The organism is Fastidiosipila sp. (assembly GCA_012511175.1).
Taxonomy (GTDB): Bacteria; Bacillota; Clostridia; order Saccharofermentanales; family DTU023; genus UBA4923.
The window spans coordinates 1-57,671 of the sequence record JAAZGO010000002.1 but is presented as its reverse complement, the minus strand read 5'-3'; the positions used below and the strand labels follow the sequence as shown (position 1 = coordinate 57,671).

Genomic DNA, 57,671 nt, shown 5'->3' with positions numbered 1-57,671 from the left:
CACCTCCTCCGGCTGATCCACCAGGTTCAGGCCGTCAAACCATATTTCACCCTGATCGGGCCGGGTCAGCAGATTCAAGCAGCGAACCAGGGTGGATTTTCCTGCCCCGGACAGGCCGATCAGGCCATAGATTTCGCCTTCGTCGACCGAAAAACTGACTTGGTCCACTGCCCGCAAAGTATCCCCCTCCAAGGGGAAGGACTTGCTCAAATTTTTAACTTCCAGAATACTCAATGCTCCTCTTTCGCCTCCAAGAAAAAACGCCCGTCCCGGAACCTTCCAAGGTTCCGGGACGAGCGCTTGTCAACGTCGTGTTACCACCCGGATTCGCCTGAACCTCACGATTCAAGCCTCTGAGAGTACCATCATACTCCGGCGCTGTAACGGGCGCACCCGTCAGGACCTAACCATTCGCTCAGCCCTGCGGCTCAGGGGCCATGTTCAGCTCTCGGTCCCGCCCCGCTTCCACCTTACCGGGTTCTCTGTCCGACACCAGCCAGCCTACTCTTCCCTTCACTGCCTTTGAGGGTTATTCAATTATAGGCAAGTCTCGCACATGAGAAGAACCTTGTCAAGTGGACTTGAAAAATTCAGATGCTAACTCTGAAGTATTTGTGATGCTTGTCACTTACGCAAGTGAATTTTTTCTTTGGCTCTCTTAGAGGCCCAATAATTCCTTCTTCTTTTTTACAAACTCCTCTTCCGTAATAATCCCTAGATCAAGCAATTCTTTGAATTGCTTGACCTCTTCAATTGTTGTGATCGTTGCAACCTTATGGTATTTGTCAATAATATTTTGCAGGACTGAAATGATTTCCTGCGCATAATTCCACGATTCCTGATAAGCGACCGTTTCCTTCGGCGTTGTTTCTGTGATTATGTCAGCATAAACCGCAGGCCTGATAATATCATCTAAGGTTATTTTAATCCTCAAATAGCGGCATATTTCATCAATTTTTTTACTTGTCGTGACTGCACCCACGATCGCGCCGGCCGCGCCGAATAACAGACCCCCTGCCACAGCTCTGCCAAGGCCTTTTTGTTCAATTGTCTTGCCGTCCTCAATCAATTCAAACCCAATAATGGTATCGTAGGGAAGTATCAGACGTATCTCGCCATCAGGCGGTGAAAGAAGCGCCCAGTTCTTATTTTCATCATCGAAAGCAATAATTTGGCCGATCTGCTTCGTGCGTTTGAATCTTTCTACATCCTCCCGAGGCACTGGATCAAAACGCTGCTCAAAAATTTCATTAGAGTCCTCAGCCGGCGACTTCAAGCGGATGGACTCTTTGATCTCTTCCAGGGAAACCTGGCTAAAGGGTTTCGAATTTGGATTGTTGCGGTCGTACCCAGCCTCTTTCAGATGTATCTCACAGATCTTTATCCCGCCCTGCAATTTTATCCGGGACATCGCGAGGATATCCCTGCATATTGGGCAAATTGTCTGCTTCCCCCCACCAACTTCACCTGTATTGGTTCGAATGTATTCAATGCGTGACTTAATTTCTTCAATAGTGTAGAATTCATCTGGTTCGTTAACCCTGTCCTCAGGGAATATCCCCGCTTCAGCCATGTGTTTTGAACAGATTTTTATTCCACGAAGTGTTTCTTTGAACAATGTCAATCGTTCATTACAAATAGGGCAAAGAGATTTGTTCTCTTGTTGCATACATTCTTCCTTTCTATCGGTCTTTCAAATTGGCCGGGTTCACGTCCTTGAATCAATTGACGGCAGGTGAAAGCAATCGATCCCCCTGATAGATGCTTCTCCGCCAATTCTTCATCGCTATTTTGGAAATAACACATTCTCCAATACCGCGACCCCTAGCCAGAGCAAATAGTGCCACAATGTTGGCGATCTGCTATGCAAGCGATGTCAAATAAGAGCAATCGAAAACTGCTCTCAGCTAAGGTCTCAGGAGACCACCACCAGGTTGATCAGGCTGCCCGGCACGTAGATCTCTTTGACTACCCGCCTGCCCTCAAGTTCGGGGGCAATCAGTTCGTGTTGCCTGGCCAGCAGGAGGGCCTCTTCCTTAGCCAGATCCCTGGGGATTTCCACCCGGGCCCTAATTTTCCCATTGATCTGGAGGACGATTTCCACCGTATCTTCGACCGTCCTGGCCTCATCATAGGAGGGCCAGGTCTGGTCAGTAATACTTCCACCATAAGCCTGCCGCTCCCAGATCTCCTCGGTGATGTGGGGAGCGAAGGGATTCAAGAGAATCAGGAAGGTCCTGAACTCCGCGTCGTTGACCCCTTCCAGGTCATAGAACCTGTTGGTCAGGGTCATAAGCTGGGCCACAGCTGTGTTGCCTTTCAGGGTATCGATATCGCCTGTCACTTTTTTGATGGATTGGTGGATCAGGACTTCCGTTTCCTGCCGGTAGGCGTTCCCGGCGACCACCTTTTCCTGCAGGGCCCAGACCCGCTCCAAGAAACGTGAGCAGCCCTTGATGGAGGTAGTGCTCCAGACGGCAGCCTTTTCAAAGTCCCCGATGAATACCTCATAAAGGCGCATGGTATCGGCTCCGTACTCTGTCACTATCTCATCGGGGTTGACCACATTGCCCCGGGATTTGGACATCTTTTCCCCGCCTTCGCCCAGGATCATGCCATGGCTGGTCCGTCGAAGATAAGGTTCGGGAACAGGAACCAGGCCCCGGTCGTAAAGGAACTGATGCCAGAAACGCGAATAGAGCAGATGCAGGGTGGTGTGCTCCATGCCGCCGTTGTACCAGTCAACGGGCATCCAGTAGTCCAAAGCTTCCCTGGAGGCCAGGCCTGTCTCACAGTGGGGGTCCGTGTAGCGGAGAAAGTACCAGGAGGAGCCAGCCCAGTTGGGCATGGTATCAGTTTCCCGGGTACCGGAACCACCGCATTGGGGACAGCGGGTCTTGACCCAGTCCGTCAGCTTGGCCAGGGGCGACTCGCCGGTCTCGGTCGGCAGGAAGGACTCGGCCTCCGGCAGCACTAGGGGCAGCTCTTCTTCCGGCATGGGCTGCCAGCCACAGGTTTCACAGTAAATCATTGGAATGGGTTCGCCCCAGTAGCGCTGGCGGGAGAAGACCCAGTCCCGAAGCTTGTAGTTAACCTTGCGGTGGCCGATGCCTTCGGTCTCCAGCCAGTCAATGACCTTTTCAATGGCGTCCTGAACCTTCATGCCATTGATAAAGCCGGAGTTGACCATGATGCCTGTTTCAATGTCAGTAAAGGCTGCTTGGCTGATGTCGCCGCCTTCAACCACACAGACGATGGGCAAATCGAAAGCTTTGGCAAAGTCGTAGTCACGGTCATCGTGCCCGGGTACGGCCATGATGGCGCCGGTGCCATAAGTGGTCAGGACGTAATCCGAGATAAAGATGGGAATCTCCTCCCGGTTGACGGGGTTGATGCCCCGGACGCCCTCCAGGCGAACCCCTGTTTTTTCCCGGGTCAGCTCTGTCCGTTCGAACTCGGATTTTCGCTGGGCCTCCTTGCGGTAGGCTTCAAGTTCTTCACGGCTGGTCAGGAGCCCCCGGTCCAGCCACCGGCCGAGCAGGGCATGCTCGGGCGACATGACCATGTAGGTGGCCCCCCAAAGTGTGTCGGGCCGTGTGGTGAAAACTGGCAGGTCATCGCCGGCTGTTGTTCCAAAACTGACCTCAGCGCCTGTGCTGCGGCCGATCCAGTTGCGCTGCTGGGTGTTGACCCGGTCAATGAAGTGAACCTGGTCAAGGCCGTCCAGCAGTCTTTGGGCGTATTCTGTTATTTTCAGCATCCACTGGCTCTTCTGTTTGTGGGTGACCTCGGCGCCACAGCGCTCACACTTGCCGTCCACCACCTCCTCATTAGCCAGAACGATCAGACAGGATGGGCACCAGTTGACGGCCATTTCTTTTTTGTAGGCCAGGCCATGTTTATAAAATTGCAGGAAGATCCACTGAGTCCATTTGTAGTAGGCGGGATCGGTGGTATTGATCTCCCGGGACCAGTCAAAACTGAAGCCCAGGGATTGCAGCTGTTTTTTGTAGCGGGCGATGTTCTCCCTGGTCACAATGGCCGGCTGGATCTTATGTTTGACCGCATAGTTTTCAGTCGGCAGGCCGAAGGCATCCCAACCCATGGGATAGAGGACATTCCAGCCTTCCAGCCTCTTTTTCCTGGCCACCAGATCAAGGGCGGTATAGCTTCTGGGGTGACCCACATGCAGGCCTTCACCGGAAGGATAGGGGAATTCCACCAGGCAGTAGTATTTATTTTTGCCGGGCACATAACCTTTCCTGGGCTGGTCGGCGTGAAAGACACCTGTCTTTTCCCAGCGGTCCTGCCATTTTTTCTCGATTGAGGCAAAATCGTACGGATCCATTTCTTCCTCCAAAAAAGCGCGTCAAAAGCGCGTGCCGGGCGATTGTCCTTCATTATATATGAAAATTGGTTTTCAGGCTGAACCGACGGGCTCCTTCCGTTCAATGGCTGATCTGTCCCATTGGCCGCAGCCGGTAGGTCTCATAACCTTTGTAAGTGATGACCTCGACACTATCATCTCTTTTCAAGCGTTTGAAAATCTGCTCCACGTCTTTCCTGCCGCGTGCAGCAAGAAAACTCTCAATTTCATGCTGGTTCATGGGGTGGCGCTTGATGATGCTCTTGACAGCTTCGTAATCGTCCCGGATATCGCTGTGGAAGCCCTCTGAAGCCAGAAGATCAATGGCGATGCCTCCCAGGACATTGACGGCGTGCCTCATTTTTTCGGGCGCAAGGGGCCGGACATCGGATTCCGCGGGCGGCCTGACCGGGGTATTGAGATAGAGCCTGTCGTAATGCAGCTGGCTTAGCAGTTGGGCAAATTTTCGCAAGGAGGCGTCATCATCGTTGATGCCATCCATAAGCATGATTTCAACCCAAAGCTTTCCCTTGTATTCCTTTGAGAAACGGATCAGGCCTTCTTTGACCTGTTCGAAGCGGAGGCTGCCATGCGGCCGGTTGATCGCCCGGAAGGATGCCTCATCGTATGCGTCAAGCGTGGGCAGGATAATGTCGGCCAGGGACAGCTCAGTCCTCACTTGGGAATCGCAAAGAAGAGCCCCGTTGGTAATGACTGCCACCGGCTTGTCCGTCCTCTCCTTGATGCCGGCGATCAGCTCGCCCAGGCCCAGATAAAGGGTAGGTTCGCCCTCGCCGACCAGGGTCACCACATCGAAGCTGATCTTGTTTTCCAGAACCTGATCAAGTTCCTTGAGGATATCCCCAACCGGGAAGAAAAGCTGGCGGGTGTTGGTCATCCGTGTGGTTCTCCCCAGCTGACAGTAGATGCATGAGTAGTTGCAGGTTTTCTGGGGAATGGGGCTTACACCCAGGGAAAGTCCCATTCTCCGGGAAGGGACGGGACCATAGATGTAGCGCATGGACAACTCCTTTCAAACAGATGGCCGGTTCGGCACGGCACCCCTCCGACAGGCGCCGTTCATTGAAGTGCATGACCTCAGCCTTCTCCTAATAGCATATACCTTCCGATTGTTCATACCTAACCAGCTGAAGATGGTACCGTCAAAGTTTAGCGACAGCAGGAGTTGTAGCCTCGGCAGGGGCACCGGATTTCCAGATTGTTCACACAGGACAAAGAGGGAATCCTGAAGCTTGTTCGGGTCCGACCTGGACAATCATTCCACGCGTTGGAGAGTGAATGCCAAAGGTATGCCATCGACTGCTCTGCTTTCACGTTTTTGCGCTCCTCTTCTACGGCTTTGGAACAGCAGGTTGGTGCCCTCTGGCTTTGAAAGGCCCTGGGAAGAATCAAATTTCAAATAATCTTCCAGTTCAATCTCTTTCCAGGCGTTATTCCAGGGTTGTCGACACGAGCCTTATCCCGTGATGGCATCAACAATCCTCCTTCTATCCGCGGCATACTGGCGGGACTGAACGCAGCAACAACGGGCGGTGCCATCCGCTCGTGTCATTATCCCAGGGTGCCCTGAAACGTTGATATACAAAAAAAAATGCTTTACAATTCTGTTGTCTGGGCCTTCATTCCAACATGTTCCGTTTTTTTGGGTGCAGAGGGAATCGCCTCTCTTTGCGAACACTGACTGGAACCAGTTCACAGAATCAATGGATAGAGGAGGGGGAGATGGTGTGATAGGGCCAAAACACACGTTCGATCATTCCAAAAATAAATTTTCCATTGACGACCGCTTTGTTAACCGAGGGCGTGAGATAAAAGTATTCTCCGATGCCCTTTCCCGTTCAACCAATGACTACAAGATCGTTATGTACCACGGCGTTGGCGGCATCGGGAAGTCTAGATTAAAAAAAGAACTCATCGCTTTACACGACAAGCTGTATGGCATAAATGCCCTCCGTTTTCATCTGGATTTCAGTTCACCTGAAAATCGGAACCCCGGGGATGCCCTTATCAGTTTAGTTGACAGCAGTGAAAGTAGAAGCAAATTCCATTACAAATTCTTTGAAATTGCATACGCTATGTACTTTAAAAAAAAATACCCTGATACAGCGTACAGCAGGGAAAAAGAAGAATTATCCAAAAAATTCGATATCGGTTTGAGCATTGTATCACTTTTTGATAGTGGCATAACCCAAGTTGCAATAAATATCTTTGACCGGCTTTCTGACCGCTTCAAGACGCTGCGAATGGACGAAGCAATGAAGGGTGATCTTCAAAGCTTTGAAGATTTGGACATCATCGAAATTGAGGAAAGGCTGCCAGCATATTTTGAGCGTGATTTGCAGCGCATAAAACAAAAAAATCCAGAACTGAATGTCGTCTTTTTTATTGACACTTTTGAAGCGTTGAACGCATACGAGAGTGATAGCATTCATAGGAACAGAAGTGAAAGATGGATTAAAGATTTTATCATGTATTTTCCTGGCTGCCTTTTCGTGATTTTCGGCCGTGAAAAACTAAGGTGGGAGCAGGAATGGAACGAGTACATTGAAATGTGTGAACTTCGCAATCTGGAAACCGCCTACTCGTACGAATACCTGTTGAGTGCGGGGATCAAGGAGGAAGCGATACTTGACAAAATTGTCGAGAGCTGTCAAGGATACCCTTTTTATCTTTCGCTCGCTCTAAAAACGTATGCTGATATTGTTAACAGCGGAAGAACGCCCTGTCTATCCGATTTCGGACACGATTATTCTGAGATCATCGAGAGATTTGCAAATAATCTTTCAGGCAACGAAGTGGAGCTACTGAAGGTACTGTCAATTCCGCGCTTCTATACGCGGGAAATTTTCGATCTTCTGGCCAGGCAGTTTGTTCCCGGCTATTCCCTCTCGAAATTCGCTGGATTTAACGATTACTCTTTCATTTCAAGAGAAAAACAGCACTATTTTATTCATTTGTTGATGAAAAAGGGCTTACAAAAACACATCGATTTTGAAACCACCCAACACATCCATCAGGTCATGGCTGACTATTATGAGGAAATTTTCCTGAGTCACAGGATGAAAGATCCGTTTGCTGAGATGGTCTACCACAAGTGCGAGGTATTGCCTGCGAGTGTTTTTTTCACTTGGTTCCAGGAATCTTACCGCAAATTCATTGCGGAGTTGCAGCTTCGCGGCGAACAGAGCTTTGTCCTGGGCACTATACGGATGATCATTGAGAAATACGGTTTACTCACCCTGCCAATCGATCTGATTAATATTTATGTCGATATTGTTCACTTGGGTGGGAACTATGAAGAGGCCATCGCAATTTGTGGCGCAACATTGAGCAGGTTTCCCCAGGAAATAATCATTAAAAACAAAGAGCTTCTCCGGTTGGCAATCAGGAGGATCCATCATGGGATGTTCCGCTACCCGGTAGATGGGCTGATACATGAAGCCTTGGAATTCGCCGTGAAAGACGATGTCTCGGAATTTGAAGAAGAATATGGTGAACTATTGTTCCTGATTGGAGGAAACCTCAGTCCATTGGCGGGTGAATTCGAGCTGGCGGATAAGTGGTTGAAGAAAACTGATCGCTTTGCGAAAGAGACTCACAATGATGCCTTAGAGGTTCGAACCGCAAGAAAAATGGCTGACATGCTTGCTGTCAAAGATTTGCCAGAACAAGCATTGGAATTATGTGAAAAGTATCTGAGAATAGATTCTGATGTTGAAACACGCTACCATCTCTACTTGCTTGGTTCAATGGGAGAAATCTATCGAAAGCTTCAACGATACCAAGAGGCGCAGTATTGTTTCGAGAAACTTGCGTGCCTAGCTTCACAAAGAAACTTGCAGGGATGGCTCGCTCACGCTTTTTTGGGCCAAGCCATGCTCCATTTGTCGAAGAAGAGCCATGACCAGGGGCATCTGCTCGTCAAACAGGCGGAGGCAATTTATCACCGAATCGGCCATGCATGGGGGACGATTAACGCGAAAACGGCCCGCATGCTTTTCACTCTGGATCACGAACCTCCGGGTGCCGCCGAACTTGAAATGTTGCAGTGTCTGCGCTTCGACGCTCAATCGATGAACTATTCATATAATGTATCCATAGTCGACAGATTAATCGCTGGCAAAGATGTCCAAGACTTCTATTTGCTATTTCTTTGATCGAGGATGAAAAAATGAGTGGATTTACTAAGATCGCAAAAACACAAATTGATGAAGCACTGAAGGAAATGAGCAGGCAGTACTTTGTCGGAAATCTTCACAAGAATCAAACAATTGAGCATCTGCAAGATACCGCAGTGGAAATTGGCCTTACGGAGTACAAGGAATTCTCAGTGGAAGACCCTCATTATCATGATACCGTCACGGAGTATCATTACGTGGTGTCGGGATGGACCAAATACCTGGATATCAAAAAGAATATTGAATATGAATTTAAGCGCGGGGATTTCTTTGTTATCAAAAGAGGTACGATTTATGCACAAAAAGCAAAAGGCGGCACCACAATCCTTTTCATCAAAGTTCCATCAATTAATGACAAACATCGCTACAAAGCGGATGACATCGTTGCAGAATGGATACGTGGGGGCTTAAGTGAAATCAGGAAAGATTATTCATATGATCCGGCTTCGCCGAAGGCAAATGCCATACGCCCGGCTGCTGCTGTGGCAATTGTGGAAAACAATCGTATTTTATTGCTTAAAAGGAAAGACAATGAGAAATGGACCATGCCGGGAGGTACACTGGAGATTGGAGAAAACATGACAGCCTGTGCTTTGAGGGAAGTCAAAGAAGAAACTGGCTACACAATTCGCATCACTGACATCATTGGAACATATACCGACCCGAACATCAAAGTCGAGTACTCGGATGGGGAAATCAGACAAGAGTTTACCTTGCTGTACGCTGGAGTAATTGTTTCAGGGCACCCCAAACTCGATCAAGAATCGACAAATTTCATATGGATCGAACTTGAAAATGCAGATAAGCTGCCCATGGCAGACTCTCAGAAAACAAGATTGAAGGACGTCCGAAATTATTTTGAAACAGGGGAAAGAAATCTTAGATAAGAGGTGGTATTTTGAGGCTTGATACGCGAAGAATGCTGCATTGTTTGGGCGTTGCAAGGAAGATGAAAGAAATCGCAAACACCCTCTATCCCGATAATGAGGAATTTGCTGAAGACATGTTTATGCTTGGGCTGCTCCACGATGTAGGCTATGAATATGCCTCCTGCCTTGGACAACACGCAGAGATTGCAGGAAAAGTATTGGAACGCAACGGGTACAAATACTGGAAGGAAGTTTTCTACCATGGTAAACCTGATGTGCCCTATGATTCAGAGCCCTTGAGGATACTAAATATCGCTGATCTGCATGTCAACCCAGACGGGCGACAGACAAACGTTCAAGAAAGGTTAGCGGACGTAAAAGAAAGATACGGCGAGACGTCTTCAGCCTATATTGACTGCTGCAAGCTTGCAGGCCGCCTGGGTTTATTATAGACAAAAGGAAATTTCCAGTTCTTAGTACGTCACCTATGACCACCTCCAAAAGCGTCCCACAGCGCTTGTTCGGTATTGGGGTCTAGACGTGAACCCGCGTTTGGAAGAAGAGAATCAGCCAAAGCAACTCCAAGGGGACGCGATTTTCTATGGCATCATTTAGTCTTTTCCATTTGCCTTGACACGGGTTCTGGTCGGGCTGGCATCCACCTTGCGTATTTCCCCTGCCTTCAAGCGATTTACCAAGATTTTTTCTATTGGCAAGGCTCGTTCAATACCCCGTACTCTTCCAGGATTTCCGTCATCTTATGGTAGCCTGCCTCAATGATTCCGGGGCAGATCCTCCTTGAATATTCTTTATCCCCGTGGATTATTTCCTCACAGCGGTCGGTGCCGTAAGTCTCCCGGAACCAGTCCACATAGCGCCGGATGGCCTCCTTGTAATCCGGATGAGGAATATCTTCGATCTGGCCCTTGCCCATGTAATAGCCCAAGGTGGCGGCGCCCCCTGTCAAGACACCACAGGCGCTGCCACTGCTTCCCATGCCGCCTGTCAGTCCTGACATGGCCCGGATCAGGTCCGGGTTCTCCCTTCCGGTCAGCTCCAGTCCCAGTTTGGCCATCACTTGGGAACAGCCTCCAAGGCCGTCTTTTTTCAGTTCAGCAATCAAGTCTTCAAAATTCATGATCCACCCCGTCCTTCCATGCCGCTAACGGTCCGGCGGATGATTTTTTCTTTTCTAAGAGAAAATGAGATTAGGAAAGCGACAATCAGCAAACCCAGGGCCAGCCGGTAAGCTAGATGGTAGCTGCCCGTCACGTCAAAAATACTGCCGGCGATCTGGGGCCCCAAAACGCCACCCATTCCCCAACCAATAAAGAGAAGGCCGTAATTGGCTCCCAAGTTCCTGACTCCGTAGTAATCAGCTGTCAGAAGAGGAAAAGCCGAGAAGGTAGCCCCGTAACACAAACCAGCGACCGCGACGCCAAGAGCCAGCGTGAAACTTGTGTCCATCAGGTGGAAAACAAGCATGTTCAGTGCCTGCAAAAGAAAGACCGCACGCAAAAGATTTGTCTTGCCGATGTGGTCGGAGATGACGCCTCCCAGAAAACGCCCTCCCGCGCTGAAGACGGCGATCAGCATCAGGAGCAGGTAGCCTCCGTCCCAGTCTGCCTGGAGCCTGGCGATCCGGGTCATATGGCCGAAAATGATGAGGCCGGACGAAGAGGAAAATGCAAACATGGCAAAAAGTTTGTAAAAGTCAAAGGTGCGGATCATCTGACGCCAGGTCATTGCATTCCTGTTTGGCTCAGTACGTCCGTCTTCGTTCTTTTGATTATTTGCCGGCAGATAGTCCGCGGGTGGATTGGCAATCAGCTGCGCCAGTGTGAGCGGGATGACCAGGGCTACAGCGCCCAGTATCCACGACCCGTGCTTGAGACCGAAGTGTCCCAGAGCAAAATTGGCCAGCGGGGAGATCATGACCGGGGAAATCGCCACGCCGGCGACCGCCAGCCCTGTGATGGCCCCCCGTTTTTCAGGCGGGAACCACTGAATGACCGTCGGGGCTGCCGTCAGATAGGAAAAACCCACCCCCGCGCTGGTGATCAGGCCGAAGGTAAGGGCCCAGAGCCAGACAGAGTCCGCAAAGCCGGACAGAATGAGGCCGCCGCCCATCAATATGACCCCGGCGCTGATCATGACCCGGGGTCCGGCCCTGTCGAGCAGGAGGCCTGCCGTAAACATGGACAGGGCGAAAACAATGGTCGAGACCGTGTAGGGAATGGTCGCCTCCGCGTCACCCCATCCGTAGCGGGCGATCAGATGATCCTTGAAGATGCTCCAAACATAAAGGACACCGGAAAAGAACTGAACGCCCAGGGTCGCTGCCAGCACCCGCCCTGCCTTGTTTTGATTGCGCCGAGTCAAACCTCTTCCCAACCTCCGTTCCACCCCCACATTGTATATTAAAAAACAAGCTGATTATGATAAGGTGGTACAGACGGCCGCGGCTGGATGCCGCGGGGAGTTTGCAGAAACGTGGTCAGAAAATATTTTTGGATCTTTTTTATCGCCATGCTGCCCCTGATCGAGATCAGGGGTTCCATCCTCTACGCCAGCGCGCATGGCATGCCGCTTCTGCCTTCCATGATTGTTGGCCTTCTCGGCAATATGCTGCCCGTTCCCATCATCTTCTATTTCGCCAGGAAGCTTCTGGTCTGGGGCAGCCAGAAACGGCTGATCGGACCCGTATTTTCTTTCTTTTTAAACCGGGGTGAATCAGCCGGACGCAAGCTTCTAGCCAAGGCAGGCCGGGGGCTTTATTACGCCCTCTTCCTTTTCGTCGCCATTCCCCTGCCCGGCACCGGTGCCTGGACCGGCATTCTGGCGGCCAGCATTCTGGACATGGATTTCAAAAAGAGTGTAGCGGCCTGTCTGGCCGGGGTCATCTGCGCCGGCATCATCGTCTACCTGGCGGCCTCGGGCATCATCCGTTTTGGCAATGCCCTCTTCGGCTAAATCTTCTGGTCTTCCCGTTTTCCTCCGTATTTCCTGGTCAGAACCATGAGGAGAAGGACCCCTCCCGCCAGTGCAGCCAGGGCAGGAATCAGGCAGGGAATGATGGGCGATGCGCCCGGTGAGGGTGCTTTTTGCGGCAGGTTCTTTAAGATGAGCTCCCCTTTTGTTTCCCCGAATTCATCCAGGCTGAAAAGCAGAAGCTCCTCTGACTTCTGATAGCCTCTGGGAGCGGTTTCCTCCCTGACCTCATACTTGCCTGGAGCCAAGCCGGCCAGGATGATCTGCCCCTTTTTGTCGGTTGTGCCGGAAATAATTGTTTCCCCGCATTCATTAAAAACATTCAGCCGGGCTCCCGCCAGGGCTTTGCCGGTCATGGCGTCAATTTTGGTGAGAATGACCTCCGACTGCCTGTTGGGAAGCTGGAGGGTGCAGGGATCAGCGGCAGTCGCTTCCGGTGGCAGGGTAAAGGAAAGAGTCTGGGGCGGCCGGTTGTATCCATGGGGGGCTTTGACTTCGAGCAGTCGGTAGCTGCCCGCAGGCAGGCCCCGGATCTCGACCTCCCCCTCCCGGTTGCTTTCAAGTGCCGCCTGTCCCTCATTCCCCGTGTGAGGTGCCCAGGTATAAACACCCCTTTCCGGGTCCTGGGAAAAGAAGAGAGCCTGCCCGTCAAGACTCTGTACCTGGAAGCCCGCGCCACTTAAAGGAGCGCCTGTTTCCTGATCCAGTTTTTTAATCAGGAGACAGGTCAATTCATTTTGCATGACCAGCTGCTGGCATTCCATGCTGTCTTCAACAGAAAAATTAAGAGCTTCCGCCAGGGCATAGCCGGGCGGCGCTTTCTTTTCTTCCAAAACATAAGCCCGGTGAACGGTCAGGCGGGTGATCCGGTGCGGCTCCCCGGAGGAAATCCACTCCTCCAACAGTTGGCCGCTTTCCTTGTCGATGAGCTGGAGTTCTGCCCCCCCAAGCTCCTGGCCGCCTTCTGTTCCTCTTTTTGAGACTTCAAGCTCAACAGGCTTATTGCCAACCTGCAAAACCATGGCCTGACCGCCCCGTTCCAGAAGAAGGCTGCCCGTCTCCCGCGTGATTTGGAAACACAGATCTTCACCGGATGAATAACCCTCCGGAGGACACGTCTCCAGCAGCCGGTAATCCCCCACAGGGAGAAACCTGTCTGTTGTGGCCTGCCCTTTTTCATCCGTGACCAGACCGGATGCGACCAGTTCGGGCGGGGATCCCTCCCCGTTTTTGACCACTTCAAAGACTGCACCCTGGAGCGGTTCAAGGGATTCCTCGTCAAATTTTCTGATCTGGATCCGGACCTGGACCTTCTCATTGGGAATCATGACCTTGACCACTTCTTCATGCAGGACAAGTGACACTTCATAGACCTCTTCATTGAGGTAATAGGTTTCAGGGTTCTCAACTTCCCGGATCTGATAGCGGCCGCAGCGAAGATCAGGGGTCCGCACCCTGCCCTCCCCGTCGCTCACCAGAAGCGGAAGCCCTTCCCCCTCATAATCGAGGACGGGTTCACCCTCCTCGTCAAGAATCTCAAAGACAGCCCCCGGTATGGGCACTCCGCTTTCTTTTTCCAGCTTCTCGATCAGGATGGCTCCCCGGATCGGTTGATTGTCAAGCCCGAGATGAACGCTGACAAGCGGCGTCACCATGTCTTCATAGGCGAGATCGAAAGTCTTGGGCCTCTCATCGGCCAGATAGCCTTTGGCTGCCTCCCTTTCGATCAGCTGATAGGATCCCAGGGGCAATGCCCCGGATTCGGCAAGGCCGTCCTGATCCGTAATCAGGCAATCAATCAACCCCCCTGCCCGGTCTCTGATCTCAAAAACCACGCCCTCAAGAGGTTTGCCCGTCAATGAGCAGGTCTTGTTCAAACTGAGCCTGCCCTGGGCCCTGTCATTTTGGAGTGCAAGGGTCACCGTTTGGCTTCGCCTCAGCACTGCCTGTCTGACCTGTGTATCGAGCAGGTAGGGGGCGGGAACCGAAACTTCTCTTACATAGGCCGTCACCCCCTCGCTGAGCATCAGGTCCGGTGACGTCGCCGTCCCGTCCGTGCCGGTGGTCAGCCTGAGCGTGGCGGAGGCGGGAAAAGAGGCAAATTGAGAGACTTCAAAAACGGTACCCTTGATGGCGGCGCCGGTAACTGCGTCCTTTTTGCTGATTTCGATCTTTCCTTTGTCTGGTGAATTCTTCAGGGGATTGCTTCGGTAAGTTTCATTGATTTCGTCGGATCTGATGATCAGGGTGTGGGCGGAGGGGTCAAGCAGGTAACCGCGGGGGGCGGAAATTTCCTGAAGGGTGTAGACGCCCGGCCGGTATTCTTTGTTCGATAGGTATTCTGAAGAAACCATGCTGATCTGCCTGCTTGTCCCATCCGGATCCGTCAGGCGGAAAACGGCGCCCGGCAAACCGGCTCCGGTCAAGGCGTCAGTCTTTTTCAGACTGAAACCGCCCAGGTCCTGCTGCTTGATGTCAAAGAGCGGCCGGTAGGCTGCCTTGATAAAATAGCCTTTGTTGGGAGCCTCCGCACTCCAGGCCTTGTTGAAGCGGTCGGTACTCTGATAAGTGGCCCCCGTCGCTGAGCTCATGTTGATGAAATAGGAGGTCTTGGCATTAAAGCCTGGAATCTTCATGTGGGCATTTTCTCCGGAAGTGATCTCTCCCAGGACCAGGACCGAATGATTCAGCGCGGAGCCGTCCCTGTCCCCCATAAGGACAATGTCTCCCAGTTTCAGGCTGGATGGATTCACCCCGGCGCCCAGGGAAGCATAAAGGGCGGGGATAGCCTGAAGCTGGGATTTCAAGGTCGATACCGTCTGTGTATTAAAGACAAGCCCATTGCTGGCACTGTAGTGGTGCGGGCCGCCAGGGTTTCCTCAATGGAATGATAGCGGCCGCTGATCAGGACAGCCGTCGATGTGTAGACCACGTGGGTCACCAGGTCGACACAACAAAAACCCTGGCTGGAGCTGGCAAGCGGAAGGTACTGATCTCCGTTCAGGACCCGGTTATAGCCATAGCCGACCTGATTGGCCCTTGTGACGTGGGCGGCCGCGGATTTGAGGATCCGCTCCCTTGAAGTGGACAGATCTGCCGTTGAAAGTGACTTTCTCTGGCCTGCTGTATAGGCACTGACGGGCGCGCTCCTGCCTGCCAAAGTGAAGCAGACTGCCAGCAGGGTGACTGCCAGGACAGCTGCCAGCTTCCCTGCCTTCTTTTTTTCTTGCCTATTTCCGTCCATCCGTCTGCCCTCCCGTCTTTTGAAGATAGGGGCAGGAGCAGGAGGAGTGTCGAAAAAGAGGATGGCGTGCCATGCCCTTGAAGGACGATTTGGTGAAGAAAAAAGCGGCCTGGGGCCGCCTCAGTTGGCAAAATAAGGAGGTTTTCAGTCAAGCCGGAAGAGTCTTAAGGCATTTTCAGTCGTCCGGCTTGCCAGCTCATCCAGACCCAGCCCCAAAATCTCGGCTGCCTTCTCTCCGATCAAGGGCAGGTAGGCAGGTTCATTCCGTTTACCCCGGAAAGGGGCGGGAGCCAGCCAAGGAGAATCCGTCTCAAGAACCAGCCTGTTCATGGGGACCGCCGCCAGGGCCTCCAGGGGTTTTTTCGCTTTTTTGAAAGTCAGAGGGCCGTCGAAGCCAATCATGAAACCCAAGTCGAGCAGGGCCGGCAGGGTTTCGGCGCTTCCCGAATAGCAGTGGATGACCCCGGCTGGATGATCCTTTGAAAAAAGTCCGTCTTTGTAAGCGCTTGTCAAAACATCCAGCATGGCGGCTGTGGCCTCCCGCATATGGATGATGACCGGCAAGTCAACTTCTTTTGCCAATTCCAGCTGGGCGCGAAAAACAGCGTGCTGGATTGACCTGGGGGAAAAATCATAATGAAAATCCAAGCCGATCTCACCGATGGCGACCACCGCCTTGTGCCGGCCGAGCAGGGCAGCCTGGCGATTGGTTTCCCGGATCAGTGCCTTAAGACGGCCAGCGGTTTCCTTGCTCCAGCCTGACGCCTCATGCGGGTGAATGCCGGCCGCGGCGTAGAGCATGGCGTTCTGCAAGGTCAACAGGCAGGCTTTTTCCGCATCTTTCTCTTCAGAAGATGCCAGCAGGACCCGTGTGACGCCCGCGTCCCGGGCACGGTCCAGGACCTCCTGGAGATCTTCATTGAAGTCGTCATCCTGCAGATGTGAGTGAGTGTCAAACCAAACCGTCATGACAGAAGGGCTTCCAGGGATTTGAGTTCCTTTTCGACATTGATTCTGGGGAAAAGGGCCGCTCCTTTGATGACCTTGTCATTGCCCCTGTAGAGGCCGCTTTTGCCCGCCGACTCCCATCTTGTGTTGTCGATTCCGGTTTTCGGATCAAAGTCGGGAATGCCAAGCTGCTCCCGGATCCGGGCCGGTGTCCGCGTCATAAAGGGCGATATCATGACGGCAATCCGGCGCAGATTGTCGGCAAGCGTGTAGAGGACCGCTGCCAGCCTCGGATGATCAACTTCATTCTTTGCCAGGATCCAGGGCATGGTCACATCAATGTACTTATTGGACCGGCCGATCTGGGCCCAGATGGCCTCCAAAGAGAGACTGAACTCCAGCTGCTCCATGTGCTTTTCAACCAGTTCCAGGGTTCTGCCAGCCTGGCCGTTGAGTTCATGATCGACCGCTTCCTCCAAGCGTTCAGCGGGCAGCCCTTGCGGAAAAGTCTGTGTAATCATGGCTGCTGTCCGGCTCAGCAGATTGCCCAGATCATTGGCCAGGTCGCTGTTGATCCGCTCAATCAGGGCCTGGTTGGAAAAGACGCCATCGGCGCCGAAAGGCACCTCGCGCAAGAGGAAATAGCGGATGGCGTCAACCCCGTACTTGTCGACCAGAATGACCGGGTCGACCACATTGCCTTTGGACTTGGACATCTTGCCTTCTTTCAAGAGCAGCCAGCCGTGTCCGAAGATCCTTCTGGGGAGGGGCAGGCCAAGGGCCATCAAAAGGGCGGGCCAGATCAGGGAATGAAAGCGCATAATCTCCTTGCCGATCAGGTGAACGTCGGCCGGCCAGTATCGGTCGAACAGTCTGAGGTCGTCAGGGTACCCCAGGGCCGTGATGTAGTTGGACAGGGCGTCGATCCAGACGTAGACCACATGATCCGGATCAAAGGGAACGTGAATGCCCCAGTCAAAAGAAGTCCGGGTCACAGCCACGTCATCCAGGCCCGGTTTTAGAAAATTATTGATCATTTCGTGGGCCCTCGACGCGGGAAGCACAAAGGGATCCTCCCGGGTGAAAAGCTCCATGAGCCGGTCCTGATAGCGGGACAGCCGGAAAAAATAGCAGGACTCCTCAGTCGGCTCAAGCGGACCGCCGCAGTCCGGGCAAACACCTTCCGGCGCCTGGCTGGGCGTCCAGAAGGCTTCACAGGGAGTGCAGTAGAGACCCTCGTAGCTTCCCTTGTAGATATCATCCTGGTCTTTCAGCTGCTGGACAATGGCCTGCACCGCCTTGACGTGATGCGGGTCGGTGGTTCGGATGAAGCCGTCATAACTGACATCCAGGAGTTTCCAAAGGGCTTTGATGTCGACCGCCATGCTGTCGACAAAGGCCTGCGGGTTCATCCCCGCCTCCTGGGCAGTCCGCTGGATCTTCTGGCCATGCTCGTCCATGCCCGTCAGAAAGAAAACATCCGCCCCCCGCATACGCTTGTAGCGGGCCATGGCGTCGGCTGCCACGGTTGTATAGGAATGGCCGATATGCAACTGGCCGCTGGGGTAGTAAATGGGTGTGGTGATGTAGTATTTTTCTTCGGGCATCCTGCACCTCCAATGGGTTCCGGCGGGGCAGCCGTCACCCTTCATTGATCATCCATCAGGTCCCTTGACGGATTGAGCTGTCTTGGGCTGATTCGGATCCAGCTCCAAAGCAAGTTGGTAGAGGCGGTTGCGGCCCACCCCTGTCCTTATGGCAATTTCCATGGCTGCCTCACCTGTTTTCAAACCCTTGGCAAGGGCTTCGTCCAGGAGGGCTTTGAGTTTTTCCTCCGGCCATTCATTTTCTGTCTTTTGTCCCGTCCGGACCCGGAATTCATCAAGGCCCTCAATCACCAGGGTGAATTCACCCCTGGGCTGGACTGTTTCATAATAAGGCCCGGCCTCCCCGACTGTAAAGTATATGAACTCTTCGTAGGCTTTGGTGAGTTCCCGGGCGATCACCAGTCGGCGCGGTTCCAGGCCCGCGGCCGCCAGGTCGGACAAAGTCTTTCTGATCCGGTGCGGGGCCTCGTAAAAGACCAGGGTGCGGCCCTCCAGTGCCAGCGCCTCCAGCCGGGTTCGACGTTCCTTGCCCTTGACGGGCAGGAAACCCTCGTAGGCAAAACGGGCGGTATCCAACCCCGAGGCCGCAAGAGCAGAAAGCAGCGCTGAAGGACCTGGAATGACCGATACAGGTATGCCGTGCCGGACAGCCAGGCGGACCAAGGCCTCACCGGGATCCGAGATGCAGGGCATGCCGGCATCCGAGATCAGGGCGATGGTGCGGCCGGCCCTGAGATCACCCAGAAGCATCCCGTGCCGGTATTCCTTATTTTGTTCGTAATAGCTGACAAGCCGGTTGCCGATCCCCAGGGAAGACAGGAGGCGGGCCGCCCGCCGGGTATCCTCGGCCGCGATGTAGTCAACGGAATTGAGGATCTCCGCCGCGCGCGGGCTCATGTCGCCGACATTGCCAAGTGGCGTCGCGACCAGGTAAAGGGTCCCTCCCTTAACTGGATTCTGCCTGTCCGGTTCCGGCATGGTCTCTCCCATCAGAATGGCAATTTCAGGATCTCGGTTACATCATGGCGGTCCAGGGATCGATAGCCCGACTTGATCAGGCTGGTGCTTCCTGCCAGCTGGTCAATGGCTTCTGCTGGGATGCCGACATCAGCCAGATTGGCTGGCGCGCCAATTGAGTTGAAAAAATCCCGGGTCGCCCGGATACCGGCCAGGGCCAGCTCTTCCCGGCTCTTTCCCGCCGGATCAATCTCCCAGACCCGAACCGCATAGCGGGCCAGCTTGTGCTCCGCCTCCTTGCGGATATAGTAGAGCAGCTTGGGGTGGACAATGGCCAGTCCCGCCCCATGCGGAATGTCGTACCAGGCTGAGAGGGCGTGCTCAATCTGGTGTGACTGCCAGTCTTCCCGCTTGCCCAGGCTTAGAAGGCCATTCAGGGCAATGGTCGCATCCCACATCAGGTTGGACCGGGCCCGGTAGTCGGAAAGGTCAGCCAGAGACCGCTCCAGGTTGACCCGGATATTGCGCAGGACAGCTTCGGCCAGCTCATCCGACAGGTTGTCATCATCGGGCGGCGAGAAGTACTGCTCAAAAACGTGTGAGATCATGTCAACCGCCCCGTAGACCACCTGCTCGCGCGGCATGGTCATGGTCAGACCGGGTTCCAGGATGGAAAACTGCGGGAAAAGATTTTCATCGCCGTAGCCGCGCTTCTGATTATTCTCCCAGTCGCTGATGACCGTGCCGCTGTTCATCTCACTGCCCGTCGCCGGCATGGTCAGCACGGCCCCAATGGGAACTGCACAGTCGATGCACTGCCTGCCCAGGTAAAGATCCTCCCAAAAATCCCCTTCATGAAGGGTTCCGGCAGCAATGGCCTTGGAACAATCCAGGACGCTGCCCCCGCCGACGGCCAGGATAAAATCGATGGACTCCCGGCGGCAGATTTCAATTCCCTGGTAAACTTTTTCGGTGCGAGGGTTGGGCATAACACCTGACAGTTCAAAAACCTGCTTATCCGCTTTTTCCAGCAACCGGATCACCCGGTCATAGAGACCGGATCGTTTGATGCTTCCCGTACCGTAAACCAGCAGCAGTTTACGGCCAAAGGGCGCCAGTTCCTCCGGCAGGCGATCCAGCATCCCGTCACCAAATAAGATCTTTGTAGGATTTCTAAAAACAAAATTTTCCATGGTCACCTCCAACACCATCTGCTTAGAAAAAAGAGGCCGCCCGTGCGAGGCAGCCTGACTTCTTCCTGACGGCGATCTTCTTCTATTCTTCCGAAATGCAGTCGACCGGACAGACCTCGACACAGGCCCCGCAGTCGATGCAAAGGTCGGCGTCAATGACGTAAAATTCGTCCCCCTCAGAAATCGCCTCGGTGGGGCAGACTTCAGCACATGCGCCACAGCTGATGCACTCGTCACCATCAATAATATGCGGCATGATTCTCCTCCTTCTTACAGGGAACGGGCCCTGGGCGCCATTCCCATCTGTACTCTACCCAAAGATCATAGCATAAAAGCCCCTATCTTCAATCCCCTAAATCCGACAGGCGGTAGACCTTCACATCCTGTTCCCCGTTTCGGTCAAGGCGGACCGTCACCTCTTCCTTGAGCAAGTCGACAGCCTCGACCAGGCCGCGGCCATCGGGTGTCATGAGACGCGTGTTGCGGTCCGGCATTCTTTTCCTGGCGTCAACATAGACATGGTGTTCGTAGCTGAGGCAGCATAGCAGCCTGCCGCAGGTCCCCGAAATCTTGGAAGGATTCATGGACAGATTCTGGTCCTTGGCCATGCGGATGGAGACCGGGCGGAACTCATGCAGGAAGGTGCTGCAGCACAGCTCACGTCCGCAGATACCCAAGCCGCCGATCATGCATGCCTCGTCGCGGACACCGATCTGGCGCAGTTCAATCCGGGTCAGGAAAATTGAAGCCAGGTCGCGGACCAGCTCGCGGAAATCAACCCGCCCGTCCGAGGTGAAAAAGAAGGTGATCTTGCGGTTGTCAAAGCGGTATTCGACATCGACGAGCACCATGTCAAGACCGTACACCTCGACACGCTCCCTGGCAGTCACCAGAGCTTCCTCCTCCCGCTGTTTATTCTCTTCGTAATGCAGGATGTCATCGTTGGACGCAAGGCGCAAGACACGCTTCAAAGGTGCCCTGACCGAGCTCTTCGGCAGCTGCTGGGGCCAGTCAGCCGCCACGCCGATCTCAATGCCCTGGGAGGTTTCCACGATCAAATAATCGCCCCGGCGTATCTTATGATCACCAGGCGAAAAGTGGTAGACTTTGCCGCGGCCATGCAATCGGACCCCGACCAGGAGAACTCTCTCCTCTCCGTCTTCAGCCCGATCTTCCCCGGCTTCTTTCAGGTCATCGCGAATGGCGCAGACGGGATACCCGCCCGCCTCCTCGTAGTCAATAGCCGTTTCTCTGTTTTTCTGCTCTGAACTGTCCTGTTCGATGGGCTTCTTTATATTGTTCACTTGTTAATTCCAACTTCCATGTCACCCCTGTGAGGGATGGTTCTTTTCATATTATAACGTCTCGATCCCTGTTTATAAAAAACCGTCCCTGGCTCTGAAAACATTGGCCGGAACGGGATGCCCGCCCAAAAAGGCGCGCAAGCCAAGAAGCATCCGGGCCAGGGTGTGGTCAAAATTGGCGTTTGAAGCCAGGGCACGCGCGGTCTGCCTGACCAGTTCAGCTGCCTTGGCCGGGTCGGCTGCGGGTGCTTGCCGGTACATCGCTTCGAGGGCATCAGCCAGATCCAGATTCACCAGCCCTTCCTGATCCATCTTGTTTTGCAGGAGCAGGAGATCGCGTAAAAAAGACTCCATCAAACGCAGCCGGATGTTGAATTCCCCCCTGTTTTCCTTGAAAAAGGCCAGTCCCTCTGTCAGGCAATAGGTCCGGCTGGCCCGGGGCAGCAGGGAAAAAAGTGAAAAAGTCTGATCGCGCAAGCTGCGGAAGGTCTCATCCCGGGCCATGGCAAGCGCTTGGCCGGGCAAGCCGTCAGCGAAGCGCAAAGCCAGGCCGGCTGCCCGTTCACCGCTGCCCGATTCCTCCAGGATTCGCCTGATCTCTTCCCGGCTCCGCCTGCCAATCCGGACCACACTCGAGCGGGAGCGGATGGTGGGCAGGAGGCGATCAACATCTTCTGCCAGAATGATGAAACGGGCAAAATCAGGGTGTTCCTCAAGAGGTTTCAGCAAGGCGTTTTGCCCTTGTTCATTGAGGGTATCCGCCTTCAGCGCTTCGACCCAATAGACCCTGTTGCGGCTTATTTGCGGGTAAATCTGAAGGGTCCCCGCAACCTGTGAACGGATGGAAGCGACCGGGATGGATGACTTGTCATCCGGGGGGCTAAGTTCAATCAGATCGAGATGGGAACCCGACCGGAGCATCCGGCAGGAAGCACAATGCCCGCAAGCACCGCCAGATGGATGGGGCTGGTCACAGAGGATAGCCGCTGCCAGCCTGCGGGCGATGTAGTGCTTGCCGGATCCTTCTTCACCAGTCAGAAGAATCGGGATCCTGCTTCCACCGGCCAAACGGGCAAGCTGCTCCCTGAGCTGGCTGGAACAGGCGATGGTGTCAAAGGACAGGGGCCTGTCTGCCTGCTCCGGATCTTGCTGAGCCGGTTTTTCCAAACCGGACATTTCAGAATTTTTCAAAATGCTCGACGGGAACAACGAAGACGGTCGCGCCTCCGATGTTGACTTCAACCGGGTAGGGAACGTAGGAAGCCCCCATATTGGAGGGAGGGATGCTGGCATTGATTGCCGCCTTACGGCTCTTTGAGTTCTTGCGGATAATGGCGATCACTTCGTCCTGCTCCGCATCTTCCACAACCGTCATCAAGGTCGTGTTGCCGGATCGGAGAAAACCCCCGGTTGAGTGCAGTTTGGTGACGCGGTAACCCGCCCGGTTGACTTCAGCCATCAGCCGCGGGGAATCGTCGTCACTTACGATGGCAAAGATCAATTTCATAGTAAATATCTCCTTACTTCATGGCGAATCAGCTCTGCTGTCTTCTCTTTCTCATCCAGCGATTCAATGCGGACAACCCGTTCAGGCTCCGCCTGCGCGATTGCCCGGAAGCCTTGGCAGACCCGCTCCTTAAACCGTTCCGTTTCAAGGTCGATCCGGTCCCCCAGTCCACTGCCGTGACGCTTGCCCAGCCGGACTGCCCGCGTTTCCGGACCAAGCTCAAGCAAAATCGTCAAATCGGGGACCGTTTCCCCGATAGCCATATCATTCAAGGCCCGGACCAGTTCAATGGGAAGTCCGCGGCCATAGCCCTGATAGGCGACTGAAGAGTCATGGAAGCGGTCACTGATTACCCAGCTGCCTTTTTCCAAAGCCGGCCGGATCACTTCCCGGACCAATTGGGCCCGGGCCGCCTCAAAGAGAAAAAGCTCGGTTTCAGAAGTCATCTCCCCGGAACGCATGTCAAGCAAAACATGGCGGATCTCCTCACCGATCCTGGTTCCCCCCGGCTCGCGCAGGAGGAGAACGTCGAAACCCAGTGAGCGAAGGTAGTCGGCGAGAAACTTGATTTGTGTCGTTTTTCCCGAACCGTCTATGCCTTCGAATGTGATCAGTTTCCCCCTGGCCATGGCTCCGGCACTCCCTAAACCATTCTCCCGTGAAGGCTCACAGGATTAGACTTATCTTAGCATAAAGTCATTGCGGCCCACTAGCCGGAACAGGCGAAATACCGCGGACTGCAATGCCCTCAGCCTGCAGCTTTTCAAGATACCGGCGGTGAAAAACGGTCAGCCGCTCGCCCGGCCAGACCAGGGGCAGGCCCGGCGGGTAAGGGGCGATGGCGCAGGTTGCCACATGCGCTTCCCCCGCACGACCGAAAAGGGCCTGCCGGGGAGTTAGTTCGAAACGGGCCGCCCCCGACAGCAGGGTATCACGCTGCTCCGACAGGGCGGAAGTCCTTTTGACATGCCCTGCAATTTTTTCAGGGTCTGTTTTTGCCGGCACTGATTTCAAGGCGCTTAAAAGACGCGCATAGTCATCCTCGTCCTGGTCAAAGCCTGGAATAAAAACCGCCCGGGTCAGATCAATCAGCTCGGCGTCAATGCCTGCCTTGTAAAGATGGCTTGAAAAGCTGATGCGACTGCAGCCTGTCCGGGAGTAATCGATGACCAGCCGCGACCGGTCGGCACCTTCCGGCAGGATCCTGCGGTAAAAAGCCGGAAGCTCATCACAAAGTTCCCGGTTCAAGCGGATCAGACGTTCGATGGCTGCAGCTCCCCTCTGTGCGGCCACCGCCCGCGCGGCATCCATGGAAGCCGCGATCAGAAAAGAGGGGCTGGATGTCTGAAAGACCTTGACCAGGCCAGCCAGTCGGCAGGAATCCACCCGGCCGCTGTCGAGAGCCTCCTGTGACACATGGAGAAGCGAGGCGGGCGTCAGGGCCGGCAAGGTTTTATGGGCGCTTTGACAGGTCAGATCGGCGCCCAGGGAAAGAGCTGTCCGCGGCAGAAGGCCGGGAGCCGCCGCGAAATGAGCCCCGTGGGCTTCATCGACCAGAAGGGCCATGCCAGCTTCTTTCGCTGCTTCGGCCAGGATGGAAAGATCCATGGTCCGTCCATAATAATCCGGGCAGGTCACATAGCAGGCTCTGGCATCCGGGTATTGCTGGATTGAGGCAAGATAAGCCCCGGCATGGGGCTGACCGTCGGGAAAACTCTCCCCGGCTGCCGGGCTGACAAAAAGCGGCTCCAGGCCAAGGATGGCGACAGCATGAACGGCTGCGATGTGAACAGCCCGCGGCATGATCACCCGGTCACCTTCACGCAGCACCGCTGCCATCATGATAAAAATCGAAGTGGTGGTACCGGAAGTGATGAACCAGCTTTCCCCAGCGCCAAAAAAAGAAGCCGCTAAACGGTAAGCCTCCAGGACCTGGCCGGAGGGGGAGGCAAGATCACCCGAATCAGCGAGTTCCGTCGTATCGAGGGCACCAAGGGGGATGTCCGGCAGGCCGGGCAATAATCGGCCCTTGCGGTGGCCGGGCATGTGAAAGGAAACACGGTTTCTGATGGCGTCAAGGGCATCCGCCAAGGGCGTCCGCCCTTCCTGGTTTTCTCTTTTCCGGCTCATCAGATCGAAACAGGCCCCTGCCGTCTTTAAAGATCGAGTTTCTGGTTCCGGATACCGTCCAAATCTAGCTGAATGTCCTTCTCGATCCGGGCAATATCGCGGGTGATGTCAGCAGCTGTCTCCTCTCCCCGAAAAGGCTGGCCCTCCTGTTTTGCGGATTTTTTCGGCCTGCGCCTGTTTCGGCTGGATCTCTTTTTTCTTTCCTGGGAATCAGGTCCCGGGACTTGAGGCTGGGGGACGGCATCCGCTTTTTCCCTGCTGCCTGCCCCGGAGGGACTTTTTGGCCTTTGCTGCCCTTGCCTTCCTGCCCGTTTGCCGCCCCTCTCCTGCCCCGGCGAACTTCCCCGCTGTTCTTTTTTTTGCCTGCTTTTCCCTGCTTGTGACTCGCCTTTCTTCGGCGGTTCACTTCTTGGCTTGATCTCTCTTCGGCGGACATCACCGCTCTTGCGTCTATCTTCAGGCATCCGGCAACACTCCTTTTATCCTGATAATTTCCGGCCTTGCGGCCAGTAAAATGGTGTTCTGGCTTATTGTAGCACGTGGCCGTCATCCTGACCGGCCTCCCTCAGCTGATCGGCCAGATCCAGGAAAGGGCAACCGTCGCTTCGGAAGGGGCAGAACGGCCCCGCCGGCTCAGGCCTCTTCAGCGCCTCCGGCCCGGGATCTGAAATGGCCTTTGACCGCTTGAATCCTGCTTCCAGGACAGCCTGGTACAAGCTTCCTCTGGCTGCCGGCTGCCGCAGGGAGGGCTCTTCGGACAGACAAAGGCGCAGCCGCACTGCAAAGGGCCGGCTCAGGCGGCTTATTGTTTTTTTAATAACCCGGCCTTCGAGTTCCGCGGCCATCCGGCCCGAACAGACAGCCAAGAGGGTCATGGCAAGACTGAAAAGATCCGATTCCGGGCGCAGCCGGCCAAAATAGACTTCCCGCGCTGCGTAGCCCGCGGTCACTGAACGGGCTGTGTCGGGAAGGTCCGCCTTGCCGTCCAGAAATCGCGAAGATGCGAAATCGATCAGGCAGGCACGGCCTTCGCGGGTAACGATGATGTTTTCGGGGCTGAGGTCCAAATGGGCAAAGGGAAGCCCGGCAAAGAGGCTGATAAGGGCAAGTGAATCCAGAACCTGATCGAACCAGCGCTGGAGGTTGGAGGATGTAAGCAGCTCCTGCGGGAGCTGTCTCAGCGTCTCCCCTTCCAGATGCTCAAAAAGGTAGTGATCAGCATCGGGAAGACAGGCAACCAGGCGGCGCGGCAGCCCCGGAGACCTGATCCGGGCAAGGAGATCTGCTACGCGGCTGTCGGCCCAGCCGGCCACCGGCTTTTTCATTGTCTTGATTGCTTCCTCCACGGCGACTCCTTTGCTCCAGTTTCCCCCTGCCATAAAAAAAAGACCGGACGATTTCCGGTCTTTTCCTGTCGGGATTTTCCAATTTGCAGTTTTGAATGTTTGTCAGGCGTTCGCAGCCTTCTTGTCCTCCGCTTGTTTCTTTCGTTTCAGGCGTGGCTTTTCTCTCCCCCTGACGCTGGCCACCGTGATGAAGACTTCGCAGACATCGCCGCAGGAGGGAATTTCATACATGACATCCAGCATCAGCCGTTCAAGGATGGTTCGCAGGCCGCGCGCCCCGGTCTTCAGCTCCAGGGCTTTTTTGGCAATCTCACGGATTGCCTTGGGTTCAAAAACCAGATCGACATCGTCAAAACGCATCAATTTTTTGTATTGGCGTAAAAGCGCGTTCTTCGGTTCCTCAAGGACGCGGACAAGCGCCTCTTCATCCAGCTCTTCCAAGGCAACCACTACAGGGACCCGACCCACAAATTCGGGAATCAGGCCAAACTTCAGCAGGTCTTCGGGCAGCAGCCTTGAAAATAATTCCTTATCGCTTATTTTCGAGGATCCTTCGATTTCCGCGCCAAAACCCATGGATTTCTGCCCGATCCGGTCGCGGATAATCTTGTCCATGCCCGCAAAGGCACCCCCCAGTATGAAAAGAATGTTGGTCGTATCGATCTGGATGAATTCCTGGTGCGGATGCTTGCGCCCCCCCTGGGGCGGCACGTTGGCCAGGGTGCTCTCCAGGATCTTGAGCAAAGCCTGCTGAACCCCTTCGCCGCTGACGTCCCGGGTAATGGAAGGGTTGTCTGAACGGCGGGTAATCTTATCGATCTCATCGATGTAGATGATGCCCTGCTCAGCGGCAGTTATGTTGAAGTCAGCGTTTTGAATCAGCCGCAAAAGGATGTTCTCCACATCTTCTCCAACGTAACCGGCCTCGGTCAGGGCGGTTGCATCCGCGATGGCGAAGGGCACATTCAAAATACGGGCCAGGGTCTGCGCCATCAAGGTTTTGCCTGAACCGGAAGGCCCCAGCAGCATGATGTTGCTCTTGGCAAGCTCCACCCCGTCATCTTCCTGGTCAACCAGGTCCGAGAAAACCCGCTTGTAATGATTATAGACAGAAACGGCCAGTGTCTTTTTGGCATCTTCCTGGCCGATGACATATTCGTCGAGTTTTTCCTTGATCTGCTGCGGTGTCAGCAGGTTCATTTCGTCCGCGCCGGGCGCTGCCTTGGGCCGGCCCCGGACCGGGTCTTCCGCCAGCATCTCATCGCAGAGCATGACGCATTCATTGCAGATGTAGACACCGGGACCGGCGATCAGGCGCTCCACCTGGCCTTCCGTTTTCCCGCAAAAGGAACAGTGAAGGGACTTGTATTGATCCTGGTCTTTTCTGTCCGACATGGCCGTTTCCTCATTCGCCTGACTGCGCTAAACGCGCTTGGTCATGATCTTGTCGATCAGACCGTACTCAAGGGCTTCTTCGGCAGACAACCACCGGTCGCGGTCAGTGTCGCGCTCGATAACCTCGTAGGGCTGCCCGGTCTTTTCCGACAGAATCTGGTTGAGTCGCTTCTTCAGCCGCACGATGTATTCTGCCGCAATGGTGATGTCAGTGGCCTGTCCGTGCGCGCCGCCGCTTGGCTGATGGATCATCAGGTCGGCGTTGGGCAGGGCAAAGCGCTTGCCCGGGGTGCCGGCTGCAACCAGGAAGGCGCCCATGCTGGCCGCCATTCCCATGCAAATGGTCTGGACATCAGGCTTGATGTACTGCATGGTGTCATAAATCAAGAGTCCCGAAGAGATCTCACCGCCGGGGCTGTTGATGTAAAACTGAATGTCTTTTTCGGGATCCTCCGCCTCCAGGAAAAGAAACTGGGCCATGACCAGGCTGGCTGTCACGTGATTGACCTGGTCGCTCAGGATCACAATACGCTCTTTCAGGAGCCTGGAAAAAATATCGTAGGAACGTTCCCCGCGGGTTGTCTGTTCCACCACCATGGGAACCAGATTCAGCCGTGCCGGGTCAAAACCGTCCTTATCCATCAAGTTCATTTGCCATGTCCTCCATTCTTGGCTTTCCTTGCCTTGGTTATTCTTCATGCGTCTGGTCCTGACTGTCTTCGTCTTCATCCGGAACCACGGGCGCCACGTCGGTCACATGACTGACCTCTTTCAGCCATTTGAGCAGTTTCCGGTTTTCCATGTCGTGCCGGAAATGCTCCTGATCGTGGTCGGTCTTCAAATACTGGTCCCTGAACAAGTCGGCCGAAATACCTTCCTTTTCAGCTGTCTCCCCGATGGCTTTTTCAAACTCGTCATCACTCAGCTCAAACCGCTCCTTCTCCTTTTCGCGGATGGCCTCGACCACCCAGGCGCTCTCAATCAGCCTGCGTGATTTCTTTTCCTGTCCGGCACGGTACTGCGCGACCGTCTGACCTGAATACTTCAAAAAATCGCTGAAATTGAGGCCGTACATGGCAAATTGCTTCTCCTGACGGTCCATGGCCCGGTCGATTTCGTCTTCGACGATGAGCTCCGAAAGTTCGATGCTTGAATCCGCCACAATCTTATCGATGATGTTTTGTTCAAAAGCCTGGTCAGCCTGGCTGTTCATTTCTTTGGCCAATTCTTCCCGGATCTCAGCCCGGTACTCTTCCAGGCTGTCACAGCTGTCACTGACATCGCGCACGAACTCATCGTCGATCTCGGGCAATTCCTTGACCAGAACCTCCCGGATCCTGACCTTAAAAACGACCTCTCTGCCCGCCAGATCCTCCGCGTGATAAGTTTCAGGGAAGGTAAGCGGGAGATCAAAATCGTCGCCCGGCCCATGCCCGATCAAGCCTTCCTCAAATCCCGGAATGAAGGTACCCGACCCGATTTCCAGCTTATGACCCTGGGCCTCGCCGCCTTCGAAGACTTCCTCTCCTAGGAAACCCTTGTAGTCCAGGGTAACCTGATCCCCCATCTCAATCGGGCGGCTGGTCACGGGCACCAATCGGGAAACGCGTTCGCGCGCCTCTTCAATCCTTTTGTCAATAGCTGCTTCATCGACCTCCGCGGGGGGCCGGTATGCTTCAACACCCTTGTATTTCCCAAGCTTGACCCGGGGCCTGAGGGCCACACTGACCTCGAAGACCAGGCCGGCCTCACTGCCGATTTCCTTGACTTTAAAGCGCGGATCGGAGAAAGGGGTGATCTCCTGCTCTTCCAGGGCTTTCCCGTAAGCCTTGGGCAAAGCGATTTCAAGCGCGTCGTCATAGAGGATATCTTCTCCGTAATGGCGGACTACGACTGGGTAGGGCGCTTTCCCCCTGCGAAAGCCCGGCACTTGGAAATGACGGGCATTTTTCCGATGGGCAGCCTGTAATGATTGTTTGAATTCTTCCGACGGAACCTCGACAGTCAATACTGCCGTTCCCTTGTCTTCCGAAAGTTTCTGTGACGTCATCGCGTCCTCCTTGTAATGGAATTGTTCTGGAACCGCCGCTGCCCGCAGGCAGGGCGGATGCATTTTTGTCCATATGATACTATATCACGTGCCTTATCCCTGCGGCCCTGTGTGACGGGCATCATGTAACCGGAAGATTTGAAGCCCCTTTGCAATCGTGCTATCATGAAGCTGCCTGGAATGCGCGGCACTCTTGTTTTTGGACCACCATTTTTTGAAGGGGAGTCCGGGTCGATGTGGAATAGGGATAAGCCTTTTCGAAGGACATTCTAAGACCACCGCAGGGCACCCACCTGGCATGTAGGCTGGGTATCAAAAAAGGAGTGCGGCATTTCGGGTTTTCTTTTGCGAAAGAAGACAAATGCCTTGATCACGGGAGGTGGGCTGTGAGAGTTTACAACTCGTTGACCCGACAAAAAGAAGAACTGATTCCCCTTGAAAAAGACCATTTCCGAATCTATGTCTGCGGCCCGACAGTCTACGACTTCTTTCACCTGGGCAATGCCAGGCCCTTCATCGTCTTCGATACCCTGAGAAGATACCTTCTCTGGCTGGGCTACCGGGTGACCTACGTCCAGAACTTCACCGATATCGACGACAAGGTCATCAGCCGGGCCAAAACCGAGGGCATTTCAACGGGCGAACTGGCTGCCAGAATGATCGGCGAATACTACCGGGATGCCGACGCGCTCCGGATCATGCGGGCCACCATCCATCCGCGGGCAACGGAATCCATGGACGACATCATCCGCCTGATCCAGATGCTGATGGATAAGGGGCACGCCTACCAGACTGAAGATGGCATCTATTTCTCGATCGAGACCTTCCCGGCCTATGGCAAACTCTCCGGCCACAATCTGGACGACCTGGTTGCCGGTGCCAGCGAACGGGTGGCGGAAACAGAGGGTAAACGCAACCCGCTCGACTTTGCCTTGTGGAAGTTCAAGAAGGAAGGTGAACCTTTCTGGCCCAGCCCCTGGGGCGATGGCCGGCCCGGCTGGCACATCGAGTGCTCCGCCATGAGCCTGGCCAATCTGGGCGAAACCATCGACATCCACGCCGGCGGCGTTGACCTGACTTTCCCCCACCATGAAAATGAGATCGCCCAAAGTGAGGCCGCGACGGGAAAACCCTTCGTCCGCTATTGGATGCACAACGGCTATATCAACGTCAATCACGAAAAAATGTCCAAATCGGCAGGGAATTTCTTCACAGTCCGCGACCTGGCTCAATTTTACCCCTACCACATTTTGCGTTATTTCATCCTGCAGGCCCACTACCGGATGCCCATCAATTTTTCCGATGATCTGCTCGATGCGGCCGTGGCAAGCTGGCAGCGGATCAGCACCAGCATCGATCACCTGGCCTTTGTGGCAGCCGCTTCAAAGGATTTAGCTGTCAGCGGGCCGGAAGAAGAAGCCCTGGCCAAAGCCATTGAAGTCTTTCGTCACGACTGGAAAGAAGCCATGGACGATGACCTCAATACCGCTGACGCCGTCGCTGCCCTCTTTGAGCTGGTGCGGGCAGGCAATACGGCAGCTGCTACCGGACAAGTGTCCGCTGACCGGTTGCTTGAGGCCCGTTCTGCCATCCTTGAACTTTGCGGTATCCTGGGCCTGGACCCTGAAAAAAAAGACCTTGTCATCCCGGACGCGATCATGGCCCTGGTCAGGGAAAGAACGAGAGCCAAAGAGGAGCGCGATTTCGAAAGGGCTGATACCCTCCGCGATGAGATTCTCTCCCATGGCTATAAGCTTGAGGATACCCCCCAGGGGGTACGTGTCATTCCCGCTGATTGAGCCCAGAGGGTCACTTGGAAGCAGAAGATTTTTTTGGAAAGTCCGTTTTATCGGAGCATGAACTTCTTTCCTGCTCCATCTCAACCTTGGCCTGGGTAGGCGATGCCGTCTTCGAACTCTACGTCAGGACCAAGCTGTCCGGCGAGTTCAATGCTGCCTCCGGCCAGCTCCACCGTTTGGCAGAGAAGTACGTCAGTGCAGAGGGACAGGCGAACCTGGCAGGGAAGCTGTCGGACGCGAACAGCCTTTTCTCCCTCGAGGAAAATGAACGCAATCTCCTGAAGCGTGCGCGCAACTTCCATGCAAGCAGCCTGCCCCGGCACGCCGCACCCTCAGACTACCGGAAGGCAACTGCCATTGAGGCACTGATCGGATGGCTTTGGCTGCAGGGAAAAAAAGAACGAACGTGTGCCCTCATCAGCTATCTGCTTGACTCACCGGAAGACCCAATCGAAGACCATGAGTGAAAACAGAGATCATGATTTGGAACTGACCCGGCTTGAGGGCCGCAATCCGGTCGCCGAAGCCCTGGCTGCCGGCCGGTCGCTTAATCGTGTCTATGTGCTGGAAAACGCCCGCGGTGATCTGGCTGCCTTGGCGGCCCGTTGCCGCCAGCAGGGCGCCCGGGTCGATTTTGTCAGCCGGGCTGTCCTGGACAGCATGGCCCTGACCCGGGCCCATCAGGGTATTATCGCCGAGGCAGCACCTTACGCCTATTCCGACCTCAACGGCATTTTGCAGACCTGTAAAGAAGAAGGCCGGGATCCCTTTCTTCTTCTGCTCGACCACATTCAGGACGCCAACAACCTCGGCTCCATCCTGCGTGTGGCGGATGGGGCAGGCATCGATGCAGTTGTCATCCCCAGGCACCGGTCTGCGCCGCTGAACGCGGCGGTCGCCAAAGCTTCCGCGGGCGCCGTTGAACACCTTCCGCTTTGCCGGGTCAACAATCTGACCCAAACCATCCTCATGCTGAAAGACCAGGGTTTTTGGATTTTCGGGACCAGTGCGGTATCAGGTACTTGCTACAAAGATGCCGACTACGGCGGCAGCATCGCCCTGGTCGTTGGCAGCGAAGGTGAGGGCATGTCAAAGATGGTCGCCCAGCACTGTGATTTTCTCTTGTCCATCCCCCTTCGGGGCCGGATCAATTCGCTCAACGCAGCAGTCGCCTGCGGCATCATCGTTTTTGAGGCAGTTTCCCGGCGGGGCAAAAAGGAAGCATGCTCCGATCCTTGATGCAGGAGCCTGCTTGGGGCACAATAAACAGGCAGGGCTCCTTGCCTGACCCTTGCGATTTCAGTGGACTTTGAGGGCATGGTGATTCAGAACAATCGAAAAACCAAGTTTCGCAGCGTGCGGCTCCTGGCTGCGCTTTTGGTCTTGGCTTCAGCCTGTCTTCTGACAGCCTGCACGCCTTTTTCTTCTCAGCCCGCCGACCTGCCCTCAGTTGACGTTGCACCTTTTGTGCTTCGCCCGCAAAACGAAAAATTTTTTCGCGAGGACGAATGGGTCCGCCTGATCACTCTGGCCATCACTCATGCGGATTACCGGGACAAAATCTGGCATGCCATCCCTGCCATTCAGCGTGCTGAGATTTCACAGACGGAGTTTTTGCGCTATGTGGCCTTTCTATCTGACTGCCTGCCGGGCAGCATCTCATCTTATTACCGGGCATCGGAAGACGAGAGCGCGGTCATCCGCGGCTACGCAGCTAAAGCGGATAAACAGCTGACACCCAAACCGGCCGATGCATCCATCTGGTGGATCAAAGCGCGTACATCCGACCTGCGCGAATTGAAATTTGCCATTCCCGTCACCAAGGATGAGAGCGGCATCCCCTGCTTTTCCAAGTCCTGGCTGCAGAAACAGGCCGCCCTCTACGATTACATCATCCTTTACCTTGACGCGCTGGCAGGCGGTTCGGAACCGGCCCTGTCGGCCCTTCTGCGCCACAATACGGAAATTCGAAGCCGGATACAAAGCGCTGCGATCGACCGGCGTGCCAAAGACCTGTTGGCTTTTTACCATGATCAGGTTTTGACCGGCAAGGGGAGCTACCGCTGCCTTGAGATGATGCCCGGCAGGGCAGTTTTTGAAGAACAGCTCCTTTCCGCAGATTCAAGGCCTGCCAAAACCCGCACAGTCATTTTTACTGAATCAGGGGGCCGCTTCCAAGCGGATGAAAATATCGCACAGCCCCTCAAGCCCGATGACACCCTCCTTTTCTTCGAAGGCCAGCCGCTCTTTGGCCCGGACGAAACCGGGGCGAAAATTGATTCGGAAACAGCCTTGCCAACGCTTGGAATTCCTCTCAATCTGGAAATCATGGACAGTGAAAATCTGGGCGACGTCTCCTTTCGAGCTGTTTGGCCAGGGATGATTGTTGAAGCCTCCGGGCTTTGCGATCCGGATTCACTTTCATTTGAAGGCGATCTTCATCAGGTCTGCATCACTTACAGTTCCTTTGAAACGGGTACTGGGCTTCGGCCGGGCGACTCGGTCCATGAGCTTTATCTCCGCTACCCCTTTATCCGTGAAAATGGTTACATGGTGCAGCTCCAAAAAGAGAGCTCCTTGACGACCCTGGCCGTTCAGGTGGAATCTGATTACATCGCCAAAATTACCCTGATCTTCGACTGACGGCCTGCTCCTTGGTGTTCTTGACAAGCCCCGGCGCGGGCGCTAGTATGGTAAAGCTGTCACGCGCCCGTAGCTCAACTGGATAGAGCGTCTGACTACGGATCAGAAGGTTCCGGATTCAAATTCTGGCGGGCGCGCCACAAAAAAGCCTTGGGGCATTTGCTCCAAGGCTTTTCTATTTTTTCTTTCCGGCCCGGTTCTAGTCGGGCATTTCGAGCTTAAGTGCCGGTTTTGTCTTTCGCTGCCAGGCGTGCATGGCCAGGGAAAGGGCAATCACGCCATAAGATACGAAGACACGGAAGTACTCGCCGATCATGGCATTGTTGAAGAGTTTGGCGCCTGCTTCCGGTGCGACAATAAAGAGCGTGTGGAAGAGGATGATGCCTGTAATGGCCTGCTTGTTGGTGGCTTTCTGGACGGAAGCTCCGCCTACCAGCAGGGCCGCGATTGCAAACTGCCCCACCTGCAGATGTGCTCCGTAGGTTGCAAAGGTTCCAAGGTTCTGCAGATAAATCAGCTGCCCCCAGCCAGCCAAAACGGTCGACATGATCATGGCGATGACCCTGACGCGGTCTACGTGAATGCCCGATGCATTGGCAATGACCTGGCTTTGACCCACCGTCCGCATGTTCTGGCCCAGCCGTGTCGACAGGAAGACCTTGTTGAAAACACAGAGGCCTGCGATCAGGGCAAAGGGAAGTACGGCAATGGAGGCGTTCTTGATGATGCTGTAAACCAGCGGAATATAAGTTGACGCGTAAAGAGCGGCAGCCACCCCAATGATCATCAGGCAGCGCCTGACCCTGAACTTTCCATCCGGCCGCAGCTTGTGGCTCACCAGCTTCCAGACCGCATAAAGGACGGCGATGGCAGCTCCCATCTCAATGGTGCTGACAATCGGCAGACGGTCCGTTCTGAAATAATCCCCGACTGCGGGAATAAAAGTCAGGCCATAGATGAGGGCGGCCAGCACCAGCAGAACAAGCGTCTTAACAGGAAAAGGCTGTCCATTTTTCCGGCGGGCCACTATCTGAATGATGGCAATAATGGCAAGAAGCACCGCGAGGGCCAGGACCAGATCCACCAGCTTGACCAGATCAAGTGCATATTTCATGTTACCGGTCAGGTCAATGGTATTCTTGATCCCGATACCGCCGGGTATGACCAGACTATTGGTCCTGACAGGCAGGATACCTCCCAGGATGTAAAGAAAAAACAGCTGGTAGAGTCCGTCCGCAAAGTAGCCGAGGATCAGGCCGGCGATCATTTCCGCCCCTTTCATTTTGTTGAAAAGGCGGCCGACGCCGAAGCCGAAAAGCATGGTCAGAGGCGTTGTAATAAGGAAAGCGACCAGCATGCCCGTCATGCCGGTCAAACCCCAGTCCACGGCGAAAAATAATCCCGTCTGTGCGGCGATGGCTCCGATGACAATGCTGAAGTTGAGCCCCATTCCAGCCAGTACCGGGATGAGCAGGGACAACACAGTAAAGCCATTACGGCCAAAACGAATGAGGACATTTCCGAGGACGAAACCGACGGTGTTGCCGGAAACAGCGACAGCGCCAATACAGAGGGCAGCAAACATCAGCATGACTTTGTTTTCGAAAAGCCAGCTGAGCGTTTTTTTCAAGGGCGTTTCCGTCTGCATCACGATGACGTCCGGCTGGGAAACGGCTGATTGATTCAGGTCATGATTATTTTTCAATCTGGTTCCCTCCTTTCGTTTTCGACAGCGCGTAAAGAATGATGCCATTCGAAATAATGATCCGGACAACCTCCGACAAAGTACTTCCCGAAGGCATCAGCCTTTTGATTACCGGCAGGGAGGTCGTCAGGATTCCCTGGAAAAGAAGGGCACCGACAATGACGTTGGTCACCGTCGCCCGCCTTGTCGTCGCGCCGCCGATCAGAACGGCCGCGACACACTGGAATCCCATCATGAGCGGGGCGTTGTAGAGTTGCAGGAAGCCAAACACCTGAGCATACATGATGATGCCGATGGCTCCGAGTACGGTAGACAGCACGGTGCCCAGAATCCTCATCTGGTTGACATTGATGGCGTTGGACTGGGTAAAGAGCTCATTTTCCCCCGCGGCGCTCATGGCAATTCCTTTTTTGCTCCAAAGGAAAAACCAGACCGCCAGGCACATGAAAAGGAAAAAGAGAATCATCCCCAGGGGTATGACCACGCCGCCCACCCTGAAGGCCAGCCAGTGAAGAGCTGTGGGCATCTTTGCCACCACATCGGGATTACTCATCAGGCCGCCAAAACTTTCTTCCAGGTTGATGGTGTTACGCATACCCTCGCCCGCGATCGGCCAGATGAGGACGCCGGACCGGAAGGGCAGCAATAGCCAGACGATGTTGGAAAGCGCAATAACTGAGAAGCCAACGTAAGTTGACACGGTCATTTCAGATCCCTTGACCCGGTTGAGCAGCAGACCGTACAGAAAACCCAGCAAAGTGGCGATTGGGATGGCAATCAGGAGCGCAAAGGCAAGATCGGTCCAAGGCCGTGGCGAACCGTGCCGGAAAGACAATTCAATGGCCGTTGTACTGCCAATCAGGCCGGCGACAATTCCCAGCGAAACGCCAAAGTTCAGGCCGATACCGCTTTGCACGCCCGGCACCATGGCCAGGATGAGGATACCGAACATGGACCAGCGCCGGAGCACATCACTGAAGACATCCGTGATTTTCAGGCCCATAACCGGAGACACAATGACCAGCAAAACGAAGAAGAGGCCGATGATCAGCCGGGGCCAGCCAATGCGCTGGATCGTTTGTTTCGTATTACTCATCTTCAACCCCCCCTTCAACACCGGCGAGGGACATTCCGGACATGGCCAGCCCGAAGGCCGCGTCAGAGGCATCCGGCGCCAGGATCTCTGCAACTTTCCCTTCGGATACGATGGCAATCCTGTCACAGATGGAGCGCAGCTCGACCAGTTCCGAACTGATAATGACGATGGTCATCCCTTGGTCGACGTTCATCTTGACCAGATGCTCCAGAACAAGTTTTTTTGCTCCGATGTCAATCCCCCGTGTCGGTTCGGCGACAACAAGAATCTTCGGATTCATGGTAAGCGCACGGGCCAGACAGATTTTTTGCTGATTGCCGCCGGAAAGACTTCCTGTCTTCTGGTGGGGACCCGTACAACGGATATCGAGCAGCTTGATCATATCCAGCGTGTGTTTTTTCGCCTTTTTCCGGTTAAACATCTTGATGGGGCCGATTCGCCGCAGGAATTGGTTGTGGACCTGCATGGCTGAAAAGACAATATTGCGTTCGATGGATTCGTTGAGCAGGAGTCCGACGCCCCGACGATCCTCGGAGACGAAAGCCACGTCATGCTTCAGGGCATCCCCCAGCCTTTCAAGCCGGAGTTTTTCCCCGAAAACCGTGACATCACCCTCGGCAGGGAAAAGCCCCATGACGCCGTTGATGATGCCGATTTTCCCCTGGCCGGCAAGACCACCGAAACCGAAGATTTCTCCTTCAAAAACGGAGGCGTTCATGCCCTTGACCTGTTCACCGGGCATGTCGACGCTGAAATTGCTTAATTCAAAAGCAACCGTCTCCTGTTCGCAGACGCGGCAGGTATCGCCAAGATCAATCAGGCGCTCAACCTTGCGGCCGATCATCTTGGCTGCGATCTCAACCACGGTCATGTCACGGGTCATGGCATGTTCGACCAGTTCGCCGTCGCGCAGGATGGTCAGGCTGTCGGCCACCGCCATAACCTCATCGAGCCTATGGGTGATGAAGATGATCGCAATCCCCTGGCTGGTGATGATTTTCATGATTTCGAGCAGGCGCTCCGCTTCGCTTTCTGCCAGCACTGCTGTCGGTTCATCGAAAACGAGAAGCTTGATTCCTGTCTTGTCGATTTCGCGCGCGATTTCAACAAACTGCTTGTAGCCGATGGGAAGGCCGGCAACCTTGACATAGTCCTCAATATTCATCCCAATCCGGGACAGGGCTTTTTTTGCGTCGCGGCTCATGGCCTCGCGGTCAAGAATATCCAGGGCGGGTCCGAAAACCTTGGAAAATACGGTCGGCGTCCCGATTTCCCGTCCCACTTTGATATTCTCGGCAATGGTGAAGTCGGGAATCAACATAAATTCCTGGTGGACCATGCCAATGCCATGATCCATGGCCTCGTGCGGGCTCATGATCTTGACCGGCTGGCCACCGATTTCCACTTCCCCTTCAAAGCCACCTGTCGTGTGGATGACAGGCATGCCGAACAGAATATTCATTAAGGTTGACTTACCGGCGCCATTCTCACCGACCAGGGCATGAATTTCGCCTGGTCTGACAGCCAGATCAACATTTTTCAGTACACGGTTGCCAAAATATTCCTTGCTTATCCCCTTCATGGATAAAATGGGTGGCCCGTCCATTTCATTCTCCTTCTGTCCGGGCGTTGCCGCCGGCACGCCGGCGCCCGCCCCTGGATGATCGCTTTTAAAAAAGCGCACCGACTCCTGTTGGAGCCGGCGCGCTCATGCATCAGGCAAACAGCATCTAGGCGTTCACCGTGAAGTGCTCACTCAATCGGCTTGCTGAAGTCAACGAAGGGAGCCAGCAGCATGTAGAAGTTATCGAGCTCCTTGCCATCTTCGGTCTTGAAGTTGGAAATCTGAATTGTGCCCGCCTTGTACTCGTCGGCCACTTTCTTGATGGCCCGCTCGAGCGCAGGACGATCGTGGCGTTCAGTGAACTTGCCTTCACAGAACTCGATGGCGTACTCGACACCAGCTTCCAGCATCAGCATGTTGATGGGAACACCCCAGGTCGACATGCGCTTCTCTTGTCCAGCCTCCAGAAGCTTGTCGCGAATGGACTGGAGCATGAACTTAACATCGCCCTCGTGGCCTTCCAGGTCAACACCCAGGGCTGCGGGGTAAGCGTGATAGGGGCTCGGGCAGCACTGCTGCGGATAGATGGCTCCACCCTTGAGCACTTCCTGAATCAGGGGTTCCTGCAGGCCGCAGTTGGTTGAGAAGAAGGCGGTATCAGGACCGAGTTCCGCAATCTTCTTGGGGATGTCTTCCCGGATAAACTGCTGAGCGCCTGAGATACCGGCGTCACCCGTCGGGTCAGGAGCTTCGAGATCCATGAAAGTGATGCCGAGATCTTTGCATGTCTCGATCATGATCTGACGGCGGGTCGCGATGGTTTCATAGCCGAGGTGACGCGGGAATGAGATGTGAACAAAGGTTTTGGCTCCCATGCGGTGCGCTTCCTCGGGAATGGTATGCCCCATGGAAATTTCGTCGACCAGCAGGTTGACGTCAGCTTTGGCCGCCATCACTTCCGGGGGTTCCGCACAGACACCTGCAACAAAGAGCATATCGGGACGGGTCTCTCTCACCTTGTCAATGGCCGCCGCCGCGCCCGGGATGGCTTGCACGAATACAATGGCTTTCACTTTCTCATCCGATGCCAGCTGCAGGACACCCTGGATGACTTGTTCGACCTCAGATGAGAAGTTGTCGGGATAGGTTCCGGTAATGATCTTATCACCGTAACGCTCCTTCATTTTCTGACCTGCCTGGTACTCCTCCTCCCCCTGTGAGACGGTTCCTGTGTAGACACCAATCTTGTAGTCACCTCCGGCGGGCGGTTTCTCACCACGATCGCAGGCGACGACCGAGAGAATCAGCATCACGGCAAGCAGAGCCACGAGAATCTTCTTGGTCATAATCTTCCTCCAATTGTTTTTCACCCGGTCACCCGGATGATTTTTACCCTCTCCGCAAGGAGAGAGGGCGATTCGCCTTACACGAATCAACGCATGACGATCACGCTCTCTTATTTTGAGATACGTAGGTCAATCATAAATATGCAGATGGCGCTTGTCAAGCGTTGAAGTTTTTAACTTAACAAAAACTCCATGATTCCTTCACAAATATCCCACCTGTTCCGCAAGGCCTCCCTCATGCCTTCACGGCGAAAGATTCGGAATAAGAACCTTTTTAAAATCTCATTTTTTTCGAACTTTCCTGTCAAGGGAAAGCGCCAGCTGCTTCAATTTTCGCCCGATCCAGGCGATCAGTTCAATAATCAGTCACATATTGGTCTCCTTTGCGGTTTTTATTTTCAATCATTTGACGGATCTGCAAAACCGGCAGACTTCTTTTCCCTTTATAACATGAATTCTGCCTGCTGTCGTACAATGTAAAGGGTTCCTGCAAAGCAAACAGAAAGGCCGGTGTTAAGGATGAGACGAAAAGACAGGGAGATGAACAAAACCCTGGCGCTGGAAGTGATTGACCGGTGCCCCTATGCCGTATTGAGTACCATCTTGCCGGATGGGCGCCCCTATGGCATTCCGCTCTCCATTGCAAGAATCGGCGGTTTCATTTACTTCCACGGCGCGCCTGCCGGGGATAAATTTGAGGCGCTGCGCCATAATCCGCGCGTTTCGATCGCCTGTGCCGTCAACGTCAAGCCGCGGACAGATGATTTCTCCACTGAATACGAATCAGCCATCGTAAGCGGGACTGCGCTGGAAGTCACAGACGTGGAAGAAAAGATCGAGGCGCTCCGGGCCATCAGCCTTCGCTATACGCCGGCCTTCATGGATCATTTTGACCGGGAGGTTGCCAGAAGCATTGGCCGGACAGGGGTCTGGAAAGTTGAGATCGAAACCATCACCGGCAAACAGAAAAAATATGACCAGGAGGGCAGGGAGATTAAGGCCAATCTGAAATAAGAAGCTGGCTGCTTGCGTCGAACATATGTACGTGTTAAACTAAATACGAACGATTGTTCGATTGAGGTTTGGCATGGAACGCAGGTATGTCACAGTCGTGGCGAAGATCACCCCCGAAGGTGATCTTTTCCCGCTCAGGCTTTGTTTTGATGACGGTTCGGAGTTTACGATCAGCCGGCGTCTCCAGGCGCCGCAGCGCAACCTGGCAAAAGACGGGTCTTCCGACTGGCGTTTTTCCTGCCTGATCGAAGACCGGCCCGTCACCCTCTTTTACGATGCCGCCTCCCACCGCTGGTCCATCGAGGCCTCTTTGTTGAGCGGAGGATTGCAGGAATGAAGGACCGGGTCATCCTGCATGTCGATCAGAATTCCTTCTACGCCAGCGTGGAGATGCTTGGCCGGCCCTCTTTGAAGACCGTCCCCTGCGCCGTTGCCGGCGATCCGGTCAACCGGCACGGAATCGTGCTGGCCAAAAATCAACTGGCCAAAAAGACAGGAATCAAGACGGGAGAGACCATCTGGCAGGCCAAACAAAAATGTCCGCAGCTGGTTCTGGTCCCGCCCGATTACCGGAGCTACCTCTACTACAGCCGGCTGGCCCGCGAGATCTACCGCCAGTACACGGACCGTGTCGAATCCTTCGGCATCGACGAGTGCTGGATGGACCTGAGCGACTGCCCCCGGGATGATGGATTTGCCGTCGCCGAAACATTGCGGAGCCGCATGAAAAAGGAATTGGGCCTGACCGTGAGTGTCGGGGTCAGCTGGAATAAAATCTACGCCAAGCTTGGGAGTGACCTGAAGAAACCGGACGCCACCACCCTTATTTCACGCCATAACTACCGCAGCATTGTCTATTCCCGGCCCGTCGAGGATCTGCTTTACGTCGGCCGGGCAACTTACCGCAAACTCCGGCGTGTCGGCATCCGGACCATCGGTCAGCTCGTTGCGGCAGGGCCGGACTTCCTCCGCACCAGCTTCGGTATTGTCGGCCTGAGTCTTTACACCTTCGCCGCCGGCCTTGATGAGACACCCGTCGCTTCATCGGGGCGGGAGATCCCCATCAAATCGGTCGGCAATTCCATCACGACGCGGCACGACCTCTACACGGAGAAGGACATCAAGGCGGTCACCTACATGCTGGCTGAATCGGTTGCCAGCCGGCTGCGCGACGCCGGCATGGCAGCCCGGACAGTCCAGGTCAGCCTGCGCGACTATCAGCTTTGCAATTTTGAACGGCAGGCCCCCCTCCCGCTTGCCAGCCAACTCTGTTCCGAGATCGCACCGGCGGCCTTCAAGCTCATCATGGCCCATTTCAAGCCGGGGCAATGGATCCGAAGTCTTGGCGTACGCGCCTGCAATCTCATCCCTCTTTCGAAACTGAACCAGGAATCCTTCCTGCCCGAAGAAAGAAGGCGGAAAGCCGTGTGGCAGCTTGAAAATACCATCGATCTGCTTCGCGGCCGCTACGGCGGCCTGGCCGTCCGGCGCGGGATCTCACTTGCCGACCGCTCGCTTACTGAACACGACATAAAAAACGAAAATGTTATCCATCCCATTGGATTCTTCGGACCATGAGCCGGCCCGTCTTCGTTTCCGTTATTCTTGAGATGAGCGCCTCCGGCGCCCGGCATCCGCTCGAAATTACCTGGGAGGACGGCTCGCGCTACGAGATCACCCGCTCCCTTTACCTGGGCCGCCGGGCCGCCCGATCGGCAGGTTCCGGCGAGTGCTGGCTGTGCCGGATCTGCGGCAAAGACTTACCCCTCTACTACTCCCCCCTGACCGGTCGCTGGTGGATGGACGGGAAGGGCGATCCGGAACCGGCACCAGCTGCCCAGCCCTACAAAGCTGTCAAGGACCGCGGCCGCAAACCAGCGGGGGCGTGAGATAATGAAAGCGCAAAAAGGGAGGGTCAATCATGCTGAAACATAAAACTTTTCGCACCTACGCCGAACAGATTGAATTCATGCGAAGCCGCGGCATCGAAGTGACTGATGAAAAAGAAGCAGTCGAAGCCCTTAGTACCTTCTCCTATTATTCCCTGGTCAATCTCAACAAACATCTCTACGGCGGTCTTGACAAGCGGGATTTTGAAGGAAATCCTTCCCTGCTTGATCTTCAGCTTGCCCACATGCTCAACATCAACTTCTACCAGGTCCTCCTCAAGGGGATTCTCTACGTCGAAGCTTCCTTTAAAACAAAACTTGCCTATCTGATTTCACGCGAGTTCGGTACCGAAAGCGGTGAAGATATCGATAATCCCCGCAATAATTTTTTTTACCAGGGACATTACGATGTTTCCAACCCGGCAACCGAGGGAATCCTGCGGACCTTGAGGAGCAAGTTGAAATTTCTGCTTTCCGACACCCGGAGCAACTCCTATTCTCACAAGTTTCTCACCAGCAAGAAGCAATTGCCTCCCTGGATGTTTGTCCACGACATCGAGTTCGGTCTGGCCATCCAGTGGTATCACATTCTGAGGGAAGCGGACAGGGAGGAAATCTGTTCAAAAATGATGTGGGGCGAATCGGCTTCAATCCCTCCGGGCCATTCGCCGGAACGTTCAAATGAATTCTTCAACGCTGCGCTTGAACTATTGCGCGAATACCGTAACACCATCGCCCACGGCGAGCGTGTTTTCTCCAGCGAGATGACCAGCCTGATCCCAGAGGAAGCGTTTCTTTCCCTGCTCCCGCAGGGTCTTCTGTCACCTTCAGAATACAGGCAGGGAATCGGCCAGAAGGATACTTTCGCCTGCCTGCTGGCCTTGGTCATCTTTGTCCACGATCCCCTTTTGATGCTGAGTTTTTTAACAGAAATCAGATCCCAGCTCGATTTTGCCGGCACCCTCCGGCAGACCATGGCCCCGGGCTCGCTTGACATCTACCAGATCCTGGGTATACCGCCCTTCACCATGGACCGCCTGGTCCTCTTCAGCCATCACCGTTTCGGTCAGCTGTCACATGCCTATTTTGATTAGCCGAGCGCGATATCCAGCACCATCATGATGACAAAACCAATCAGCATGGCATAGCTGGCGGCCCGCTCATTTCCGCTGCTGTGGGTTTCGGGGATGACTTCGTCGACGATTACGAAAAGCATCGCACCGGCCGCAAGCGCCAGGATAAAGGAGAGAGCCGGCTTGAAGAGGCGGACCAGGCCAAAACCCAAAAAGGCCATGACCGGTTCAATGATCCCCGTAATCAGGGCAATCCAGAAAGCAATTTTTGCGCTGTATTTTTCACGCATCAAGGCAAAGGCCACCGCCAGGCCTTCCGGAAGATTTTGAAGTCCAATTCCGATGGCAATCGGAATTCCGCCAGCGGGATTATTGGATCCGAAGGCGACGCCGACAGCCAGGCCCTCGGGAACGTTGTGGATGGTAATGGCGATTACAAAGAGCCAGATCTTCTTCAAGGAATCCGTGACGACCCCTTCGTGATGCTTCGAGATCAGGTGCTCGTGCGGCGCGTAATGATCAATCAGGTCAATCATGGCCGCGCCGGCCACGATGCCGGCAGCAGTCACCAGGACGGCTGTGAGCGTCCCGCCGCCATGCTCGATGCTGGGCAAAATGAGCGAAAAGCAGGTCGCTGACAGCATGACGCCGGCGGCAAAACCCAGCATGATGTCAAGCCATTTGCGCGGCACATCCCTGGCAAAAAGGGCGGGAATGGCCCCGATCCCGGTCATGATCCCCGGAATAATCAGGCCAGCCACAATCAACCCGTTCATGGAGATTACCTCTTTCATGTTTTGGATATCTTACCATTGATCGGCCGCCTCACCGTAACCCTGATAGCGGTCTTTCCCTGTGGCCGCCACCAACCCGGTCACCCGTATCCCGGCTTTCATAAGCGGCCGCGCAGCTTCCATCATGGTCGCGCCTGTCGTCAGCACATCATCGAGGAGGATAACGGGGCGCCCTTGAAGCGAGGAGGAAAGCGGACAGGCAGGGTCCATACTGAAAGCATTTTGAAGATGCAGCTGCCGCTCCTTGACTGAATGGGCCTCGCTTTGCCGCTCCGTGTAATGATGGCGGATCAGGAGCCCTTCAACTGCGGGAACATCGATGGCCTCTGAGAGGCACTCCGCGAGAACCGAAACCTGGTTATAGCCGCGTTCCGCCTTCCTGCGCCGGTGAAGGGGGACCGGGATGATGGCGTCAGCCCCTAAATGATGGCGGCGGACCGTGTGCGCCATAAGAGGAGCCAAGGCACGGGCCCGGTCCGTCCGGCCTGAAAATTTCATGGAAACGAGGAGTTTGGGCAGGTCATCCCTGTAAAAGAAAGTGGCGTACAGGGGAAAGCCGCCCTGCCATTCAATTTCTTCCCTGCCCAGGCGGAAAGGAAGCCCGGCAAGGCAGTCTCTGCAGATAAAGGGCGAGGGAAGCGGAGGATGAACCGCTTCATCACAGATGGCGCAGCAGGGAATGTAATAAAGCTTCTCAAAGGTCTTTTGGGCAAGAGACAGAATTCTTCGAAAACGGGAATGCCTGTTCACTGCCGGAGGGAAAGCTGCCAAACCAGGCTGCCTCGCCTCTCGTTGGCCTCGTTGTTTTTCAGCATCATGGCCAGGGTACGGCGCCTTGTCAGGAGGAATAGCCTTTCTTTGGCCCGGGTGATTCCTGTATAGAGCAGATTTCTTGTCAAAAAGGAGGGCGCGCCGGAAGGAATAACCAGAATTTCCACCGGGTACTCCGACCCCTGCGATTTATGTATGGTGATGGCATAGGCCAGGTCCAGATCATTCAGATCTTCACCTTTGATCAGGGCAAGGCGTTCCTCTTCGAAGAGAACCGTAAGGCTTGGCCCGGCAGGATTGATGGACTGGACCGTGCCAGTTTCGCCGTTCATGACCCCCTTGCCCTGCCTGCCTCCCACGACGGTTTCCCAGCTCAGATCGTAGTTATTGCGGGTCTGCATGACCTTGTCGCCCCTGGCGAATGGATGGCCTCCGGCTTCCAGGACTTGAAATGAGCCTGTGTGGGCCAGCTCCTGCAAGCTGCGATTGAGCCGGCTTACACCCGCAGGACCGCGCCGGATGGCTGAAAGAACCTGGACGCCATTCAGACCGGTGACCCCGTAGTAGCCGGGCAGGACCTGGCGGCACAGCTTCATGACCCCCTCATGCATGGCCTCCTCATCGTCACAATCAATGAAGATGAAGTCGGATTCCAGCGTTTGATCGAACTCAAGCGGGTCTCCTTTCAGGATCCGGTGGGCATTGCTGACAATCAGCTTGTGTGCCTCCTGACGGTAAATCTCGGTCAGCTGCTTATGCGCTGCCGCCTGAGTCTGGAGCAGGTCACGCAAAACCTGGCCGGGGCCGATTGAAGGCAGCTGATCCGCATCGCCAATCAGCAGCAGGCGAGTGCCCGGTTTGACTGCCGACAGGAGATTGGCGAAGAGGAAGAGGTCAATCATGGAGCATTCATCAACAATCAGGGTATCGCAGTCAAGGGGTTCCGCCGTCAGCCAGAAGGATGCGTCGGGCAGCTCGTCGTCCTGGGCCCGGAGCGCCAGCAGCCGGTGAAGTGTCTTGGCGGGCATTTTACAAACTTCCGACAGCCTCCTGGCCGCACGGCCTGTCGGTGCCGCCAGAAGGATTTTTTCTCCCCGTTCCTTGAGAATCAGCGTCAGCAGGCGCACCATGGCTGTTTTCCCGGTACCCGGCCCGCCCGTCACGATCGAAAGTGGCTGGGTCAGCGCCATCAGCAGCGCTTCTTGCTGCTCTTCGCCGGGCTTGAATCCTTCTTTTTCCACAAGAGCTTCGACCAGGCCCGCCGCCTCCTGCCAGCTGACGGACTGCCTGGAGGAGAGCTTGCTGGCAGACAATTGAAGGGTGCGCTCCGCGATCGCCCTCTCGATCCGGGCGACATCGCGAAGCGCGATCAAATCAGGTGAAACCGGCAGGTCAGGCTTGCCGCTTTTGCCTCCCTCTGCCGGCAGACGGTCTTTGGCCAATTTTTTTGCAGCCCGGGCCCACTTGCCGTTTTGACCGGAAGGGGTCTTGGCCGGCAGCTTTCCTCTTTCCATCATCTCTGACAAGCGGGCAAGCAGGCCCTCCTCAATTAATTGGTCCATGGCCTGCATCAACCCCGGCTCACCGACTTCCAGCCGAAGGGCGAGCGAAGCCGCGACTGCTTGGGCCGATTCGACCGTGTGGCCGCCCTTGAAAAGAGAGCGGTGGAGTGCAAAGAGAATCGCTCCCCTAAGCCTTGCCGGGTGATCACCGGCTATTCCAACAGCCGAGGCGATGGCATCCGCTGTTAAAAATCCAATGCCTGGAACCCGGCTGGCAAGCTCATAAGGGTTGGCGCGGATCAGCCGCTCCGCACCGGCGCCCAGAATCCGGTGAATCCGCAGGATACGTGAGGGCCCGATCCCATGGGGCAGAAGGAGCAGGAGCAAGTCCTGGTACTGACGGTCCTCCTCCAGCTGGCTTTGGAAGTCCCGGGCCCTTTTCAGCCCGATACCCCGGATTCCAGCCACCCGCTCAGGTTCAAGCCGCATGACTTCAAGCGTCTTATCCCCGAAAGCCTGGACCAGTTTTTTCGCAGTAGCCGGCCCCACACCTTTGACAGCGCCTGCCGAGAGATACTTCTCAATTCTTGCCTGCCCTTGCGGAACCGATCTCGAAATAGTCCGGACATTGATCTGCGGGCCGTAAACGGGATGGTCGCTTGTACTTCCCTCTCCTGAAATCCTGTCACCCGCCGACAGATGAGGCATGATGCCGACAAGGGCCAGCTCATCTTCTTCGCCGCCCAGCTCCAAAATGGTATAGCCGCTGTCTTCATCACGAAAAACGACCCGCAGGACGGTGCCTGAAAAAGAGACAGATTCTTCCATGCCGGAAGCCTTATCTTTCCGGATTTCACCTTGTCTGTGATCAGCCATGCCTTTGCCGGGACTCCATAAGAATGATTGCTTTCCTCAGTTTGACAGGAGTTGTTCAAGGGCGTCAAGGCGCTCCCAGGGCAGATCCAGGTCCGGCCTGCCAAAATGACCGTAATTGCTGACCTGCGCATAGATGGGGCGGAGCATATCAAAGCGCTCGATCAGGGCATCGGGCCGCAGATCAAAAGACCGCCTGACCAGAGCGCTCAACTCCTGGTCGGAATGTCCCCTGCCTGTGCCGAAAGTGGTCACCGTGACTGAAACCGGCTGGGCGACACCGATCACGTAAGCAATCTGAACCTCACACTGACTGCAAAATCCGGCAGCGACCAGATTCTTCGCGATGTAACGGGCGGCATAGGAGCCCGTCCGGTCAACCTTGGTCGGATCCTTGCCCGAAAAGGCTCCGCCGCCATGGTGGCCAAAGCCGCCATAGGTATCACAAATGATTTTCCTGCCGGTCAGGCCCGTATCGCCCTGGGGTCCTCCAATCACGAAACGGCCTGTCGGATTGATCAGGATCCTGGTTTTACTGTCAAATAAATCACCTGCCAGAACAGGGTAGATGACAGCATCCTCAATTTCCTCGCGTACCTGCTCGGACGGAACATCATCGCGGTGTTGGGATGAGATGACTACCGTATCGATGTGCACGGGCCGCTCGCCCTCATAATGGATGGTTACCTGTGATTTGCCGTCCGGGTAAAGGGAGGGGGCATGCCCGCTTTTGCGCGCCTCGGCCAGTCTTTTGGTCAGCCGGTGAGCCAGGGTGATGGGCAGCGGCATGTATTCCGGCGTATCACTGTTGGCGAAGCCGAACATCATGCCCTGATCCCCTGCCCCCGTATCGTGGTCGCCATTTTCGCGGGCCTCAAGTGAACAGTTGACTCCCATGGCAATATCCGCCGACTGTTCATCAATTGAAGTTAAGACTGCGCAGGAGGAGGCATCAAATCCAGTCTGATTGTCTGCATAGCCAATCCGGCGCAGTGTTTCGCGTGCAATCAGGGGGATATCGGCATAGGCACTGGTGGTGATCTCCCCAAGAACCAGCACAAGGCCCGTCGTCACAACGGTTTCACAGGCGACACGGGCGCAGGGGTCATGACCGATCAGGGTATCGAGCACCGCGTCGGCAATCTGGTCGCAAACCTTATCCGGGTGACCCTCGGTCACCGATTCAGAAGTGAACAGCCATGAGTCATTCGTTGAATTAAACATTTTTACCTCCTGGTTCCTAAGCGGGAGAAGAGGGTTGTGGCGACAAAAAGCCTCCGGGAGGAGGCTGTCACAAACCTCATCTTTCAGATCTTGCGATCTGCAGGAATTAGCACCGCCGCATCACCGCGGTTGCCGGGCTTCACAGGGCCAGTCCCTCCACCTCTCGCGATAAGTTGATATTCAATTTTGCTTACTATAGCACATCAGCCAGGCTGATCTTTGACGAAAAAAGCAAGAGAAGGCCTTTTCTGTCATTCTCTTTGCTCGGAAAATCTAGGGCTCTTTTTTAAGATAACCCCACAGGTTATGGCTGGGACAAGGCAGGGCGGAGGTGGTGCGGATCAAACCGACGGTCGTTTTGATAGACACATACAGCCAGGCAGCCGACCGGATGGCGGACCGCCTCCGCGCGCTGGCAGCGGGCTCCTACCGGGTTGTCGTCAAACCGGCGGCCTCCCGCGACTTCACTTTGGACGCGCCTGCCTCACTTCTGATCGTTCCCTCCTCGCTCAAAAACACCTATACTTCCGTCAGCGGGGGCCCTGTCGTGCTCCATTGGGGGCAGGAGTCCGCTCAGGATGATGACGGGCTCATGGAGCGGGTGCCCCGTTTTGGGGGAGCCCGCCGGATTGACCAGGCGATAAGGCACCATCTGGCGGATCAAATTGATCCGGCCGCATCCGGGGCGGAACCCGGCCGCCGGTGGCTTGGCTGCCACTTGTCATTCTCCCAGGAAAGAAGCGAGGCCATCACGCGGCATGTCATCAAGAAGGAAATGGCCGCCGGACGCAGGCTGATCTACCTGCCGGTCAAACCGCTCTATCTGGTCACCGACACCTTTCGGCGGGGACCCCGGCAAACCCTGGGCGACCTGCTTTGCCTGATCGCCTCGGGAGACCTGCCGGAGGCCGGTGACCTTGGTTCCTGGCTCTATTTACATGAGAATGGTTATTTTGCTTTCAGGCTCCCCGACCGGGCAGATGACATGATCGCCTGCGAGACCCGGCACCTGAAACAGCTGGTCAACCTTTGCGGCGCCTATGCCCGCACCTCAACAGAGCCGACAGTGGTCTGGCTCGATACCGCGGGCCTGCCCCTTGACAAGCTGAAATCACTGGCTATCCTTTGCGACCAGCTCTATGTCGACATTCCCCAGGGCGATTCCTCTGCTGCCCAGATGGCCCGGCGTGAACTGGGCATCTTTCTGGCAGCTCTCCCGAAAAGCTGCGCCATTCTCGAACATCCGGCTGACCCGACAGCGACGGCGGATCCCGGGGAGTCTTGACCTTGCTTCCGGGCTACAAGGAAAAGCAACTCTGGATCCAGCGCATCGCTTCTCACCTTGAACCGGGAAGCGAGCCCTCGGACGATGAATTGAGGCGCATGATTGCCGCTGAGGTATCGGAGCGGACGCAGGGCTCTTCTTTGACCGTTGCGGAGAAAACACGCCTGATCCGCCATCTTTTTGATGCCATGCGGGGCCTCGATATTTTGCAGCCGCTTCTGGAGGAAGCGGATATTACAGAGATCATGGTCAACAACCCCGGCCAGATCTACATCGAGCGGGCCGGGAAGCTGGAGATGACCGATCTGTCCTTTGATTCAGCTGCCCATATGACCCATGTGATCAGCCGGTTTTTCGGGCGGGCCAACAAGCTGGTACACGAGCGCTCACCCATTGCCGATATGCGGCTTGCGGACGGTTCCCGTGTTCACGCCATCCTGCCTCCTGCCGCGCCAAACGGTCCGGTTCTGTCGATCAGACGCTTTACGGGCATTCATCCCTCCATGGAGGCATTGATCAATAATCAGACCATCCCCCAAGGCGAGGCTGCTTTCCTGGCGGACGCCGTGCGGGAACGTAAAAATATTTTCATCAGCGGCGGTACAGCTTCGGGCAAGACCACCTTTTTGAACGCACTTGCCGCCTTCATTCCCCAGCATGAACGCATCGTCACGGTGGAAGATGCCGCCGAGCTCGAATTGACTGGAAAACATAACCTGGTCCGCCTTGAGGCGCGCACGGCTTCGATCGATGGCAGCGGCACCATTTCCCTGTCCACCCTCATCAATTCCTCGCTTCGCCTCCGGCCCGACCGCGTGATCGTCGGCGAGGTCAGAGGCATCGAGGCTTACGACATGATCCAGGCCATGCAGACGGGCCATCCCGGCTCCATGTCAACCGGCCATGGAAACAGTACGGCTGAGATGCTCAACCGCCTGGCACTTCTTCTCATGACCGCCTCGCAGCTTCCCTGGGAGGCATGCAGAAGGATGGTCGCATCATCCATCGACCTCATGGTCCACCTGGTCAGGATGCCCGACGGCAGGCGGCTGGTCGCCGAAATCAGTTCGGTCACCGGTTTTCAAGATGAAACCTTTCAGCTTTCTGTCCATTACCGGTCACCTCACACAAGTGCCAACAAATCCGGAACCTCCTGCAAAATCCTTCCTCCGCGCGATCATACGGAAGATAGGGGAATGCCGCCTGCCGGGGAAAGACTTTGCCGTACGGTTCATCTTGGCCGCCTGCGCGGCCGAAAGGAGCAGGCATGCAGAAAATGAACAAAGGAAAAGAGGGGGTCTTCGGTCGTATTCCAAAGTCCCGGAGAAGAAAAGAAAGACAGCTTTCCCGTCACCGGTGGCTGTCAACCATCCGCTGGGTCCTCCTGTCAGTTATCCCCGCCCGGCTGGCCCTGATCGCCTTTCTCGGAGACACCCCTTCCTGCTGGTTTGTCACTGCCGCGGGGGCACTTCTGCTGGGAATCGGTCTGGCCCGTCTCTTCCACAGGCGCGAGGAGCGGATGCTGTTGACCCAATACCTCCATCTTTTGGGCTATCTTTCAACCAGGCTTTCAGCCGGCATTCCCCTGGAAGCAGCTTTTTCCGAATCCGCCCGGCCCTTGTCCGGCCAGCTTGGCCGCAACAACTTGATCGTCCGGTCACTCTTCCGGATGAGAAAAAACCTGGAGGCACAGATGTCCCTGAACGAAGCCCTGTCTGTCTTCACAGGGCAAGTTGGGCTGCCGGTTTGCAAGCGGGACTTTACCATGCTGATCATGCTGGCCCAGACAGGCGGCAGGGTTGACATCTTTATCCGTCAGAGTCATCAGGATCTCGCTGCTCAGATCAACGCACAAAGCGAGGTTTCCAACGAACGGCGCGGTCACTCCAGCGAAGCGCTGATCCTGGCTGTAATCCCCTTCTTCATGGCTCGCTTTGTCCTGAGCAATACCTCAACCTACAGCCAGCCCATTCACGAGTCGCCTGCCCTGATGCTGCCGCTCAAACTCCTTTATCTGGTGGCGATGTTCGCCCTCTTTATTTTGCTCTTGCTCTTAGCACCTGAAAAAACGAAAATCAAGAAGAAGCGGCAAAATAAGGCTGGCAGCGGAAAACTGCCCGCCTCCCGAAAGCCAGCCGCAGCCAAATGGCTGTCGCGCCTTTACCTGGACTGGCTGCCCGGCCAGATTGGCATGTCGGTCGCTTCAGCCGTCCTCCTTCTGTCCGGTCATCCTGAATATGCCTGGCCTTCCTATTTGGCCAGAAAACGTCTCGATCTGGCATCAGGCCTTTTTCTTGCTGCCCTCTTTGCCCTGTCGGGGCGGATTTCATGGTTTCTGATCCTGCTGACACCTTTCGCTTTTTCAACGCTTCGGGACCTGATCACCGTTGGACAGGCGGCCAGGCAAAAAGAGCAGTTCCGGTTTTTCTATCCTTCCGTGGTCAACTCGCTTCATATCCTGATGGAAAGCGGTCTGACTCTTGACCGTTCCCTGCGCATGGTGGCCCATGTCAACATTGCCGGCGCCCATCCCGACAATCCGGTTGCCTTAAGTTTGGCCCAGGCGGCCCTGCTGCTTGAAACAGGCTACGACAGTGTGATGGCTGCCGACCAGCTGGCCGAACGCTGCCCCCTGCCTGAGGTGCAGGCAGCCCTCCGCTTGATGGCCCGCTATGAGCGTGAAGGAGGTGGGGAAATCCTGGAACTAATCCGCATGCAATCTGACCGGAGCCGTCAGCTCTACCGCGATGCCCTGAGAGGAAGAGCTGAGCAACGCTCCCTGCTCTATGTCATTCCCATGGCAATCGACCTGATCGTGGTCATGGTGACCGTCATCCTGCCGGCTCTGGTCAGCATGCGCTCCTTTTTATGAAGCTGGCGATTCTGTCAATTCCGCGCCCCTGGCCCCTTAAAGACATGACGGCGAAACAGGGCGGGAAGTGCGCGGGGCCATAATGGGAGACACATTGACATGCCCTATTGAAAGGAGGCGGCCGTGAAAAAAGGAAAAAAGCCGGAAAGGCTGTCATGGGACGGCTTCGGAACGCTTGAAGTGATCATCATTATCGCCGTTCTGATCACCATTGCTCTCTTGTTCCGCGAAAACATCATTGCCTTTGCCAACAAACTGATCGATAAAGTCTTCACCTCTTCAGTCATTGAAGGATTGTAGGGTGAGTGGCTGGCATGGTGGACTCTACAGGTTTTCCCGGTTTTATCCGCTTGTCAGCCCGCCTGGCTTCCGCAGGCAGTGATGCGGATCCCTGCCTTGAGACCGGACTGCTCCGCCATCGCCCTGCAAGCGCCCTGCCCCTTTCCTGGCAGCTGAGCGCCGGTGGCGGAGTGGTTCTCTTTGCAGAGGTGGGGAATCTCCAGCCCCTGTGCCGGGCGGTCCAATCTATAAAAGGGGATAAGGCCACCGGTTACCGCTTGTTCGAAAGGATTATGACCGCGGTCGATGAGGCACTTGACCACCTTCTGCTGGTCGAGCAGGATCTGCTGCGGCCGGATCTTATTTTCACGGAACCCGGCTGCCCGGATAAAGAGCCCGGGGTGAAACTGATTTGCCTGCCCTTCTCAATCGATCATGCGGGCTTGAAAGATCAGGGTGAGCCGCTCATGGATTTCATGGCCCGCGTTTTTCAATGGGATCCCCTCACGGCGGACCGCTTCAGCGCCCTTTTTGCCAAACAGGCCTATGGCGACTTGCTGGAGGAGGCACGGGCACTTGCCGGCCCTCCCTGCCGGCCGTCTGGAAGGCGGCCGGCAGTTTCACAGAAAACCGGAAAAATCTCTTCCATGATTCAGGCGGCCTGCCGGGTCCTGCTTGGTGCGGGCGAAAGTCCGATTCACGAAATAACCCATGAGCTCGACCTTGCGCCCGCGGGCTACAAAATCGCCCAGTTGTCAGAAGGCTTGCCGGGAACACCCGAGGAAGAATACGGGCATCGTGCCTACATTCTCACCGAAGAGTTTTTTATTGGCAGGGATCTGGGGGACGCCGACCTTTGCATTGATTCGTCCGCCATCAGCCGGATCCACGCCCGCATTCTGCTCAAGGACGGCAGCTTTTTTATTGAGGACCTTGGGTCAAAAAACGGGACAAGCCTGGACGGGGTCCGCTTGAATGGTCACCGTCAATACCTGCTCCCTGACAAGTGCAGGATTGCTTTTGCGGGACACTTTTTTTACTTCCGTTGTGAATAAAAGGGCGCTTCCCTCTGGGCAGAGGGAAGTGCCCTGCGGATTCCTTTACAGGCAATAGCGGCTTATTTTGTTCCGAACAACCTGTCGCCGGCATCGCCCAGGCCTGGAACGATGTAGGCGTGCTCGTTGAGGCAGTCATCCAAGCCGGCACAAAAAATGGGAATATCCGGATGTTCGCCATGTAACTTCTCAATACCCTCAGGGGCTGCAATCAGGCAGACAAACTTGATGTGTTCGATATTGCGCGCCTTAAGGAAGCCGACTGAAGCCGCCGCGGAACCGCCCGTAGCCAGCATGGGATCCAGCAAAATCACATCCCGGTTCTCGATGTCATCGGGAAGCTTGCAATAATACTCAACCGGCTCGAGGGTGTCCGGGTCGCGGTAAAGTCCGATGTGACCGATCTTGGCCATGGGAATCAGGTTGATCATGCCGTCGACCATACCCAAACCTGCCCTTAGAATAGGGATCAGGGCAAGTTTTTTTCCGTCAATGATATGGCAGTGCGCAGTCCCAATGGGGGTTTCGACATCGATCGGCCGCAAGGGCAGATCACGGGTTACCTCATAGGCCATCAACATGGATACTTCGCTGACCAGTTCACGGAACTCTTTCGATTTCGTGTCCTTGTCGCGCATCAAGGCAAGCTTGTGCTGGATCAGCGGGTGGTCAAAAATGAACACCCCCTCATAATTGTTTTCTTTAGTCACGAAAGATGCTCCTTTCATGTTCAGTGATCTGATCGATCCGAATTTGATGGCGGCCGCCGTCAAATGACTCTTTCATGAAAATATCCACCAGGGTCAATGCGTAAGGCACCGCGAGCACGCGGCCTCCCAAAGCCAGCACGTTGGCATCGTTGTGGCGCCTGGCCATCTCCGCCATGTAGGCATTGGTGCAAAGCGCGCAGCGCACACCGGGATTCTTGTTGGCAACCATGGACACGCCGATTCCCGTTCCGCAGATGACAATCCCCCGCTCACACGTTCCTTCCACGATTTTGTCCGCCGCTTTCTGGCTGAATTCAGCATAACTGACCGAATCCCTGGAGTAGGTTCCCACGTCATGAACCTCATGGCCCTGTTCCAGAAGATGTTGCCTGACGGCCTCCTTCAGTTCGTAACCTGCCTGATCGCTGGCGACTGCGATTTTCATATTCACCCCCTCCCTTTTCCTTTCCCCATTTTAGCGCAGGCGGTCGGCGGTGACAACGCAATTCTTGACGGTTAGCTGAATGGAATTCCAAGTATCCTCTTTTGCCGCACCCAAAAAAAGATCTAATTATATCTCCTTTTCGCCATTTGTTTTGCGCATTTTGGCGATAATTTATCCGGAAGTCTGTCGATTACTTACCAACATTTTTGTTGATAATGTTGATAACTATGTGTATAACTTACGCGACAACGATTGTACGATTTTCATCCCGCAGAGGCCCTGTAAGTGCTCATTTTGACAAGATTTTGCCTTTTTGTTTTGAAACGAATATTATGGGCGGTCACTCATAAGGCCGTGCTGCCAAGCCTTTCACCCAATCGATATTTTGATACTCATACATCTGTCCACCAGACATAGACACAAGGGCAGTCATCATGACGACATATAGGATAGACAGGAAGAATTGCGTTCGCGAAAATGGAGGACCGGCAGGAGAACGTTCCCCTGCCTTCTCACAGGATGCCGAGCCCATAGCAAGGATTCTCTTGACGGGGGGTATCTGCTTCAAAAAAGTTCGGGACCGGCCTCTTCACGGACCGGTCCCGAGCACACGCGTCAACTTGGTATACGAAAGTACCGGCACTTGAATTGACGTCAAGATTCCGGACTTGACCAGGCGGCGCCCGGCCTTCGAAAATTGCCTTAAGCTAAGCGGACGTTGGCCGCTCTCAGCTTATTGTTCTTGGGATCTCTTTCAATGTCAAAAGTGACCTTCTGACCTTCGGAAAGTGTCTTGTAGCCTTCAGAAATGATGGAGGAGAAATGCACAAACAGATCATCTCCGCCGTCGTCGTTGGCGATGAAGCCGAACCCCTTGTCCTGGTTAAACCATTTCACTGTACCGCTGTTCATTTGGGTACCCCCTGAAATTTTATTTTGTACCCATTACGAAAAACAAAAAAACGCATGCCGCTGATCATCCAAAGTCAATGATTCGCATAACATGTGAAGCAAAGCAATTGTACTGAATACCCGTCTAGTACACCATTAAAGAGGATCTTTTGTCAAGTTCACCCGCCAGCCGCTGGACAAATCAACTTAAGGTAAGTTGGAGCAGTCTCTGGTTTTTGTTATACCGGGCTGCAATACGACAGAAAAAAGCCATTCATCTTTCACAGATCCGGTTAAAAAAACTCCAGCGGCTAAATCCCAGCTGGAGTCAAATAAATTTCTGGTGCCCAGAGGCGGAATCGAACCGTCGACACACGGATTTTCAGTCCGTTGCTCTACCGACTGAGCTATCTGGGCTTAGACAATTGCCGGCATAAGGCCGGCAATTGTGGCGACGCAGAAGGGGCTCGAACCCTCGACCTCCAGCGTGACAGGCTGGCATTCTAACCAACTGAACTACTGCGCCAAATCGCTGTCTCAAGCGGCTGTGTAAGTCTATCAGATGGACCAAATGATTGTCAACAAGGCAAAACGGGCACAAAACAGGCAGATAAATGACAATGTAAGCTGGACAGTGAGACAAAAAAAACGTCCAGCTTAATCTGGCAAAGCGACTGTCTCGTTTAATCTGGCAATAGTTGCCATCTTCCTCCCCTAAAACCTTATACTGTCGCA

At 54.9% G+C, this 57,671-nt stretch carries 52 protein-coding genes, 3 tRNA genes, 1 other RNA gene, 1 riboswitch and 1 other annotated feature (1 of these 58 running past the window's edge); of the genes, 20 read left to right on the top strand and 36 right to left on the bottom strand.

What is annotated here, in order from left to right; all coding sequences use genetic code 11:
* The 4 genes from GX839_00360 to GX839_00345 all read right to left on the bottom strand — a co-directional run.
* A protein-coding gene (locus GX839_00360) for a methionine ABC transporter ATP-binding protein (protein NLB03925.1) crosses the window boundary here: on the bottom strand, positions 1 to 228 show its start. Its footprint begins 804 nt before the window's first position; only the first 228 of its 1,032 coding nucleotides appear in the window; it begins with the start codon at positions 226 to 228; its stop codon lies off the left edge, out of view.
* A gap of 57 nt (positions 229 to 285) precedes the next feature.
* Positions 286 to 526: a binding site (T-box leader), on the bottom strand.
* A 132-nt stretch (positions 527 to 658) separates the two neighbouring features.
* Positions 659 to 1,669 (bottom strand): hypothetical protein, encoded by a 1,011-nt coding sequence (locus GX839_00355; GenBank protein NLB03924.1) that lies wholly within the window; start codon positions 1,667 to 1,669, stop codon positions 659 to 661.
* A gap of 246 nt (positions 1,670 to 1,915) precedes the next feature.
* The gene (locus GX839_00350) at positions 1,916 to 4,348 is read right to left on the bottom strand and encodes a leucine--tRNA ligase (protein ID NLB03923.1); all 2,433 of its coding nucleotides are present in this window, start codon (positions 4,346 to 4,348) and stop codon (positions 1,916 to 1,918) included.
* 100 nt (positions 4,349 to 4,448) lie between these two features.
* The gene (locus tag GX839_00345) at positions 4,449 to 5,387 is read right to left on the bottom strand and encodes a radical SAM protein (GenBank protein ID NLB03922.1); all 939 of its coding nucleotides are present in this window, start codon (positions 5,385 to 5,387) and stop codon (positions 4,449 to 4,451) included.
* Positions 5,388 to 6,114: 727 nt separating this feature from the next.
* Here GX839_00345 and GX839_00340 point away from each other — a divergent pair.
* The 3 genes from GX839_00340 (at position 6,115) to GX839_00330 (ending at position 9,886) form a co-directional block, all read left to right on the top strand.
* Positions 6,115 to 8,544 (top strand): tetratricopeptide repeat protein, encoded by a 2,430-nt coding sequence (locus GX839_00340; GenBank protein NLB03921.1) that lies wholly within the window; start codon positions 6,115 to 6,117, stop codon positions 8,542 to 8,544.
* A 14-nt stretch (positions 8,545 to 8,558) separates the two neighbouring features.
* Positions 8,559 to 9,452: an NUDIX domain-containing protein gene (locus GX839_00335; GenBank protein ID NLB03920.1), complete on the top strand. Its 894-nt coding sequence runs from the start codon at positions 8,559 to 8,561 to the stop codon at positions 9,450 to 9,452.
* 62 nt (positions 9,453 to 9,514) lie between these two features.
* Positions 9,515 to 9,886 (top strand): phosphohydrolase, encoded by a 372-nt coding sequence (locus tag GX839_00330; protein NLB03919.1) that lies wholly within the window; start codon positions 9,515 to 9,517, stop codon positions 9,884 to 9,886.
* 254 nt (positions 9,887 to 10,140) lie between these two features.
* Here the strand turns inward: GX839_00330 and GX839_00325 are convergent, their stop codons facing one another.
* Complete coding sequence (locus GX839_00325) at positions 10,141 to 10,572, bottom strand: C_GCAxxG_C_C family protein (GenBank protein ID NLB03918.1); 432 nt, start codon at positions 10,570 to 10,572, stop codon at positions 10,141 to 10,143.
* On the bottom strand, positions 10,569 to 11,816 hold the full coding sequence (locus GX839_00320; GenBank protein NLB03917.1) for an OFA family MFS transporter: 1,248 nt from the start codon (positions 11,814 to 11,816) through the stop codon (positions 10,569 to 10,571). Before GX839_00320 ends, GX839_00325 begins: the two co-directional genes overlap by 4 nt.
* Before the next feature lie 111 nt (positions 11,817 to 11,927).
* Here GX839_00320 and GX839_00315 point away from each other — a divergent pair, with 111 nt between their 5' ends.
* The gene (locus GX839_00315; protein ID NLB03916.1) at positions 11,928 to 12,407 is read left to right on the top strand and encodes a small multi-drug export protein; all 480 of its coding nucleotides are present in this window, start codon (positions 11,928 to 11,930) and stop codon (positions 12,405 to 12,407) included.
* Here the strand turns inward: GX839_00315 and GX839_00310 are convergent.
* The 17 genes from GX839_00310 to GX839_00230 all read right to left on the bottom strand — a co-directional run bounded on the left by GX839_00310 (position 12,404) and on the right by GX839_00230 (position 30,106).
* Complete coding sequence (locus GX839_00310) at positions 12,404 to 15,232, bottom strand: hypothetical protein (GenBank protein ID NLB03915.1); 2,829 nt, start codon at positions 15,230 to 15,232, stop codon at positions 12,404 to 12,406. The two genes, GX839_00315 and GX839_00310, sit on opposite strands and share 4 nt — an antisense overlap.
* The gene (locus GX839_00305) at positions 15,229 to 15,669 is read right to left on the bottom strand and encodes a hypothetical protein (protein NLB03914.1); all 441 of its coding nucleotides are present in this window, start codon (positions 15,667 to 15,669) and stop codon (positions 15,229 to 15,231) included. Before GX839_00305 ends, GX839_00310 begins: the two co-directional genes overlap by 4 nt.
* Before the next feature lie 144 nt (positions 15,670 to 15,813).
* Positions 15,814 to 16,638, bottom strand: a complete 825-nt coding sequence (locus GX839_00300) for a TatD family hydrolase (protein NLB03913.1) — start codon at positions 16,636 to 16,638, stop codon at positions 15,814 to 15,816.
* The gene (gene metG, locus GX839_00295; protein ID NLB03912.1) at positions 16,635 to 18,224 is read right to left on the bottom strand and encodes a methionine--tRNA ligase; all 1,590 of its coding nucleotides are present in this window, start codon (positions 18,222 to 18,224) and stop codon (positions 16,635 to 16,637) included. Before metG ends, GX839_00300 begins: the two co-directional genes overlap by 4 nt.
* Before the next feature lie 48 nt (positions 18,225 to 18,272).
* Positions 18,273 to 19,202, bottom strand: a complete 930-nt coding sequence (rsmI, locus tag GX839_00290; GenBank protein ID NLB03911.1) for a 16S rRNA (cytidine(1402)-2'-O)-methyltransferase — start codon at positions 19,200 to 19,202, stop codon at positions 18,273 to 18,275.
* An 11-nt stretch (positions 19,203 to 19,213) separates the two neighbouring features.
* Entirely contained in the window at positions 19,214 to 20,374 is a 1,161-nt protein-coding gene (locus GX839_00285; protein NLB03910.1) for an iron-containing alcohol dehydrogenase, read from the bottom strand.
* Between the two features lie 82 nt (positions 20,375 to 20,456).
* The gene (locus GX839_00280; GenBank protein ID NLB03909.1) at positions 20,457 to 20,630 is read right to left on the bottom strand and encodes a 4Fe-4S binding protein; all 174 of its coding nucleotides are present in this window, start codon (positions 20,628 to 20,630) and stop codon (positions 20,457 to 20,459) included.
* Between the two features lie 88 nt (positions 20,631 to 20,718).
* Positions 20,719 to 21,678 carry a stage 0 sporulation family protein gene (locus tag GX839_00275; protein ID NLB03908.1) on the bottom strand — a complete coding sequence of 320 codons (960 nt, stop codon included), beginning with the start codon at positions 21,676 to 21,678 and terminating at the stop codon, positions 20,719 to 20,721.
* A gap of 72 nt (positions 21,679 to 21,750) precedes the next feature.
* Positions 21,751 to 22,854: a hypothetical protein gene (locus GX839_00270; GenBank protein ID NLB03907.1), complete on the bottom strand. Its 1,104-nt coding sequence runs from the start codon at positions 22,852 to 22,854 to the stop codon at positions 21,751 to 21,753.
* A gap of 1 nt (position 22,855) precedes the next feature.
* Positions 22,856 to 23,185 carry a hypothetical protein gene (locus GX839_00265; GenBank protein NLB03906.1) on the bottom strand — a complete coding sequence of 110 codons (330 nt, stop codon included), beginning with the start codon at positions 23,183 to 23,185 and terminating at the stop codon, positions 22,856 to 22,858.
* Positions 23,182 to 23,814 carry a dTMP kinase gene (gene tmk / locus GX839_00260; protein ID NLB03905.1) on the bottom strand — a complete coding sequence of 211 codons (633 nt, stop codon included), beginning with the start codon at positions 23,812 to 23,814 and terminating at the stop codon, positions 23,182 to 23,184. The genes GX839_00265 and tmk overlap by 4 nt, the downstream gene beginning before the upstream one ends.
* A gap of 67 nt (positions 23,815 to 23,881) precedes the next feature.
* Positions 23,882 to 25,315, bottom strand: a complete 1,434-nt coding sequence (locus GX839_00255) for an aminotransferase class I/II-fold pyridoxal phosphate-dependent enzyme (GenBank protein NLB03904.1) — start codon at positions 25,313 to 25,315, stop codon at positions 23,882 to 23,884.
* A 26-nt stretch (positions 25,316 to 25,341) separates the two neighbouring features.
* Positions 25,342 to 25,779, bottom strand: coding sequence for a hypothetical protein (locus GX839_00250; protein ID NLB03903.1), 438 nt, complete (start codon positions 25,777 to 25,779; stop codon positions 25,342 to 25,344).
* Between the two features lie 63 nt (positions 25,780 to 25,842).
* Complete coding sequence (locus tag GX839_00245) at positions 25,843 to 26,661, bottom strand: hypothetical protein (protein ID NLB03902.1); 819 nt, start codon at positions 26,659 to 26,661, stop codon at positions 25,843 to 25,845.
* Between the two features lie 102 nt (positions 26,662 to 26,763).
* Complete coding sequence (gene clpX, locus GX839_00240) at positions 26,764 to 28,056, bottom strand: ATP-dependent Clp protease ATP-binding subunit ClpX (protein ID NLB03901.1); 1,293 nt, start codon at positions 28,054 to 28,056, stop codon at positions 26,764 to 26,766.
* A gap of 27 nt (positions 28,057 to 28,083) precedes the next feature.
* Positions 28,084 to 28,668 (bottom strand): ATP-dependent Clp endopeptidase proteolytic subunit ClpP, encoded by a 585-nt coding sequence (clpP, locus tag GX839_00235; protein ID NLB03900.1) that lies wholly within the window; start codon positions 28,666 to 28,668, stop codon positions 28,084 to 28,086.
* A 76-nt stretch (positions 28,669 to 28,744) separates the two neighbouring features.
* The gene (locus GX839_00230; protein NLB03899.1) at positions 28,745 to 30,106 is read right to left on the bottom strand and encodes a trigger factor; all 1,362 of its coding nucleotides are present in this window, start codon (positions 30,104 to 30,106) and stop codon (positions 28,745 to 28,747) included.
* A 169-nt stretch (positions 30,107 to 30,275) separates the two neighbouring features.
* On the opposite strand from GX839_00230, the gene ssrS reads away from it, so the two are divergent.
* The 6 genes from ssrS to GX839_00200 all read left to right on the top strand — a co-directional run bounded on the left by ssrS (position 30,276) and on the right by GX839_00200 (position 34,688).
* A non-coding RNA gene (gene ssrS / locus GX839_00225) (6S RNA) lies at positions 30,276 to 30,450 on the top strand.
* Between the two features lie 42 nt (positions 30,451 to 30,492).
* On the top strand, positions 30,493 to 31,905 hold the full coding sequence (locus GX839_00220) for a cysteine--tRNA ligase (protein ID NLB03898.1): 1,413 nt from the start codon (positions 30,493 to 30,495) through the stop codon (positions 31,903 to 31,905).
* Between the two features lie 14 nt (positions 31,906 to 31,919).
* Positions 31,920 to 32,372 (top strand): ribonuclease III, encoded by a 453-nt coding sequence (locus tag GX839_00215; GenBank protein NLB03897.1) that lies wholly within the window; start codon positions 31,920 to 31,922, stop codon positions 32,370 to 32,372.
* Positions 32,365 to 33,144, top strand: coding sequence for a 23S rRNA (guanosine(2251)-2'-O)-methyltransferase RlmB (rlmB, locus tag GX839_00210; protein ID NLB03896.1), 780 nt, complete (start codon positions 32,365 to 32,367; stop codon positions 33,142 to 33,144). The genes GX839_00215 and rlmB overlap by 8 nt, the downstream gene beginning before the upstream one ends.
* 78 nt (positions 33,145 to 33,222) lie before the next feature.
* Positions 33,223 to 34,548 carry a hypothetical protein gene (locus GX839_00205; protein NLB03895.1) on the top strand — a complete coding sequence of 442 codons (1,326 nt, stop codon included), beginning with the start codon at positions 33,223 to 33,225 and terminating at the stop codon, positions 34,546 to 34,548.
* Between the two features lie 63 nt (positions 34,549 to 34,611).
* Positions 34,612 to 34,688: transfer RNA gene (locus tag GX839_00200), tRNA-Arg, on the top strand.
* A gap of 59 nt (positions 34,689 to 34,747) precedes the next feature.
* On the opposite strand, the gene GX839_00195 is transcribed toward GX839_00200, so the two are convergent.
* The 4 genes from GX839_00195 to GX839_00180 all read right to left on the bottom strand — a co-directional run bounded on the left by GX839_00195 (position 34,748) and on the right by GX839_00180 (position 40,259).
* Positions 34,748 to 36,196 carry an ABC transporter permease gene (locus GX839_00195; protein ID NLB03894.1) on the bottom strand — a complete coding sequence of 483 codons (1,449 nt, stop codon included), beginning with the start codon at positions 36,194 to 36,196 and terminating at the stop codon, positions 34,748 to 34,750.
* A 46-nt stretch (positions 36,197 to 36,242) separates the two neighbouring features.
* Positions 36,243 to 37,349 (bottom strand): ABC transporter permease, encoded by a 1,107-nt coding sequence (locus GX839_00190; GenBank protein ID NLB03893.1) that lies wholly within the window; start codon positions 37,347 to 37,349, stop codon positions 36,243 to 36,245.
* Complete coding sequence (locus GX839_00185) at positions 37,342 to 38,955, bottom strand: sugar ABC transporter ATP-binding protein (GenBank protein NLB03892.1); 1,614 nt, start codon at positions 38,953 to 38,955, stop codon at positions 37,342 to 37,344. Before GX839_00185 ends, GX839_00190 begins: the two co-directional genes overlap by 8 nt.
* 146 nt (positions 38,956 to 39,101) lie before the next feature.
* Entirely contained in the window at positions 39,102 to 40,259 is a 1,158-nt protein-coding gene (locus GX839_00180; GenBank protein NLB03891.1) for a DUF3798 domain-containing protein, read from the bottom strand.
* Between the two features lie 519 nt (positions 40,260 to 40,778).
* Between GX839_00180 and GX839_00175 the strand changes: the two genes are divergently transcribed.
* From GX839_00175 to GX839_00155, 5 genes are all read left to right on the top strand, one after another.
* Complete coding sequence (locus GX839_00175) at positions 40,779 to 41,273, top strand: 5-nitroimidazole antibiotic resistance protein (protein ID NLB03890.1); 495 nt, start codon at positions 40,779 to 40,781, stop codon at positions 41,271 to 41,273.
* 73 nt (positions 41,274 to 41,346) lie between these two features.
* Positions 41,347 to 41,610, top strand: coding sequence for a hypothetical protein (locus GX839_00170; GenBank protein ID NLB03889.1), 264 nt, complete (start codon positions 41,347 to 41,349; stop codon positions 41,608 to 41,610).
* A complete protein-coding gene (locus GX839_00165; protein NLB03888.1) occupies positions 41,607 to 42,851 on the top strand; it encodes a DNA polymerase IV in 1,245 nt (414 codons plus the stop codon). Before GX839_00170 ends, GX839_00165 begins: the two co-directional genes overlap by 4 nt.
* Positions 42,848 to 43,162: a hypothetical protein gene (locus GX839_00160; GenBank protein ID NLB03887.1), complete on the top strand. Its 315-nt coding sequence runs from the start codon at positions 42,848 to 42,850 to the stop codon at positions 43,160 to 43,162. Before GX839_00165 ends, GX839_00160 begins: the two co-directional genes overlap by 4 nt.
* A 32-nt stretch (positions 43,163 to 43,194) precedes the next feature.
* The gene (locus GX839_00155) at positions 43,195 to 44,256 is read left to right on the top strand and encodes an Abi family protein (protein NLB03886.1); all 1,062 of its coding nucleotides are present in this window, start codon (positions 43,195 to 43,197) and stop codon (positions 44,254 to 44,256) included.
* Here GX839_00155 and GX839_00150 read toward each other — a convergent pair.
* From GX839_00150 to GX839_00135, 4 genes are read right to left on the bottom strand one after another with little or no spacing between them, the layout of a single operon-like run.
* Positions 44,253 to 45,029 (bottom strand): ZIP family metal transporter, encoded by a 777-nt coding sequence (locus tag GX839_00150; protein ID NLB03885.1) that lies wholly within the window; start codon positions 45,027 to 45,029, stop codon positions 44,253 to 44,255. The two genes, GX839_00155 and GX839_00150, sit on opposite strands and share 4 nt — an antisense overlap.
* Positions 45,030 to 45,041: 12 nt before the next feature.
* Positions 45,042 to 45,779 (bottom strand): ComF family protein, encoded by a 738-nt coding sequence (locus GX839_00145; protein ID NLB03884.1) that lies wholly within the window; start codon positions 45,777 to 45,779, stop codon positions 45,042 to 45,044.
* Positions 45,776 to 48,178 carry an AAA family ATPase gene (locus GX839_00140; protein NLB03883.1) on the bottom strand — a complete coding sequence of 801 codons (2,403 nt, stop codon included), beginning with the start codon at positions 48,176 to 48,178 and terminating at the stop codon, positions 45,776 to 45,778. Before GX839_00140 ends, GX839_00145 begins: the two co-directional genes overlap by 4 nt.
* A gap of 36 nt (positions 48,179 to 48,214) precedes the next feature.
* Entirely contained in the window at positions 48,215 to 49,399 is a 1,185-nt protein-coding gene (locus GX839_00135; GenBank protein ID NLB03882.1) for a methionine adenosyltransferase, read from the bottom strand.
* Between the two features lie 73 nt (positions 49,400 to 49,472).
* Positions 49,473 to 49,574, bottom strand: a riboswitch (SAM riboswitch).
* A gap of 156 nt (positions 49,575 to 49,730) precedes the next feature.
* Here GX839_00135 and GX839_00130 point away from each other — a divergent pair.
* The 5 genes from GX839_00130 to GX839_00110 all read left to right on the top strand — a co-directional run bounded on the left by GX839_00130 (position 49,731) and on the right by GX839_00110 (position 54,890).
* Entirely contained in the window at positions 49,731 to 50,684 is a 954-nt protein-coding gene (locus tag GX839_00130) for a hypothetical protein (GenBank protein NLB03881.1), read from the top strand.
* A 2-nt stretch (positions 50,685 to 50,686) separates the two neighbouring features.
* A complete protein-coding gene (locus GX839_00125) occupies positions 50,687 to 51,964 on the top strand; it encodes a CpaF family protein (GenBank protein ID NLB03880.1) in 1,278 nt (425 codons plus the stop codon).
* Positions 51,952 to 53,556 (top strand): type II secretion system F family protein, encoded by a 1,605-nt coding sequence (locus GX839_00120; GenBank protein ID NLB03879.1) that lies wholly within the window; start codon positions 51,952 to 51,954, stop codon positions 53,554 to 53,556. The genes GX839_00125 and GX839_00120 overlap by 13 nt, the downstream gene beginning before the upstream one ends.
* 123 nt (positions 53,557 to 53,679) lie before the next feature.
* The gene (locus GX839_00115) at positions 53,680 to 53,856 is read left to right on the top strand and encodes a multidrug transporter (protein NLB03878.1); all 177 of its coding nucleotides are present in this window, start codon (positions 53,680 to 53,682) and stop codon (positions 53,854 to 53,856) included.
* Positions 53,857 to 54,482: 626 nt separating this feature from the next.
* On the top strand, positions 54,483 to 54,890 hold the full coding sequence (locus GX839_00110) for an FHA domain-containing protein (protein ID NLB03877.1): 408 nt from the start codon (positions 54,483 to 54,485) through the stop codon (positions 54,888 to 54,890).
* Between the two features lie 62 nt (positions 54,891 to 54,952).
* On the opposite strand, the gene upp is transcribed toward GX839_00110, so the two are convergent.
* The 5 genes from upp to GX839_00085 form a co-directional block, all read right to left on the bottom strand.
* Entirely contained in the window at positions 54,953 to 55,618 is a 666-nt protein-coding gene (gene upp / locus GX839_00105; protein NLB03876.1) for a uracil phosphoribosyltransferase, read from the bottom strand.
* Complete coding sequence (gene rpiB / locus GX839_00100; protein NLB03875.1) at positions 55,593 to 56,045, bottom strand: ribose 5-phosphate isomerase B; 453 nt, start codon at positions 56,043 to 56,045, stop codon at positions 55,593 to 55,595. The genes upp and rpiB overlap by 26 nt, the downstream gene beginning before the upstream one ends.
* A 702-nt stretch (positions 56,046 to 56,747) precedes the next feature.
* Positions 56,748 to 56,957: a cold-shock protein gene (locus GX839_00095; GenBank protein NLB03874.1), complete on the bottom strand. Its 210-nt coding sequence runs from the start codon at positions 56,955 to 56,957 to the stop codon at positions 56,748 to 56,750.
* 320 nt (positions 56,958 to 57,277) lie between these two features.
* Positions 57,278 to 57,353: transfer RNA gene (locus GX839_00090), tRNA-Phe, on the bottom strand.
* Positions 57,354 to 57,385: 32 nt separating this feature from the next.
* A tRNA-Asp gene (locus tag GX839_00085) sits at positions 57,386 to 57,462 on the bottom strand.
* Between the last annotated feature and the right edge of the window lie 209 nt (positions 57,463 to 57,671).

What these genes read in the sequence shown, in the direction of transcription:
- GX839_00355 (NLB03924.1), bottom strand. Translation starts at nt 1,669, where the DNA reads ATGCAACAAGAGAACAAATCTCTTTGCCCTATTTGTAATGAACGATTG.
- GX839_00350 (NLB03923.1), bottom strand. Translation starts at nt 4,348, where the DNA reads ATGGATCCGTACGATTTTGCCTCAATCGAGAAAAAATGGCAGGACCGC.
- GX839_00345 (NLB03922.1), bottom strand. Translation starts at nt 5,387, where the DNA reads ATGCGCTACATCTATGGTCCCGTCCCTTCCCGGAGAATGGGACTTTCC.
- GX839_00335 (NLB03920.1), top strand. Translation starts at nt 8,559, where the DNA reads ATGAGTGGATTTACTAAGATCGCAAAAACACAAATTGATGAAGCACTG.
- GX839_00330 (NLB03919.1), top strand. Translation starts at nt 9,515, where the DNA reads ATGAAAGAAATCGCAAACACCCTCTATCCCGATAATGAGGAATTTGCT.
- GX839_00325 (NLB03918.1), bottom strand. Translation starts at nt 10,572, where the DNA reads ATGAATTTTGAAGACTTGATTGCTGAACTGAAAAAAGACGGCCTTGGA.
- GX839_00305 (NLB03914.1), bottom strand. Translation starts at nt 15,669, where the DNA reads ATGGACGGAAATAGGCAAGAAAAAAAGAAGGCAGGGAAGCTGGCAGCT.
- GX839_00300 (NLB03913.1), bottom strand. Translation starts at nt 16,638, where the DNA reads ATGACGGTTTGGTTTGACACTCACTCACATCTGCAGGATGACGACTTC.
- metG (NLB03912.1), bottom strand. Translation starts at nt 18,224, where the DNA reads ATGCCCGAAGAAAAATACTACATCACCACACCCATTTACTACCCCAGC.
- rsmI (NLB03911.1), bottom strand. Translation starts at nt 19,202, where the DNA reads ATGCCGGAACCGGACAGGCAGAATCCAGTTAAGGGAGGGACCCTTTAC.
- GX839_00285 (NLB03910.1), bottom strand. Translation starts at nt 20,374, where the DNA reads ATGGAAAATTTTGTTTTTAGAAATCCTACAAAGATCTTATTTGGTGAC.
- GX839_00280 (NLB03909.1), bottom strand. Translation starts at nt 20,630, where the DNA reads ATGCCGCATATTATTGATGGTGACGAGTGCATCAGCTGTGGCGCATGT.
- GX839_00270 (NLB03907.1), bottom strand. Translation starts at nt 22,854, where the DNA reads ATGTCCGGTTTGGAAAAACCGGCTCAGCAAGATCCGGAGCAGGCAGAC.
- GX839_00265 (NLB03906.1), bottom strand. Translation starts at nt 23,185, where the DNA reads ATGAAATTGATCTTTGCCATCGTAAGTGACGACGATTCCCCGCGGCTG.
- tmk (NLB03905.1), bottom strand. Translation starts at nt 23,814, where the DNA reads ATGGCCAGGGGGAAACTGATCACATTCGAAGGCATAGACGGTTCGGGA.
- GX839_00255 (NLB03904.1), bottom strand. Translation starts at nt 25,315, where the DNA reads ATGAGCCGGAAAAGAGAAAACCAGGAAGGGCGGACGCCCTTGGCGGAT.
- GX839_00250 (NLB03903.1), bottom strand. Translation starts at nt 25,779, where the DNA reads ATGCCTGAAGATAGACGCAAGAGCGGTGATGTCCGCCGAAGAGAGATC.
- clpX (NLB03901.1), bottom strand. Translation starts at nt 28,056, where the DNA reads ATGTCGGACAGAAAAGACCAGGATCAATACAAGTCCCTTCACTGTTCC.
- GX839_00230 (NLB03899.1), bottom strand. Translation starts at nt 30,106, where the DNA reads ATGACGTCACAGAAACTTTCGGAAGACAAGGGAACGGCAGTATTGACT.
- rlmB (NLB03896.1), top strand. Translation starts at nt 32,365, where the DNA reads ATGAGTGAAAACAGAGATCATGATTTGGAACTGACCCGGCTTGAGGGC.
- GX839_00205 (NLB03895.1), top strand. Translation starts at nt 33,223, where the DNA reads ATGGTGATTCAGAACAATCGAAAAACCAAGTTTCGCAGCGTGCGGCTC.
- GX839_00195 (NLB03894.1), bottom strand. Translation starts at nt 36,196, where the DNA reads ATGCAGACGGAAACGCCCTTGAAAAAAACGCTCAGCTGGCTTTTCGAA.
- GX839_00190 (NLB03893.1), bottom strand. Translation starts at nt 37,349, where the DNA reads ATGAGTAATACGAAACAAACGATCCAGCGCATTGGCTGGCCCCGGCTG.
- GX839_00185 (NLB03892.1), bottom strand. Translation starts at nt 38,955, where the DNA reads ATGGACGGGCCACCCATTTTATCCATGAAGGGGATAAGCAAGGAATAT.
- GX839_00180 (NLB03891.1), bottom strand. Translation starts at nt 40,259, where the DNA reads ATGACCAAGAAGATTCTCGTGGCTCTGCTTGCCGTGATGCTGATTCTC.
- GX839_00175 (NLB03890.1), top strand. Translation starts at nt 40,779, where the DNA reads ATGAGACGAAAAGACAGGGAGATGAACAAAACCCTGGCGCTGGAAGTG.
- GX839_00170 (NLB03889.1), top strand. Translation starts at nt 41,347, where the DNA reads ATGGAACGCAGGTATGTCACAGTCGTGGCGAAGATCACCCCCGAAGGT.
- GX839_00165 (NLB03888.1), top strand. Translation starts at nt 41,607, where the DNA reads ATGAAGGACCGGGTCATCCTGCATGTCGATCAGAATTCCTTCTACGCC.
- GX839_00160 (NLB03887.1), top strand. Translation starts at nt 42,848, where the DNA reads ATGAGCCGGCCCGTCTTCGTTTCCGTTATTCTTGAGATGAGCGCCTCC.
- GX839_00155 (NLB03886.1), top strand. Translation starts at nt 43,195, where the DNA reads ATGCTGAAACATAAAACTTTTCGCACCTACGCCGAACAGATTGAATTC.
- GX839_00150 (NLB03885.1), bottom strand. Translation starts at nt 45,029, where the DNA reads ATGAAAGAGGTAATCTCCATGAACGGGTTGATTGTGGCTGGCCTGATT.
- GX839_00140 (NLB03883.1), bottom strand. Translation starts at nt 48,178, where the DNA reads ATGGCTGATCACAGACAAGGTGAAATCCGGAAAGATAAGGCTTCCGGC.
- GX839_00135 (NLB03882.1), bottom strand. Translation starts at nt 49,399, where the DNA reads ATGTTTAATTCAACGAATGACTCATGGCTGTTCACTTCTGAATCGGTG.
- GX839_00120 (NLB03879.1), top strand. Translation starts at nt 51,952, where the DNA reads ATGCAGAAAATGAACAAAGGAAAAGAGGGGGTCTTCGGTCGTATTCCA.
- GX839_00110 (NLB03877.1), top strand. Translation starts at nt 54,483, where the DNA reads ATGATTCAGGCGGCCTGCCGGGTCCTGCTTGGTGCGGGCGAAAGTCCG.
- upp (NLB03876.1), bottom strand. Translation starts at nt 55,618, where the DNA reads ATGAAAGGAGCATCTTTCGTGACTAAAGAAAACAATTATGAGGGGGTG.
- rpiB (NLB03875.1), bottom strand. Translation starts at nt 56,045, where the DNA reads ATGAAAATCGCAGTCGCCAGCGATCAGGCAGGTTACGAACTGAAGGAG.
- GX839_00095 (NLB03874.1), bottom strand. Translation starts at nt 56,957, where the DNA reads ATGAACAGCGGTACAGTGAAATGGTTTAACCAGGACAAGGGGTTCGGC.